The organism is Sphingomonas daechungensis (assembly GCF_014489495.1).
Lineage (GTDB): Bacteria > Pseudomonadota > Alphaproteobacteria > Sphingomonadales > Sphingomonadaceae > Sphingomicrobium > Sphingomicrobium daechungense.
The window spans coordinates 1,004,924-1,059,332 of record NZ_CP060780.1 but is presented as its reverse complement, the minus strand read 5'-3'; the positions used below and the strand labels follow the sequence as shown (position 1 = coordinate 1,059,332).

Genomic DNA, 54,409 nt, shown 5'->3' with positions numbered 1-54,409 from the left:
GTCGTCACGCACCAAGCGTGCCGTCGAGCGGCTCAGCAAAGTTGGCGCGGGGTGGAGCAGCCCGGTAGCTCGTCAGGCTCATAACCTGAAGGTCGTAGGTTCAAATCCTACCCCCGCAACCAACAGTTTCAACAGCTTACCCTTAGCAGGGGGCTCTGCCAAGATAGTCGTGTCCGCGCGGTGTCCGCGATACGGAGCCTCCACGGCTGTTAGTCTCGATCATCCATGCGGCGGCGATGTAGTTCGATCTCTCTCGCCTCTGCGCGATCTGCGCGCTGATCAGCTTTCGCCTTCAGCCGATACTCGGCCACGAAATATACCACGCCTAAAACTAGCAGAACCCAGCCTCGCACTTCCGCGACTGAGGTTTCGGTCGAAGCGTACTGCGGTTGAGAGAGAAACCAGAGGCCGGAGAGGATCAGCGCGACGGCGACTGTGCGGCCCTGCCAGCGGAACATTCGGATATTCTAGCGGGTGATACGAGGGCTGCAATGGTCAGCCACGACGGATCGCCTAGTGGCGGGTTTGGGTGGAAAGTTGCCATCAGCGCAGTGAGGGAGCTTCTTCGAAAGCCGCTACGAAATCGCTAACTGTGAACACGCGGCTGTATGCTTCAGCTGACGGTTTGCGGCCCAGCTCTGCCTCAAGCTGGAGAGCAATGTCTGCGATCTCCATTCCGTCGAGCCACAGATCTTCACTCAACCGATCTGTGAGCAAAATCGGACGCTTCTCCGTCTTGCGCTCCACAGCCCAACGACTGCTTGCTCTACGGTTTGCATAGGTTTGAATTGAACGCTTCGAGCAGCGTCTGCAATGGGTCGAAACCTGCCATTAGGGCTTTTCGGTGATCCCAATTGTGCAGTTAGCTGAGGGTCCGCTTGCGGACCGACCGGAGCGAGACGCAACGCTGCCAAAACACGCCATTGGCAGCCAAAGAATGCAGACGGCGATTTTGCCACTTGCCGAATAGGAAAAAAATAGACAGCTTCGACCGGCGAGAGAGAAAGACCTGCATTCAGGCACTTTTTTTAGCTACAGATCGTTTGACGCACCTCAGGGCCGAGAGCCAAAGATGTCCCCGGAGCGGGAAGTAGTGATATTCGGGTGAAGAGCCCCGTCATAGACTAGCTACCAGACTAGCGAACTCAGCAGCAGAACGAACTTTCCCTCGCATCCCTTCAATCAAGGGCGAGCTGTCCCGTCGTCTGGCGGGACCGGCTCCCCGCTAGTTCTGGAGACCCTGGGATGGCCACGCACTCGGCTGACCACGAATATCTATTGCCGCCGGAGGTCGCCGACCTCCTGCGTTGCAGCGACCGAACCCTGGCTCGGATGCGCGCCGAAGGAAGCGGGCCGCGATACCACAAAAGCAGAGGCAGGATTCTCTACCCACGCGCATTGGTACACGAGTGGGTTTCTCAAAACATCGTCACTCCGCCGAGAACATTCTCGTGAGGCGCCAAGGCGCACCGCAGCGGCAGCGAGGAGCGCACCTGGCGCCTCGGATCGCCGTGATAGAGGGGGTCTTTGTAGCACCCCCTCCAGAAATACATTGGAGGGTCCGTCTGATGGAGCTCCTGTATCGTGGTTTCGACGGGCTCGATCTCAGTCTCCAGGGGCAAATTAGCGCCGCCTTTTTGGAAGAGCTCGAGGCAGCGAAGGAGCACGCGCAAAAATCCAATGCGCCGACAGTGCTGTTCTGGAACGACCTAAAATTGGAGGTCAATGAAACCGGCTCGCGAGGAGGGTACGCCTTCACCGCGAGCACAGGCCATTAGGAGCCACTTGGTTCTTCAAGAAGCCCAATGCACGGGATCCCTGGGGCGTCCGGGTGTCATGCGCGTCTTTCAATCTCGCGCTGAACGGTCTCGGTGGCGCTCGCGCTCAGCTGTATGATACACTTAGGGCGCTTGAGGTTGATCTAGTCCCCGGCGGCGAGAGTCTCAGCCGTGTCGATTACGCGATGGACTTCTTAGCGCCTGAGTTCGTCCTCGTTCCAGAGCACTTCGTAATGCACTCCAACGCTGGTTGGGCCGAGCACTCTGAGCAGTTGCCCGAAGTAGTGGTTCACGGCCGCTCGGTTCGCGTAACATCCGTTACTGTCGGAAAGATGCCTGGTCGCCAAATCATCATCTACGACAAACGGGCTGACGTGATCGCGAAGCATAAGGTCGGCTGGTGGGAAATCTGGAACGCCTCAAGGGCGCGCTCGGGAGAACCTCCATTGAAGCAGGACGATCCGACCGAAAGCCGAATTTGGCGTGTCGAAGTCCGGGCTGGAAAGCATTACCTGAAGGAGCGCTGGAATATTCGCACATGGTCCGACTTAGACAATCGGCTCGGAGACATGTTTGCCGCTTCGATTGAGGCCATTCGCCACGCCCAGCCCACCAGAGACTCCAATCGGTCGAGGTGGCCGAACAGCGAGCTTTGGAACCGCGTAGTCGACGAAGTCCAAACAGACCTATTCGAAATGCGGCAGTGGGCGGACCCCGACTTGGTGAAGAGCGTCCAGAAGGACGCGCTAAACGACCTTCTGGCGCGCCAAATGCTTGGCCTGATGGTCAATCGCGCCGCGCTGCGGGGTGTGCAATTCCCCCAACTTCGTGCGTTCGCGCTCAGCATTGGCGACGAATTAGCGCGGGAAGTCTCGAACTCCCCGTCGCGCATCGGCGACAAACTCGCTCGGACGGTCAACCGATATGACCTTGGTATCTAGCTTATTGCTAGAGTCCGCTTTCGACCCATTCCTGCCATTAGCCTCGACCCCATTGCGGAGGCCTGATCCGAGCCATACGCTGGCGGCGTGACGATCTGGCCGAGGCGCTCCGCGATTTCCGACCAAAGGCTCATTGAAGCTGCGGAGATACTCGCTCGCACGTTGGGCCTGTCGGGAGATCATCAGATAGCGTGTCTTCGGGCCAATGGATTTGGCGAGGGTCAAGCTCATCGGTTGGCGGCGCTTCTACCAATCGCATTTAGCCGCCCAGTTCTCGAGGACTTGGGAGTTCGCACCTTCGTCAGGGAGGTGACGGCCACTGAGCCGGGCGGTGCAATGGTGAGGGCTGATCTAATGCGGCAGCTCGAATACGTTGCCGCGCTGAGATTTGCGCGCAAGCACCGCCGCAGGGCCTTGGTGGACCATGAAGTCTACAAGCGCGTTGCCGAAAGCAGCGCAGACATTGATGCTGCGAGCAACGCCCTAAATGGCGGCGCAGATTTACGTGGAGCGGCGATTGCTAGCTCGCTAGTCGGCGAGGCCATCGCTCAGCATCTTATTCGCTAAGGAATGGCAACTTTCCACCCATTCCTGCCGCTAGCCCTTGAGTTTCCTGCGGCGCTTCCTCTGCGTCCGTAGTGACCGCGAGACGCCCTCCGACGCGCTTCGGAGAGCATCGTCGTAGAGGTGCGCATATCGCTTCGTAGTTTGCGGAGTCGAATGCCCAAGGAGCTCGCCGACAACCATTAGCGATTGTCCGGATGATGCGACCAAACTGGCGAAGGTGTGACGCAAGTCGTGGAGCCGAACACTTTGAAGACCAGCAGACTTAGATACGGCAGCCCACGTTCGGCGAACGTCCTGTAACGCCCCACCGGTGCTGCCGGCAAACACTTGCTGGCCAGCAGACCCAGACCTGCGCTTGAGGATCGACGCCGCAGCAGAAGAATAGGGAACACGGTGCTCGCGGCGCTGTTTGGTTTCAGCGCTTGGTTTGGTCCAGACTTGATTGCCAAGGTCGAACTGGGACCAGGTGGCATTCAGTGCTTCGCTCTTTCGGCAGCCGGTCAGGAGCATGAATAGGATCGCGTCGGACGATGTTCGTTCAGAGTGCTTGTTGAGTGCGTCGATCAGCCGCCCAACCTCTTCCCGGTCAAGATAACGGTGTCTCTTCGGCTCCGGGTTTCTGCGCACGCCGGTCGCGGGATTGCGCTCGATCCAGCCCCACCTGATCGACAGGTTCAGAGCTTTCCTGAGGACCTCATTTACTCGATTTGCGCGGATCGGCCGCGTGTGGCTGATAGTGCGATGTAACGCGTCGCAGTCCTGCGGGCGCAGATCAGCAACCTTCTTTGCACCGAGCGCGGGAAGAATATCGTTCTTCCACATCCCGCGATCATCTGCCGCTGACCGAGGCGCCTTAGTCGGCAGGTGCTCTTCTTCGTATCGGACATATAACGCCCGAACTGTGGGCGCTTCCCTCTCCGCGATACGGCCGTCCAACGGGTCGAGGCCGATATCGACCTGGCGGCGTAGATGCTCGGCCTGCTTCCGAGCCGCGAGAGCGGACCAGGCTGGATATTGGCCTATCGTGATGCGGCGCTCCCGGCCCTTTATCCGATAGTTGAAGACAAACGAGCGAGCGCCACCAGCTGTGACCCGTAGCCCGTAGCCCGAAGCCCGACAGGCGACTGTCATAGGAAATCCGATTGCCTTGAACTGGCGGCTCGCATTCACGAACGAATCGATCATCCAATTTGCGCTGACTTCTCTGTGTCCGCGCTGTGTCCGTACTCAGCTGGCATATTGTTGACACTGAATGTCCGAAGTTGGCATCTCTTGGCATCAGGAAATCTCCGTATAATCAGCACGTTAGCCGAGTTTTGGAGCCTGATTCAAATAGTTGTGAAAACCGCTCGGATCAGGCTCATAACCTGAAGGTCGTAGGTTCAAATCCTACCCCCGCAACCAACACATCAGCCGCCTTCGGGCGGCTTTTTTTTGTGCCCGCGGCACGTGAAGTTTGGGCTGGCGTTTCTTACGTGACGACTTCCCTCCTGGAAGGATCGCCATGCCCGACCAATCCCGAAGATCGCACTCATCACCGGCGGCAGCCGCGGCCTTGGCCGCAACACCGCCGTCCACCTCGCCCGCGCCGGCGTCAATGTCGTGCTCACCTACCATTCGAACAATGCCGAAGCCGACGCAGCCGTTGCGGAAATCGTGGACCTCGGCCGGAAGGCGGTCGCCCTGCAGCTCGACACCGGCGACGCCGTCACCTTCGACGCATTCGCCTCTCAACTCCGTGAAGTGCTCAAGGAGAACTGGGACCGCGAGACGATCGACTATCTCGTCAACAACGCCGGCATCGGCCTTCACGTCCCCTTCGCCGAAGCAACGGAAGCGGACTTCGATCGGCTCACCAACATCCACTTCAAGGGCGTGTTCTTCCTGACGCAGAAGCTGCTGCCGTCGATTGTCGATGGCGGCAAGATCGTGAACTTGTCCTCCGGCCTCGCCCGCTTCGCCTATCCCGGCGCTTCGATCTACGGCTCGCTCAAGGGCGCCGTCGAAGTGCTGACGCGCTATCTTGCCAAGGAGCTCGGTCCGCGCCGCATCGCGGTAAATGCGATCGCGCCCGGCGCGATCGAGACCGACTTTGGAGGCGGGCGCGTCCGCGACAATCCAGAGATCAACAAGCAGGTCGCGGCCAACACGGCGATGGGCCGCGTCGGCCTGCCCGACGATGTCGGCGGTGCGATTACCGCTTTGCTCGTTGGAGAAACCGGCTGGGTGACCGGCCAAAGGATCGAGGTCTCCGGAGGCCAGGGCCTCTAGGTCACCTCAGCCGCTTGGTCACTTCGCAGCGGCCGGGTCCGGATGCGCGGCCTTCCATTCCATTGCCACCCGGACCCGCCGTTCGACGGAAGGGTGATCGTAGAACACGAACTCCTCGACCGCATTGGGTCGGGATAGCGATACTCGGCCGTTTTCACGAGCGCGCTGGCGAGGGCGTCCGGGCGGTTCTCCGTCTCCAGCGAATACATGTCGGCCTGCGTTTCCAGCGTCCGGCCGAACGTGTTGATGAAGGGCGACGCGGCGACGGCAAAAACCGAGATGAGGAAGAACAGCACCGGCACCCCGCGAGGGTCATCGATTTTGGCGTCCGACCCAAACGCCCGGGCAAAGCGCGGGTAGAGCTTTTCTGCGAGCCAGAAGAGCACCATCGCCAGGACCGCGAAGAACAGAATCCCCGACCAGGTATGCTTGAGGACGTAATGTCCGATCTCGTGACCGGTCACGGCCTTCACCTCATCGATCGAGGCACTCTTGAGCGCGACGTCGGAGATCGCGACCCGTGCCGTGCTCCCGACTCCGCCGGCATTGGCGGTGAAGTTGTTCGACTGGCGCGATCCGTCGAACATGAAGACCTTGTCCGGGGGATTTCGGCACGCTTGGCCATCTCCACGACCGTGTCGCGAACTTGGCCGGGCGGGACCGGCTCATATTTATTGAACAAGGGCTCGATCAGTACGGGCGAGAGCAGCATGACGAAGGCCATGACCGCCGCGGTCAGCGCGCCCGACCAGATCCACCAACGCTTTCCCGCGCGCCGGATCAGCCAGTAAACGCCGATCATGAAGGCAGCGAGGACGAGCGACGTAATTGCGGCCGAAAGCGCATTCTGCCCGAGCCAGTCGGCGAACGGCTGGCTGGTCCGCCCATAGCCGGTCTCGCGCCACCAATCGTCGTAGATCGTCCACGGCAGGCTGAGCACGCCCGAGACGATCAGGAAGATGAAGCTGAGCACGAACGCCCGTAGGTTCTGTCTTCGCTCCGGAAGTCGGCGGTCGATTGCGTCGAGGATCCCCCATCGAACGATCAGCCAGGTCACCACCGCCGACACGACGAGCGCCCAGAGCAGCATCCATTCCTTGCCGACGGTGTAGTCGTGCGCCTTCTGAAGCGCTGTGGGTCCGAGGCTGTCGATATATCGCGCCGTCGCCACGTTCGGGTCGAATGCCATGCTGCCTCCCCAGTTCGGAACGGCAACGTAACCTCACGACGTGCAAGCGCAATGGGAACGACTGCGAAGGCGTGGCGATTATCTACGAATGGCAAAAGCCTCGTCAGTCCCGGCACCCATGGAAGCCCTGCTCGCCGCGGAATTGCCCGAAGGCGAAGGCTGGCAGTACGAGCCGAAATGGGACGGCTTCCGGTGCATCGCGCGCCGAGACGGCGGGACTGTGGAAATGATCTCCCGGTCCGGCAAGCCACTCGGCCGCTATTTTCCCGAAGTGCTAGAAACGCTCGGGAAGGTCGCGGCCGACCGGTTCACACTCGACGGTGAGCTGATCATTCCGCTCCAGGACCGCCTCGACTTCGAGGCCCTGCAGATGCGGTTGCATCCCGCCGAAAGCCGGGTCCGCAAGCTTGCGCAGGAGACGCCGGCATTGTTGATGCTGTTCGACATCCTCGAAGCGGGAGGGAGGTCCGTTGACGACAACCCTCTCTCCGGACGGCGGCAGGCGCTCGAACGTTTCTTCAGGGTGAACGCGGTTGACGGTTTGCTGTTGTCCCCGGCGACGACCGATCGGGACGTCGCGGCGGGCTGGCTGAAGCGGAGCGGAGGGGCGTTGGACGGTGTCGTCGCGAAGCGCCTCGACCAACCCTACCGCTTCGGCGAGCGTGCGATGATCAAGGTGAAGCAGCTACGGACCGCGGACTGCGTCGTCGGTGGTTTCCGATACGCCGAAAAGAAGCACGAGGTCGGCTCCTTGCTGCTCGGCCTCTATGACGACGAGCGCTTGCTTCATCATGTGGGCTTCACGTCTGCAATTCCCGCCAAGGAGCGCCCCGAGCTGACCAGGACGCTGGAAGCACTGATCAAGCCGCCTGGATTCACGGGCAACGCGCCCGGTGGCCCAAGCCGATGGAGTACCGAGCGCAGCGGGCAGTGGGAGCCGCTGAAGCCGAAGCTGGTCGTCGAAGTCCGCTACGATCAGGTCACGGGACGGCGTTTCCGCCACGGCACCGCGCTGCTGCGCTGGCGGCCGGACAAGGCTCCCAAGCAGTGCACGTTCGAGCAGCTCGCGCCCGAGCTGCGGCCGTCCGAAATCGCGGAGCTATTCGGGTCGTGACCCAGGCGGACCTGTTCGCCGCTCCACTGATCGACGGTCTGGACTATCGGCCGGATTTCGTCACCCGGGACGAGGAAGCCGCGCTGTTGGCGGAGGTTGAGCGAATGGACCTCGCGCCATTCCGCTTCCACGGCTGGACCGGCAATCGGAAGACACAGAGCTTCGGCTGGCGCTACGATTTCGACGACGCCAGCTTTGCGCCGGCGGAACCCATCCCCGGGTGGTTGGAGCCGCTTTGTCAGGGAGCCGCAGCGTGGGCGGGTGCGGACATCGCCCACGCCCTGATCGCGCGATACGATCCTGGCGCCGGCATCGGGTGGCACAAGGATCGAAGCGTGTTCGACCGGGTCGTCGGCGTCTCGCTGGGATCACCGGCGATCCTCCGCTTCCGGCGAAGGACGGAGGATGGCTTCCTCCGTATCAACCTGCCGGTCGAGCCTCGTTCGGCTTATCGACTTTCCGGTGAAGCGCGCCACGAGTGGGAGCATCGGATCGTCCCCGGCGACCAGCTGCGCTTCTCCATCACGTTCCGAACCATGTCCGATATCGGCCGCGGGAAGGCCGCGGACGCTCAGCGCAGCTCGTAGCCGGAAAGGCATTCCGCGACCCAGCGCGCTGCGGTCAGCGCGCTGAGGTCGGTGGTATCGAGTGGCGGATCCCACTCGGTGAGGTCGATGACGCGCACTTTCCGCTGCGACGCCAGGTAACGCACTGCGTTGAAGAAATCGGCAACGGCCATCCCACCGGGTCGCGCACCCGGTGCACCCGGCAGTTGCGAGCGGTCGATGACGTCGATGTCGCAGTCGACGACGATCGCTTCGCAATGCTCGACATGGCTTAGCGCCCGCTCGATCGCGCGTGGGACGCCGTTGAGGCCGACTTCGCCAATCGTGATGACGAGATTGCCTGCGGCGACTGCGTCCTCATGCATCCGGCGACTGTTCGCGAACGCCGCGAGTCCGATTTGCGCGATATTCGCGCCGGGAAGCCCATCGTTGATCAAAGCGCGAACCGGGTTGCCGTTGCTCAATCCCTCGTGCGTGTCGCGCATGTCGAAATGGGCGTCGAGCGTGATGAGGCCGACTCTTTCCAGCGGCATTCCAAGCCCGAGAACGGCAGGACGGGTCACCGCATTGTTGCCGCCGACGACTAAGGTCAACTCGTGAAGCGCCGCGCTGAACTGCACGGCCTCGCGGATCGGTCCCGTCGCCTGCTCGATGGTCATTCCGGCGATCTCCACATCGCCGCGATCGACGATGCGGGTCGAGATTTCGCGCTTGGTCTCGATGTCGTACCGGCCGATTCTCCGAAGTGTCTCACGCAGTAAAGCTGGCGCAAGATCGCAGGAACCCGGCGTGACCGATCCGGCTGCGAGTGGCGCCCCCACGAGGCCAACGGGCGCGTTCGAATCCCGTGCCACGAGAAGCTCGGAAAGGTTGGGCCAGCCACGCATTCCTTTGCCGTAGCAAGAGCAGTCGCCTAAGGCGACGGCCATGTGGGACAGCCTCCTTGTCGACTGCCGTATCGCCACCATGGAGCCCTTGCCGGGCAACCCGCTGGGTCTGATCGAAAATGGCGCCATCGCGATTCAGGACGGCCGGATCCTCCGTGTCGGCAAGCGCACCGAGCTGGCCGGTTTCAGGGCGAAGGAGGTCGTCGCGCTCGGCGGCGCCTGGGTCACCCCGGGCCTTGTTGATTGCCACACGCACCTGATCTTCGGCGGCACCCGTGCGGACGAGCATGCCATGCGCCGCGCCGGAGCGACCTACGAGGAAATCGCCAAGGCCGGAGGCGGAATCGCCTCGACGGTCAAGGCGACGCATGCCGCCTCCACCGATCAGCTTCTGGCGTCTGCGGCGTATCGCCTCGACGCGCTGATCAAGGGCGGCGTCACGACGGTGGAAATCAAGTCGGGTTATGCGCTCGACGTTGAAGGCGAAATCCGCCTGCTTCGCTGCACCGCGGCCTTAGCCGCCAGCGAGGCGGTGCGCATCGTCCCGACGTTGCTGGCGCTCCATGCCCTTCCGCCCGAGTACAGGGATCGACGTGACGACTATGTCGCAATGATCGCGGACAAGCTGATCCGCGCGCGGCCCGCGAAAGGCTGGCAACGAGCGTCGATGCCTTCTGCGAAAGCATCGCTTTCACTCCGCAGGAGGTCGAACGCATATTCAATGCGGCGCGCGCCAACGGCTTGCCGGTGCGGCTTCACGCCGAACAATTGTCGAACCAGAACGGCGCCGCGCTCGCCGCCAGCTACAAGGCACTGTCCGCCGATCACCTCGAGCATCTCGACGATGCGGGCGCCAAGGCGATGGCCAAGGCTGGAACGGTGGCCGTGCTCTTGCCCGGCGCCTTCTATGCGCTTCAGGAAACGAGGAAGCCGCCGGTGGCGGTTCTGCGCAAGCACAAGGTGCCGATTGCAATCGCGACCGATTGCAACCCGGGAACTTCCCCGATGCTGTCGCCCACGCTGACGATGAATATGGCTTGCACCTTGTTCGGCCTGACGCCGGAGGAGGCCGTGGCGGGTATGACGATCAACGCGGCTCGTGCGCTCGGCCTGGCTCATGAGGTCGGGAGTATTGCCGCGGGGAAAGCCGCGGATCTCTGCGTCTGGCGGATCGAAAATCTCTCGGAACTCGGCTACTGGATCGGGTTACCGGGACCCGAGCGTCGGATGTTCGGGGGACAGATGCCTAGGCTTCTCGCCGTGATCATTGCCCTAACCGCCTGGGTGGGGCTTGGCATCCAATTCTACGCAACATTCGGCACTTCCGGTTCGGTGCTCGAGACGCTCTGGATCATCCTGCGCTTCTTTACGATCACGACGAACCTGATCGTCGCCGTCACCATGACGGCTGTCGCGCTCGACCGGCGCGTGTCTTCCTTCATCCATGCCGGCGTGACCCTGGCGATCGGGCTCGTCGGCGTCGTTTATGTGACCCTTCTTCGCGGCCTCCTGCAACTCGAAGGCGCGGCGCTGATCGCGGATACGATCCTGCACTATGCGGTGCCGATCATGACGGTTCTTTACTGGATCGCGATCGCGCCGAAGTACGGCCTGCGTTGGCAGCACTCCTTGCTTTGGAGCCTCTATCCGCTCGCTTATTTTGCTTACGCCATCGTGCGTGGATCGATCGATGGGCGCTATCCCTATCCGTTCATGAATCTTGCCGAGCTGGGCCCGGCGCGGACCGCGTTGAACGCAGTAGGGTTGGCCATCGCTTTCGTGATCGCTGGCGTGTTGATGGTGGCATTCAGCCGCCTCGCCGGCCGTAATCGAGGCCGGCCCTTGGGCTAAGCCGACGGAACCGCTAGAGCGGCGGCGATTGGGGAAGGGGTAGGATTTGACTGACCGACGCGACAACAGCCGCCGCATCCGCGCCCGCCGCGGAAGCGAGATCGTGGCGAAGAGCTGGACCACCGAAGCGGCAGTCCGGATGCTGATGAACAATCTCGACGACGAGGTTGCCGAGGATCCACAGAGCCTGGTCGTCTACGGCGGCATCGGCCGCGCCGCACGCAATTGGCAGTGCTTCGACAAGATCGTCGAGACGCTCGAGCGACTGGAGGAAAATCAGACCCTGCTGGTGCAATCGGGCAAGCCCGTCGGAGTCTTCCCGACGCACAAGGATGCGCCCGCGTGCTGATCGCCAATTCCAACATCGTGCCGAAGTGGGCGACATGGGAGACGTTCAACGCGCTCGATCGCGCCGGGCTCATGATGTACGGCCAGATGACCGCGGGCTCGTGGATCTACATCGGCACGCAGGGCATCGTTCAGGGCACCTACGAGACCTTCGCGGAGATGGGTCGCCAGCATTTCGGCGGCGATCTCAACGGCAAATGGATCCTGACGGCCGGGCTTGGCGGAATGGGCGGCGCGCAGCCTCTCGCGGCGGTGATGGCCGGCGCGCATTGCATCGCCATCGAATGCCAGGAAAGCCGAATCGAGAAGCGGCTGGAAACGCGATACCTCGACAAGCGCGCCGCGACGATCGACGAGGCGCTGGAGATCCTCGCACACGCTACGGAGCCGACCAGCGTCGGCCTGCTCGGCAATGCGGCGGAGATCCTGCCGGAGATGTTGAGGCGCGGCATTCGTCCGGACGCGTTGACGGACCAGACGAGCGCGCACGACCCCGCCAACGGCTACTGCCCGGCGGGCTGGTCGGTCGCGAAATGGCAGGAGATGCGCGAGCGCGACCCCGCCGCCGTCGCCGAAGCGGCACGAGCGTCGATCGCGGTCCACGTCGAAGCCATGCTCGCGTTCAAGGATATGGGCGTCCCGACGTTCGATTATGGCAACAACATCCGCCAGGAAGCGAAGGACATGGGCGTCACCCATGCGTTCGATTTCCCCGGGTTCGTTCCCGCTTACGTTCGCCCGCTCTTTTGCCGCGGCATCGGACCGTTCCGCTGGGTCGCCCTGTCCGGCGATCCGGAGGACATCTACCGCACCGATCGACGGGTGAAGGAACTGATCCCCGACGATCCCCACCTTCACCGCTGGCTCGACATGGCTCGGGAGCGCATCGCCTTTCAGGGCCTGCCCGCGCGCATCTGCTGGGTTGGCCTTGGCCAGCGCCACAAGCTCGGCCTCGCGTTCAACGAGATGGTGCGGAATGGCGAAGTCAGCGCGCCGATCGTGATTGGCCGCGACCATCTGGATAGCGGCTCGGTCGCCTCGCCCAACCGCGAAACGGAAAGCATGATGGACGGCAGCGACGTCGTGTCCGACTGGCCGCTTCTGAATGCGCTCCTCAACACGGCCGGCGGCGCAACCTGGGTATCGCTCCATCACGGCGGCGGCGTCGGCATGGGCTATTCGCAGCACAGCGGAATGGTGATCGTCGCCGACGGCACAGACGATGCCGCGCGGCGGCTGGAGCGCGTTTTGTGGAATGACCCCGGCACGGGCGTGATGCGTCACGCCGACGCGGGCTATCGCATCGCTATCGACTGCGCGCATGAGCAGGGTCTCGACCTGCCGATGGTCGGCGCATGAAGGTCGATCCCAACAACGTCACGCTGGACCTGCTGCGCAAGTTCTGGTGCGGCGAGGAGCAGGTCGCCGAACTCGACGACACAGCGATGCAGCGCGTCGCGAATGCGGCTGCATCTGTCGACCGGATCGTGGCCGGAGGCGAGACCGTCTACGGCGTGAACACCGGTTTCGGCCTGCTCGCGAACACGCGAATCCCGGACGATCGCCTCGCCGAGCTGCAGACCAACCTCATCCTGTCGCACAGCGCTGGGCTTGGCGAAGCGCTTCCCCGTAACGTCACCAAGCTCATGATCGTGCTGAAGCTACTCGGCCTCGGCCGTGGTCATTCCGGTGTTCGGCCGGTGGTGATCGAGGCGCTGCAGACGCTGCTGGAACATGGAGCGATGCCGGTCATCCCGTCGCAGGGCAGCGTCGGCGCAAGCGGCGACCTCGCCCCCCTTGCTCACCTGATTGCAGCCCTGATGGGCTACGGACGCATCGACATGGGCGGCTTCATCCCGGCGGCCGACGCTTTGAAGAAGATCGGCCTCGAGCCGCTGCAGCTCGCGCCGAAGGAAGGCCTCGCGCTCATCAATGGCACGCAGGCGAGTACGGCGCTTGCGCTCGATGCCCTGTTTTTCGGTGAGCGAGTCTTCGCCGCGGCGGTCGCGGCCGGATCGCTTTCGGTGGACGCGTTGAAGGGCAGTTCCAAGCCGTTCGATCCCCGAATCTCCGAGCTGCGGGGGCAGCCAGGCCAGATTCGTGTGGCGGCAGCCATTGCCGACCTGCTTGAAGGCAGCGAGATCCTGACCAGCCATGTCAGCTGCAGCCGCGTCCAGGATCCCTACAGCTTCCGCTGCCAGCCGCAGGTCATGGGCGCCTCGCTCGACCTGCTCGAATGTGCGGCGCGAACGCTGACCATCGAAGCGGGCGCCGTCACCGACAACCCGATCCTGTTTCCCGACGAGGACGGAGCGATTTCCGGCGGCAATTTCCATGCCCAGCCGGTCGCCTTCGCGGCGGACATGATTGCGATGGCACTGTGCGAAGTCGGATCGATCTCGGAGCGGAGGACCAGCGTGCTCGTCGACCCGAAGATGAGCGGCCTGCCCGCGTTCCTGACCCAGGACAGCGGGGTCAATTCCGGCCTCATGATCCCGCAGGTTACTGCAGCTGCCCTGGTCAGCGAGAACAAGACCCTCGCTTTCCCCGCCAGCGTCGACTCGATTCCGACGAGCGCGGGCAGGAAGACCATGTCTCGATGGCTCCCATCGCGGGCCGGAAAGCGGTCAAGATCGCCAAGAACACGGCCGGAGTCGTTGCGGTCGAGCTGATGGCGGGTGCGGAGGGCATCGATTATCACGCGCCGCTGAAAACGAGCCCGAAGCTTCGTCTGATCCACTCGGCCGTTCGGGAGCATTCGCCGCACTTCACCGCCGACCGCTACTGGGCCGACGAAATGAGCGATCTGCAGGGCGCCGTTCTCGCCAACGAGATCGGCTTCGACGTGATCGGGCTTAGCTGACGCGCGTCCAGCGCTGCTCGGAACAGAAGACTCCGAACACCGCGCAGCCCTTCACGACCATCGTGTTGGGCCCGACCTGGTGCACGGTTGCCGATCCGCGGATGTTGCGCTTCGGCTCATAAGCCTTGCCCTTGTAGACGCCGTCGCTCACGGGCCGCAGGTCGGTCAGCACGCGGGTGCCGGGCTCGGCGCCCTTCGCCTTGTTCTTCGGCGTGGCCCAGCTGACGGTGCCGCAATAGGCCTCGCCGCACTTCGCCACCTGGACGATCACGCTGCGCTTCGAATTGGCCCACTTGCCTTCGAGCGCCTGCGCGAACGCGGGCGTTGTCGAAGCAAGCGCAAGAGCGGCCGTCGCAATGCTCAGAATAATGCGTTTCATGACGCCCATTTAGTGGAGATTTGCGGCAATAATGGCGCGCTCAGCTTGCGCGGCGATGAACGGTTTCGGCTCGCCTCAGCGCGCGACCGGCTGGTCCGTACGCGTCCAGACCTGCGATCCGCAGATCATTCCGCCGATCAGGCAACCGGACACGCGAAGTTTGTTGGGATTGATCGGCGTGATCTTGCCGTTCACCCGGACGTTGAGGTCGGGGACGAAGAGTTTGCCCCGCCATTGCCCGTTCGATCGCGGCCGGAGGTCGGTCAGCAGCCGAGCTCCGACCAAGGGATCGATCCCTCGCCTTGCCGCCTTCTTCGCATTCTCGTTCGCCCAGGTCACCGTGCCGCACAGTGCGTTTCCGCACGGCGACAGATGAATGATGACGCTGCGTTCCGGGTGAAGCCACAGCCCTTCGATAGACTCCGCGGGAGCCGACGCTGAAACCGCCAAGGTCATAAGCGCGATCATCACGGCTCTTATGCCCGTCCCATCTTACGGCGCAAAGTCGGGGTTAATCTCGATCGGCCCTGAACGCGCTTTCGATGTCATGCGCGCTGTATGGCTTCGCCACGGTCGGCACCTTGCCGAACTGGGCGGATGCGAGCGGTCGCCATACCCGGTGGCGAAGATGAACGGGATGGCGCGCTCCGCCAGCATGTCTGCGATGGGGTAGCTCATCGCTCCGTGCACGTTTACGTCCAGAATTGCCGCGTCGATGTGCTTGAGTTCTACAAGATCGCGTGCTTCCTCGATCCGCGAAGCATGCAGGACCGAAGCTCCACTGCGTACGAGCATGTCCTCTAGTGCAAGGCCGATGATCGGTTCGTCCTCAAGAATGAGGATCGTCGCCCCTCGAACGTCATTCGGAAACTGCGGGCAGCTTCGCAACGATCGTGCACTTGAGGCCGGACGGTCGGAAGTCGAGCTCGACCTCGCTGCGCAATTCGGCGGACAGGCCGCGTTCGATCAGGCGGGTGCCGAAGCCGCGGCGCGATGGGACGACAACGGGCGGACCTCCGGTCTCCTCCCATTCCAGGATCAGCCCGATCGTCCCGTCGTCGCCCGGCGAAGCGCTCCATCGCACGGCCACCCGGCCGTCCTCGTTCGACAGGGCCCCATATTTGATTGCGTTGGTGCAAAGCTCGTGGATCGCCATTGCCAGCGACACGGCCGTCTGCGGTGCAATGAGAATGTCTGGCCCCTGGATCGAAACGCGCGACAGGTTCGCGCCGGCGGTCGCAGCGACCGAAGTCCGGATCGTCTCTAGCAGCCCGGCTCGCTCCCAGTTCTTGGTCGTCAGGAGGTTGTGAGCGGCGGATAGTGCGTTCAATCGTGCATCGAACGTCTGCCTTGCCACAGCGGGGTCGGCGCGATCGTTGAACGACTGCATGGCGAGCGCCTGGACGATTGACAGGGTATTCTTCACGCGATGATTGAGTTCGTGGATGAGCAACTGCTGGTGCTCTTCGGCGCGGCGCTGAACCGTGACGTCGTGACCCTGGACGAAGACACCGATGATCTCGCCATCGGCGGCGCTGATCGGCTGGTAGATGAAGTCGAGGAAGCGCTCTTCGAGCGGTCCGCCTTCCGCTTCCAGCATGACGCTGACACTTCGCCCGATATAGGGCTCCCCGGTAGCGATCACCTGATCGAGAAGGGTGACGAAGCCCTGGTCCACGACTTCGGGCAGAGCCTCGGCAACCGTCTTGCCGACAACGTCGCGGCCGCCCACCAACCGCTGATAGGCGGCGTTGGCCAATTGGAACCGCTGTTCGGGACCGGTGATGACGGCAATGAACCCGGGTGCCTGCTCGAACAGGGTGCGCAGGCGCTGCGTTTCCTGCGCAAGGGTTTGATAGGCTTCTTGAACCGCGTGCGCGCGCTGGAAAACGCCCGCTTCTTCACGATGATAATGGCCCGCCTCCGCGGCGAAGGTGCGCAGCCGGTGAAGCTCCGTCACGTCGACGGTGTGCTGCAGGATGTAAGCCGTCTTGCCGTCTTCCAGCAGCGGTGTGTGGGTTGCGCTCCAATAGCGTTCCTCATAGCCGCCCGACGGCAGCTGGATGTCGTATCGGATGAGCGCGATCTCGTCACGCTGGCCGGTCCGCACCACCCGTTCGAGGGAGCTGCGCAGGGACTGGTGGCTTTCCGAATCCGGGTCGCTTGGAAAAGCCTCGAACATCGCCTTGCCAACGATATCCGAGCGCTCGCGCATCGTCGTTTTCAGATAGGCGTCGTTCATCGTGACGATGGTGAGGTCGGGCGCCATCAAGACGTAGGGATTGGGAGAAGCGCCAAAAAGGGCTTCGAAATCGATGGCCGGGGGCCGCGCTGGCATGTTTCACTCCGTCGCTACGCGGCACAGCACCGACGGCGAATGTATACGATGGTGGGTAGTCGGCTGCGAGTCAAACCTCGTTTCGTCGACGAATCAATAATTCAGTGGAAATCCCGTGACTTGGGGATGACGTCAACGTCACGAGGATGAGCCGCAGCGGGCGGCCGCCAGCTTCCCGCACCGTCGCCCTGGTTGAGCGTCGAAGGCATCAATTCGTCGCTCAAATGGCGGAGCATGTGAGTGTGATCTTCTAGCTTCCGCGCGACGAGATGGATGACGCCATCGTCCACGTCCTTCTGAATGATCCCGTGCACGCACATCAGCCGCGCGCCCATGACGATCTTGCGCTGCTTGTCGAACACGTCGGGCCAGACGACGAGGTTGGCGATGCCGGTCTCGTCCTCCAGCGTGATGAAGCAGACCCCCTTGGCGCTGCCCGGGCGTTGCCGGATCAGCACCAGCCCGGCCATCGACACGCGCTTGCCGTCGCGGACATGCGGAAGCTTGTCGGCAGTGATGAATTTCTGCGCGGCATAGCGCTCGCGAAGGAAGCCCATCGGGTGTGCTTTCAGGCTGAGGCGGACCGTCTGATAGTCGTTTACGACATGCTCGCTGAGCGGCATCGCCGGCAGCTTCGCGGGCACTAGCTCAGCGCCTTCATCGCGTGCTTCTGCGGCAATGAACAGGGCAGGTCGGGCGCCTGCTTGAGCGCCCGCGCATCCCATAGCGCCGCGCGGCGATCGAGGGCGATGGAGCGAAACGCATCGGCCGACGCCAGCCGGTGGATCGCATGCACCGGCACGCCGCCGCGTGTGCGCAAATCCTCGACGCTGTCGTAAGGCCGCGATCCGCGCGCCCGTTCCAGCCGCTCGACCGCATCGCGATGCAGCCCTTCGACCTGGCGAAAGCCGAGCCTCAGCGCACCATCCTCCAGCGTGCAGTCCCAGTCGCTGTGGTTCACATCGACCGCGCGTACTTCGACCCATGCTCCTTCGCGTCGCGGACAATCTGCGCCGGCGCGTAGAAGCCCATCGGCTGTGAATTGAGCAGCCCGCACGCGAACGCCGCCGGATATTTCCACTTCAGCCAGCTCGATACGTAGACGAGGTGCGCAAAGCTCGCCGCATGGCTTTCGGGAAAGCCATATTCGCCGAAGCCCTTGATCTGGTCGAAGCAGCGCTGGGCGAACTCGGGATCGTAGCCGCGCTCGATCATCCGCCCGACCATCTTGTCCTGAAGCACGTCGATGTTCCCGCGTGAGCGGAAGGTGGCCATCGCCTTGCGCAGCTGGTTCGCCTCTTCGGAGCTGAACTTCGCCGCATCGAGCGCGATCTTCATCGCCTGTTCCTGGAAGATCGGCACGCCGAGCGTCCGCCCAAGGATCTTTTCCAGCTCGTCGGGCTCGCCATGCGCGGGATCGGGGCAAGGAAAGGTCACCGGCTCCTTGCCCGCGCGGCGCTTCAGATAGGGATGGACCATATCGCCCTGGATCGGCCCAGGCCGGACGATCGCGACCTCGATCACCAAATCGTAGAATTTCCGGGGCTTCAGGCGTGGCAGCATGTTCATCTGCGCACGGCTCTCGACCTGGAACACGCCGAGCGAATCCCCTTGCACAGCATGTCGTAGACCTCCGGCACCTCCTGCGGGACGGTCGCCAGCTCGAACCGCTCGCTTTCGTGCAAATCGATCAGGTCGAAGCATTTGCGGATGCAGGTCAGCATGCCGAGCGCGAGCACATCGATCTTGAGGATGCCGAGTTCCTCGATGTCGTCCTTGTCCCATTCGATGAAGGTGCGGTCGTCCATCGCGCCGTTGCCGATGGGGACGGTCTCGGTCAGTGGCCGCTCGGTCAGGATGAAGCCGCCGACATGCTGCGAAAGGTGGCGCGGCATGCCAATCATTTGCTCGGCCAGCTTCATGACGCGCTTCAAATGCGGGTCGTTCATGTCAAGCCCGGCGTCCTTCGCCCGTTCCTCCGCGACCTCGGCCTCCATGCTGCCCCAATAGTTGGAGGCAATGGCCGCGCAGACGTCCTCGCTGAGGCCCATCACCTTGCCGACCTCGCGGATCGCCGAGCGCGGGCGGTAATGGATGATCGTCGCCGCAATCCCCGCGCGGTCGCGGCCGTACTTTTCGTAGATGTGCTGGATCACCTCCTCGCGCCGTTCATGCTCGAAATCGACGTCGATGTCGGGCGGTTCGCGGCGCTCCTCCGAAATGAAGCGCTCGAAGAGGAGGTCGTTCAGCGCCGGATCGACCGCGGTAATCCCCAGGCAATAGCAGACCGCGCTATTCGCGGCCGACCCGCGCCCCTGGCACAGGATCGGCGGATCGAGGCCACGCGCGAACGCGACGATGTCGTTCACCGTCAGGAAGTAGCGCGCGAAGTCGAGTTTCTCGATCAGCTGCAGCTCGTAATTGAGTTGCTTCAGCACCTTGTACGGCACCTTGTCGCCCCAGAACCGCCGCGCGCCTTCCCAGGTCAGATGCTCGAGATGCTGCTGCGGGGTCCGTCCCTCCGGCACCGTCTCGCGAGGATATTCATAGCGAAGCTCGTTGAGGCTGAAGTGGAGGCTGTCGGCGAACTCGCGCGTCGCCGAAATCGCGTGCGGCCAGCGGGCGAACAGCCGCGCCATTTCCTCGGGCGACTTCAGGTGCCGCTCGGCATTGGGGTTGAGCAGAAAGCCCGCCGTGGTCAGCGTCACTTTCTCGCGAATGCAGCTCATCACGTCCTGGAGCGGGCGCTTGTCGGGCGCGTGATAATGGACGTCGTTGGTGGCGAGGATGGTGCAGCCGTGACGGCGGACGATGCGGTCCAGCTGCTCGATCCGCGCATTGTCGTCGCCGCGATAAAGCCAGCTTGCAGCAACGTGACGCAGTGACGTCAAAGCTTCACGCAGGCGCGGCAATTCCCGTTCGAAATCAGCGAGATCGTCCTGCGGCCAGGCGATGAAGGCGATGCCCTCGGCATGGTCGGCGACATCGGAAAGGCTGATGTCGCACTCTCCCTTGTCGGCTCGCATCTTGCCCAGCGAGAGCAGGCTCGACAGCCGTCCGTAGCCGTCACGGTCGATCGGATAAGCGAGCAGGCTTGGCGCGTCCTTGAGATCGAGCCGGCAACCGATCAGCGGCGTCAGCCCCGCCGCATCGCAGGCGCTGTGCATGCGAACGACGCCGGATAGGGTGTTGCGGTCGGCGACCCCGATCGCGTCGTAGCCGTGATGCAGTGCCGTCAGCGTCAGCTCGATCGCGTCCGACGCGCCGCGCAGGAAGGAGAAGGGGTCGAGACACCTAGTTCGACATAGGGCGCCTTCTCGACCGGCGCGGGCGGCATGTCGCCAGTCCGCACCAGCTTCAGTCGCGAAAAACCGGTATACTCAGGCATCAGCCGAACAGGCCGTGCATGTACCACTCGGGCAGGCCGCCGCGGCCGTCGCCGATCACGCCTTCGCGGTAGATCCAGTAGCGGCGGCCGGACTGGTCTTCGACACGGTAGTAATCGCGAAGCCGTGCCGTCGACCGCTCCCGCCACCATTCGGGAGCGATCCGCTCCGGCCCTTCGACGCGGGCGATGTCGTGGACTGCCCGGCGCCAGACGAAGCGGCGCGGTACGCCTTCGGGGTGGCGTAGACGACCGCGATCGCCTCAGGCCGGTCGAGCATCCGCTGCGGCCTGGCTGAGGCCGGTGCGGGCCCAACCGGCTCCGCTTTCTCAAGCGCCGGACGCCAACCGCTGGCGCGCTCGGGCAGATGGCTCTCATGCGGCTGCGGCCGCCGCACCTTGTCCGGCCCCAGCTTTACGCTGAGCCGGTCGACCAGCCGGGCGACCTCACGTTCGCTCGAAGGCTCACCGACAAGGCTGTCCTGCGCCGACGACAAAGCCTCCGCCCAACTCGCTTCCAGTGCAAAGGCGTCGAAGCCGAACCCGGGATCGAGCGCCGCAGCCTTGTCGGCGATCAGGCGCTGAAGATGTTTCGGTTCGCGGCTTGGGATCGAGGTCGCGACCGAGGCGACACCGATGCTTCCGTCGACACGGAAACCGATCAGACTCAGCCGCCGCGCACCGAGGTGCCGCCGCTGTAGCTGCTGGACGAGATCGGGGATCAGCCGTTCGAGCGCCTGACTCGGCGCTTCCGGATGCGTCGCCGGCTCTTCCAGCTTGAGCAAGGCTCGCGGCGGGCGGTGAGAAGGAACGGCGGTCAGCGGTTCCGGCTTGCGGCCAAGCGCACGGTCGAGCGCATCGACCGGATTGTCCGCCTCGCGAAACCGGCGAGCCAGCGAACGCCGCTCGATGCCGGCCAATGTGCCGACGGTCTTCAGCCCCAGCCGTTCCAGCGTCCGCGTCGCTTCCGGCGGCAATCTGAGCGCCGCGACCGGCAAGTCGGCGAGCTTCGCGCCCGTGTCCTTGCCGCAGATCACCGCGGCGGCATCGCCGTAATGCGCCAGCGCCCAGGCGGCCGCAGCCGTCGGCGCCATCGCCACCCGTGTCGACAGTCCGGCGACCGCAAACCGCGTCTGCACGTCCGCCACCAGCCTGCGCTCGCCGCCGAAAAGATGGGCGACGCCGGTGACGTCCAGCCGCAACGCACTCGGCCCATCGACTTCGACCAAAGGCGACCAGCGCCCGGCCCAGCGTGCCAGCCGCTCGACCAACACCTCGTCGCCAGCCGGATCGGCCGGAACCGCGATCAGCACCGGGTCGATCGCCCGCGCATCGGTCAGCCGCGATCCCGCCCGGGCCCCACGTTCGGCTGCCGCTCGCGTCACGGCATGAATGATCGGCCCGTGAGTGCCCTCGACCGTCAGGACGACCGGATCATCAGGCCCGAAGTCGCTCGACCTCGCCCAGCGTTCCACGGCCAGGTGCGGTAGCCAGATGGAAAGCACCCGCCTCATGCGCCACGCCCCAGCGGCCGGGCTGATGCCCGCGCGCGCGGAACAGCTCCGCTTCCCATGCCGGGGAGCCGGACGCGCGCGGATCGAACGGATTGGCGATGCTCGGCATGCTCGCGATCCGCCAGCGCATCCGCGCCCCGCTGAGGTTCGGCGTCGCCGCCAGCCGCACCAGCCAGCATGGGACGCGCGATCGTTCCGCCGCTACCGCGAGCCGCCGCGTCGCGGTGAAGTCTAGCGCCGCGGGATCGCCCCACAGCTCGCCGATCACTCCGGACAGGCCGGAGCATCTTAGCCCCTCCTCCATCGCCCAGAGCGCGAGTTTCGCGTCCCGCGCCTCGACATGGATGAGTTCGCCGCCACCCAATCCCGGCGGATAGATTCGCCCGCTTTCGATGATCGCCATCCGGTCCTGCACCCACAGCACGGGCTTGGCGCGGTCCGCCTGCGCCAGCAGGAACCCCGCCCAGCCGGCATCGCGGGCGAGCCTGCGAAAAGCTCCGACAAGGTGGGGCTGGGCGGCGCGGGCAAGTGCCAGCGTTCACCCAGCCCGCTGGGGAGCTGGTGAATTTCGGCCGCACGGCTTCCGCCGCCGGCGACCAGGGAAAGGCCTCCAACCACACGACTCGCAACGTCTATGTTCTACTTTTGTTCTTTATCTCGTGAGTCAGGAGAAAGAGTCAATCGTGCGACTCGAACGGCGCGGATCAGGCCTTTGCAAACGGCGCGGCGACGACCAGCGGCTGCAAAGTGGGAGGCCAGCCTTCAGCCTCGGCAAGAAACGTCCGGATCTCGTTGACGATCTGCATCAGCACCGGGCGATGCACTGCAAAACCGGTGTGATAGCTGTCGATCTCCACCGCCTTGTCGCGCTCATGGTCTAGCCCGCGCGCGGCGCTTGGCGCAACGATCCCGTCCCGCCGTGACCACAGCGCCAGCGTTGGCACCGGCGGCTTGTCCAGGACGTGCGGGAACGGCGGCTCGTTGACGTCGTGGCCGGCGATCCGCTCGTAAAATTCGCGAACGTTGGTGTTCGTCTTGAGATTGCCGGAAAACGGCGAGCCAAGCGTCACTACCGCCCGCACCTTCTTCGGGCAGCGATGTGCAAGCTGGCGCGCGAACATCCCGCCGAGGCTCCAGCCGACGACCAGCACCGGCTTGCCTTTCCCGATCTCGTTGAGGCGTTTTTCGAGGAGCTTCAGCGTGTCTTTCTTGGCCCGGTGTTGAGCCCCAAAAGCCACGGATGAACCCGCCATCCGGCACGCGCCAAGGCCCGTCGAAGGTCCATCGTCGTCCGGTCCGTGGCAAGGAAGCCCGGAATGACCAGCGCTGGCGGCCCGTCCTCCGGTCCACGCGGACCGAGCGGACCGAGACCCGCCAGGACACGCGGCAAGCGCCAGGCCATCTCGCGCATGCGGTGCCAGACCGGCGGCGCAAGATCGTCGGGATGAGCGAGTTCGTTGCCGGCCGCTGGCCCGATCGGCGCAGGAGCTTTTCGCCAACTCATGCCATCAATATGAGGTCCTTGCGTTGCCGGAACAATATACTTCCGCGAATTACTCGTGACTTTTCAGGAACCTGTCGATTTCCAGTACTACCTCTCGAACGGCCCGCGACGAAACACCGAAGCCCATGTGGGTGCACTGAAGCTCAACGGCGTCATCCCGTTCGTGCTCCAGGCCTCGGGCTGAGCGGGGAGCGACGATTCCGTCGCGGCGGGACCAGACCGCAAGATGCGGGACCGGCGGCTTTTCGGTGATCCGCGGTAGTGGCGGAGCGTCCACCTTGTGCCCGGCCACGCGCTCATAGAGGCGCCATACGTTGTTCTGGTGCGGATCGCCGGAGAAAGGGGATCCGAGGGTCACGACCGCTCTCACGCGCTCAGGATGTTCACGTGCAAGCTCCCTGGCAAAAACCCCGCCGAGGCTCCAGCCGACGAGAAGAATCGGCTGCGTGGAGATCGCGTCGAGGCGCGACTTCAGGCAGCGAATGGTATCGGCGCGCGCGCCCCGATTCCAGCCAAGCTCCCAGCCATGAACGCGCCACCCCGCCTCGGCGAGAGCTTTGCGCAATGCCAGCGTCGTCCGGTCGGTGGCGATGAAGCCGGGAATGACCAGTGCTGGCGGCCCATCGACGGGTCCACGCGGGCGCAGATGTCCGAAACCGTGCCAGAATCGCGCGAACAAGGATCCCGCTTCATGATATCGGCGCCATGCCGGAGGCGGCCGGTCGTCGCCTTCGAAGCGATACCTCAGAGGAACTCGCCCCGAGCAGGGCCTGCAAAGCCCTGGGCAATTTCACGCGGCCGTCCTCGGTCTGGTGGTTCTCCAGCAGCGGCACCAGGATCCGCGGGCTGGCCAGCGCCGTATTGTTGAGCGTGTGCGCGAACCGCACCTTCCCGTCGCTGCCGCGGTAGCGGATGTTCGCGCGCCGGGCCTGCCAGTCGTGCAGGGTCGAACAGCTATGCGTCTCGCGATACTTGCCGAGGCTCGGCACCCAGCTCTCGATGTCGTTCATGCGGAACTTGCCAAGGCCCATGTCGCCGGTCGACGTTTCGATCACCTGGTAGGGATTTCCAGCGCCTGCAGCATGCTCTCGGCAAGCTCCAGCAACCGCGCGTGCCAAGACGCCGACTGGGCGTCGTCCGCTTCGCAGATGACGTATTGCTCCACCTTGATGAACTGGTGAACGCGCAGGAGCCCGCGAACGTCCTTGCCCGCGCTTCCCGCTTCACGACGGAAGCAGGGCGAATAGCCGGCGTAGAGCACCGGCAGCTTGTCGGCCTCGATGATCTCGCCCGAGTGAAGTGAGGTCAGCGCGACCTCGGCGGTGCCGGCGAGGTAAAGATCATCGTTCGGCAGCGCATAGGTCTCCTCGACGTGACCGGGGAACTGACCCTGATTGAGGAACGCCTGCTCGCGCGCCATCGACGGCACCGTAATTGGTGTGAAGCCGGCCTCGGCAATGCGGTCTAGCGCCCAGCCCATCAGCTTGGTCTCGAGCAACGCCAGACGCCCTTGAGGCAATATTGCCGCGACCCCGACACCTGCACGATCCGCAACAGGTCGGCCCAGTCGTTCTTCTCGATCAGGGCAACATGGTCGAGCGGTTCGAAATCGAACGCCGGAACCGCGCCTTCCGTTCGAACGACCGTGTTGTAGCTCTCGTCCGGCCCGATCGGCGCGCCTTCCCACGGGATATTCGGAAGGCGCATCTGCAGGCCGGTCAACACGCCCTGCTTCTCGGCCAGGTCGTTTTCCAGCTCGCTGGCGCGGGCGCCGGCGTCCTTCGCCTGCCGACCAAGCTCGGCCCGTTCTTCGGGAGCAACGTCCTTGAACCGGGCGCTGATCGCATTCCGCTCCGCCCGAAGCGCCTCGATCTCGGTCTTCAGCGAGCGCACTTCGCCATCGAGGGTCAGGAGGTCTCCGACACGAATGTCGACGTTCTTGACCTCGATCGCCCGCTCGACCGCCTCGCGATTGGCCCTGATGAAATCCAGTCCCAGCATGGGGGGCGTTAGCGAAACCTTTTCGTCATTGCGAGCGGAGCGAAGCAATCCACCTCGCGTCACTGGATTGCTTCGTCGCTTGCGCTCCTCGCAATGACGGGTAAGCGGCAGACATGCCTTCAGGTTTGATTGCGCTTCTCGACGACGTCGCCACTATCGCCAAGCTCGCCGCTTCCTCGCTCGATGACGTGGCCGGCGCGGCGGGCAAGGCGAGCACCAAGGCCGCCGGTGTCGTCATCGACGATACGGCGGTTACCCCCGCTACGTGGTCGGCCTGGCGCCAGAGCGCGAGCTGCCTATCATCGGCAAGATCGCGGTCGGGAGCTTGCGCAACAAGCTGCTGATCCTGCTCCCGGCGGCCCTGCTGCTGACTGCCTTCGCGCCTTTCCTGATCGTCCCGTTGCTGATGATCGGCGGCTCCTATCTCGCGTTCGAGGCGACCGAGAAGATCGCCGAGCTCGTCCTTCACGACCATCATCACGAGGAGGAGCTGGTCGATGCCATGGCCGATCCGGCCGATCTGGAGGCGATGCAGGTGAAGGGCGCAATCCGTACCGATTTCATCCTGTCGGCGGAAATCATGGCAATCGCGCTCGCCAGCCTCGATCATTTGAGCTTGGCCACTACGGCCTTCGCGCTTGTCGTCGTTGCGCTGGCGATCACCGGCGGCGTCTACGGGCTGGTCGCGCTCATCGTGAAGCTCGACGATATCGGCCTGCATCTTGCGCAGCGGAGCAATCCCGCAAGCCGACGAATCGGTGAGGCGCTCGTTCATTTCGTCCCGAAAATGCTGACCGCCCTGTCGCTGATCGGCACCGGGGCCATGCTCTGGGTGGGCGGCGGCATCATCCTCCATGGCCTCGAGGAGCTGCACATCCTCGAAGTCGTCCCGCATACGCTTCACGACTGGTCCGAGCGTGCAGGCGAGGCGGTCGGCCTCATGGGGCCGGTGCTTGAATGGTTCATCTACGCGGTGGGTTCGGCCATTGCCGGCCTGATCGTTGGCGGAATTATCGTGCTCGCCGTCAGGCGCTTCGTGAAGCACCCGGAAGAGCTGATCGTCGACTAGTCGAAATGCAGGCGGCGGTACCGGCCGCGGAAGTATAGCAGCGGGTCGAGCTCGGGGTTGAAGCTCGCCTTCACCACGTGGCCGACCAGGATGTGGTGATCGCCGCCGTCATGGACCGCATACCGCTCGCACTCGAACACGCCGAGCGATTCCTGGAGCACGGGCGCCCCGAATTCGCCTCGTGACCAGTCGTTGGCTCCGAACCGATCCTCCTGCCGCGTCGAGAAGCGGATGGAGGCGGGCTGCTGACCGGTCTGGAGCACGTTGACCGCGAAGTGCTGGGCATTCGTGAGGCCAGCGGCACAGGCGGCGTGCTTGTGCACATTGACCAGCAGCAGCGGCGGATCGAGCGACACCGAGGTGAAGCTGTTGGCAGTGAAGCCGACCGGGCCCCCGTTCTCGTCAAAACAGGTGACGACCGTCACGCCTGTCGCGAAGCAGCCGAGGGCGTCGCGCAAGGTGCGCGGGTCGGACCCGGTACGATATTCGCGGAGCACTTCGTCGTCGGCCATCGAATGGCGGCTATACCAGCCCCGTCCCGGTGCGCCACATGATAGGAACAGGTGAATTGGCAAATCGCAGAATTGGGTCCACGGCGGCGCGGGGAGCACTGGCATGGACGCACTCACCTGGTTCGGCTTTGCCGCGGTCTCGTTCACTCTGGTCTGCTACGCGCTGGAAGATCGCGCGACCGGGTGGATCCTGGGCTTTGCCTTCGGATCGGCGCTCGGGTCCATCTACGGCTTCCTCCAGGGCGCCTGGCCATTCGGCGTGATCGAGATTGTCTGGACCATCGTTGCGCTGCGCAGGTGGCAGCGGCGCTCCCTCGCCAGCAGCTGATCCCTTCGCGATCTCTAGAAGGCCACCTCTCCCAGCAAATACGTGGCGCTGACCGTGATCAGGCCGACCGTCAGCGTTCGAACCACCGTATTGCGAACGTCCATGTATCCCGCCCGCGCCCCGGCGATCGAAATCAATGTCAGCGAGACGAGCACCGAGAGAACGATCACCCAAGTCTCGATGCTGACCGGAAGCAGGAAGGTCAGCGCGAACGGAATGCTGGCGCCGAACGCAAAAGCCAGCGAGCATCCGATGCCGGTGAACATCACCTCCGCCCGCGATGTGAGTACCAGGATTCCGTGTTCGGTCTCCAGCGCCGCCTTCAACGGCGAGCGAACCATGAGCTGGGCGGCGACCCGTTCCGCCAGGTCGCGGCTCAGCCCCTTCTTTTCGTAATAATCTGCGATATCGACGGTATCGACGCCTTCATCCTCATCGAAGCCCGCCTTCTCCTCCCGGATTGCGCTCAGTTCCGCTTCCCGTTCCGCCGCCGCCTGCGACCATGCCGCTCCGCCGGCGCTGAGCATTCCGGCGACCGTTGCGGCACTCGCGGCCAGCAGAAGGGTCCTGTCCCCGCGCCGGCCCCGGCAAAGCCGAGCAGGATGCTGGCAGTGGCAATGATCCCGTCCTGCGCGGCGAGCGCCCAGGCGCGCCGCGAGCTCCGTTCCTGGAAATAGTCGCGAAGCTCGCTAAGCAGGGTTTTTCGCGCCAACGCTCTTCCCTTGTGCCGGCTGGTCGTGACTGCTCACCACGAAGTCGCGCCCGAGTCAGTCCGAACAAGTCCCGATATCCCGCCTGCTCAGGGAGTTCGGTCAGCCTTCATCGGACACCAATCGCTCTTGATCCATCGCCAGCACGTCGGCGACGGTTTCATCAAGCGATTGCGAGACGAGGTAGCGCGGCTGGAAGGCGTCGTGCTTGTACGCCGTGCGCACCGCTCGCTCGATCGAGAAGGGCAAGCGCTCGACCTCGTCACTCTCCAAGCTGAAATGCGCTTCGCCGAAGCTGGAAGCGAGCCCGGCGCCGAGGATCTTCAGCTCACCGTTCTCACGGGCCAGCCCGAACTCGACCGTGTGCCAGTACAGCCGCGCCGCCCGCTCGCCGTGGCCCGCAGCACAGGCAATCGTGCCCAGCCGCCCCATGTGCTCGGCCATCTCGGCGAAGTCGTGATGCGCAAGCATCGGGATGTGCCCGAACATGTCGTGGAAACAGTCTGGCGCTTCGAGATAGTCGAGCTGCGCCCGCGTCCGGATGAAATTGCCGACCGGGAACACGCGCTCCGCCAGCATGGCGAAGAAGATGTCGTCCGGAACCAGCCCCGGCACCGCCACCACCCGCCACCCGGTTCGTGGGGTCAGGATCGCGTTCAGGCCCTCGACGTCGGGAACGCCCGGATGCGACAGCCGGAGCAAGTCGATCCCGTCGAGGAACGGCGACACCACCCGCGACCCGAGCAGCTCGACCTGTCGCGCGAACAGCAGGTCCCACACCGCGTGATCGTCGTTGGTGAATGCCTCCCAGCATTGCGGAACGACATAGTCCTGCCAGTGCTTCGCTGGCTGGTCCTCGCTGATCGTCTCCTGAAGCATGCTCGTTCCTTTCGAAGGGCAATAAAAAACCCGCCGGGCGATTGCCGAGCGGGTCGAGGTTGGTCGTCTGAACTAGGCGCGCGTCAGCCGATCCCAACCTCGTCGGGGTAATAATAGACAGCGCTGATCGTCAGGCGATTCATGCTGCTCGTATCTCACGTCCCGGATGAACGGGCAATGGCCAAGCGCTGGCGTCAACAACTCCTCCTCCTACCGCAAGCGGGCTCATTGCGCGCACGCCCCCCGTGTAGCCTTCTTAACGGCTTAGACTTATGTTCCGCCCCGGGTGTGAGGGGTGGCGTCATGATATTGAAGCGAAGGCGAGTCATGCTCGCGGCGCTTGCCGTTGCGGCCTTCGGCGCGCTCGGCACATTATATTTGATGCCCCGCCACGGGGTCTGCGTCGACCGCAACCTGATGTTCTGGCGCGCTCACGTCCGGGCGACCCCGCTGCGTAACAATGTCTATATGCTGAGCGCCTACGGGACCGACCTGGTTCAAGGTAACACGACCGCTCTCGTCGGCGACGACGGAGTCCTTCTCGTCGATCCCGGGCATCCCGAAATGGTGGGCAAGGAACGCGCCGCGCTTCCCGATCTGAAGGACCCACGCGTCCGCCTGGTTGTCGATTCCCACGGCCATTTCGACCACGCCTGCGCCAACTCGCAGTTGTTCGACGATGGCGCGATCATCATCGGGCACGGAAGCATCTGGAATTACCTCGCCGAAGCCTCCTCCTGGCACTCGCGCCGCCGCGGCGATGCGCCGCAGGTCACCTTTGAAAATGCGCTGACCTTGCGTTTCGACGGGGAGCAAGTGCGTCTGATCCATACGCCGCCCGCCCATACCGAAGGCGATACCATCACGGTCTTTCCCCGCGCCAACGTCATTCACACCGGCGACATCTTCGTGAACGGCACCTTCCCCTACATGGAGAACAGCGACATCGACGGCTACATCGCCGCCGAGGAACTTCTCCTCAAGCTTGCCGACGACAACACGCTCATCGTGCCGGGTCACGGCCCGCTCGCCAGGAAGGCCGACGTGCAGAAAAGCCTCGACCGGATGCGAGAGGTTCGGAAGCGCATCGCCCTCCTGATCGACCAGGGCCTGACCCGGAAGCAGATGCTCGCACGGCATCCGCTCGACGACCTTCAGCCCGGGCCGTCACGCGAAGTGCTGGGCAGCCAGGCCGTCGCGGGATTCGTCTTCACATCGATGACCAAGGCGCTCAAGCGCGCCGGGAAGATCGTCGTTCCCCACGTCACCCCGGCCCGCGCCGTCCGCTCCTTTCATAAATAGGACCGTCCCTTTCAGGGAATTGGCTCGTTCATCGTCATTGGACACCCTGCTGAACCTGCGTATCCTGATGATGGGTTTCCGGGGGGCATCGCTTGCAGCGTGATCGTCTGATCGACGGGTATCGGGGCGTCGCCGTCCTCTGCGTCGTCGCGTCGCACGCGCTCGGCTATCATTTCGGCACGCCGCCGCCGATCCCGCGGCTTGCCCAGCCGCTCGCCGAGATCGGGGTGCAGATTTTCTTCGTCATCAGCGGCTACATCATCACGACACTGCTGCTGAAAGAAGAAGCGCGCGGAGGAATCAGCATCCCGGCGTTCTATGCCCGGCGCGCCTTTCGCATCCTGCCGCCCTTGTTTGCCTATTTCATCGGGCTGCTCTTGCTCCGCCGGCTCGGCGTCATCACGTTCAATCCGTCGACGATCGCCAATTCGGCCTTGTTCACCTGCAATACGGGCCTGACCGACTGTGAATGGTGGGTGGCCCACACCTGGTCGCTGGCGGTCGAGGAGCAATTCTACCTCGCCTGGCCCCTGCTTCTGACGATTCTCCCTCGACGGACCGGATTTCTCGTGGGGCTGATCGCCGTGCTGTTGACGGCCTATCTGCTTCTGCCGGCCCACGATCACAGCAACTGGCTGGCCTTTGCCTGCATCGCGGCCGGTGCGCTCTACGCCTGCAACGATGATGTGAAGGCGTGGATCGCCAAGCATGCATCGTATTGGGCCTGGCTCGTCGCGGCCGCGGCCGTGTTCCTGCCGCCGCTCGAGGCGCCCCGGCTCCAGGTCCTGACTCCGCTCGCGGTGCCGTACATCCTGTTCGCGTCGCGCGAATTGCCGCTGATCCGGCGGGTATTGGAGAGCACGCCCCTCAACGCGGTCGGCCTATGCTCCTACAGCCTCTACCTTTGGCAGCAGCTGTTCCTGACGTGGACTGACGTCTACCCCCTCGGCCCGCCGCCGATCATGCTGCTGCCGGTCGTCGTTGCGGCGTCCTACTTCCTGATCGAAAAGCCGTGCGCCCGCATCGGACACCGCGTCTCGAACTGGATCAAGGCCCGGCCCTTGCACCCGGCACAGGCCGATCTCGATTTGCGTTAGGCGCTACTTCCCGCGCCGGATGTAGGCGACCTCTCCGACATCGGTCCAAGGACCGGCGTTGACCGATTTCTCCTGCCGGATGCCAAGGCCGGTCTCGGTGGGCCAGATGTAGCTGCGCGTTTGCACCAGTCCGTCCTTGGTCGTTGCCTGGCCGAGGCAGGTAAGGCCCTTCCGATCGTTGGCGTAGCAGGGCTCGGTGCGGCCCCGGCCGGAGTCGTCATACTGCTGGTAGGTGTAGCGATTGTCGGCGGCCGACCAGCCGAGGACGGCGATGCTGTGGTGATTGGCCTTGCGCTGGTCGGTGGTGTCGCAGACGACGAAGCTGTTCGCGTCAAACCACGAGCAATGGTCGCGGTAGTTCGCTTCCAGGCCCTTGATCGTCCAGTCGCCTACAATGAACGCCAGCTGCTTCTCGACCTCCGGCGGATGGACGCCGGCCAGGGCCGGTGTGGCAAACAGCGTCAGAAGCCCGGCAATGATCATTCGCATCATGATTCCCCCGCAAGTGCATTGATCTTCAGAGCTAGCTTGATGTCGCGCTCCGTCACCCCGCCCGCGTCGTGACTGGTCAGTCGGAAGTCGACGCGGTTCCAGACGCTGGTGAATTCCGGGTGATGATCGACTTTTTCCGCGAGCAGCGCGACGCGGCTTAGGAAGCCGAACGCCTCGCTGAAATCCTTGAACTTAAAAGTGCGGACGATGGCCTTGCCGCCATCCTCATATGTCCAGCCGTCTGGCGCTTCGCTGCTCATCGGCCGAGCGTACGCCGCGCCGGCCGAACCTTGCAATGGAACGGCCGGGGGAGCAGTTGGGCCGCAAAGGAGAATCCAATGGCTACGCAAGTCGCGGAAAAGGGTCCGCTGGGCCTCGAAAACCCGATGGGCACCGACGGCTTCGAGTTCGTCGAATATACCGCGCCCGACATTGAGCTTTTGCGCTCGCTTTTCACCAGGATGGGCTTCCCCGAAGTGGCCCGGCACAAGAGCAAGAACGTCACGCTGCACAAGCAGGGCGACTGCAATTTCGTCATCAATGCCGAACCGGGCAGCTACGCCGAGGAATATGCCAGGGCGCACGGGCCGAGCGCCTGCGCCATGGCTTTCCGGGTCAAGGATGCCAACGCCGCGCATGCGCGCGCGCTCAAGCTCGGCGCCAAGAATGTCGAGGTAAAGAGCGGCGACGGAGAGCTCGACATTCCGGCGATCGAGGGCATTGGCGGATCGCGCCTGTTTTTCGTCGACCGCTACGGCGACCAGTCGATCTACGAGGTCGACTTCGATTTCCATCCCGACTGGCAGCAGCGGATGGCCGACGCGGACTCCAAGCTCACTTATATCGACCACCTCACGCACAACGTGAACCGCGGCAACATGGCGACCTGGCCGACTTCTATGAGCGGCTCTTCAACTTCCGCGAGATCCGCTACTTCGACATCGAAGGGAAGGTGACCGGCCTGTTCTCGAAGGCAATGACCAGCCCCTGCGGCAAGATTCGCATCCCGCTGAACGAGAGCCAGGACGACAAGAGCCAGATCGAGGAATTCCTCCGCGAGTATAAGGGCGAGGGCATCCAGCACATCGCGCTGGGGACGACCGACATCTACCAGAGCGTCGACATCATCCGCGGCCGCGGCATTCCGTTCCAGGACACGCCCGACACCTATTACGAGATGCTTCCCGAGCGCATCCAGGGCCATGACGAGAATGTCGCGGAGCTGGAGAAGCGCCGAATCCTGATGGATGGCGCGCCGACCGAAGGTCAGGGCCTGCTGCTGCAGATCTTCACCCAGAACGTGATCGGGCCGATCTTCTTCGAGATCATCCAGCGCAAGGGCAACGAGGGCTTCGGCGAGGGCAACTTCAAGGCGCTGTTCGAGAGCATCGAACTCGATCAGATGCGCCGCGGGGTAATCTGATCAAGAATTGCCGTCATTGCGAGCAAAGCGAAGCAATCCAGCTGGATCGCCACGTCGCTGCTCTCCTCGCGATGACGAGGAGATAGAATGACCGAGGCTTTCATTTGCGACGCCATCCGCACGCCGATCGGGCGCTATGCGGGAGCCCTTTCGTCCGTTCGCGCTGACGACCTCGCCGCGATCCCGATCAAGGCGCTGATCGACCGCAATCCGGGCGTCGATTGGGGCGAGCTGGACGACGTGATCTACGGCTGCGCCAACCAGGCGGGCGAGGACAATCGCAACCTTGCGCGAATGGCGGGGCTGCTCGCCGGGCTGCCGGACAGCTCGGGCGGCGTGACGCTCAACCGCTTGTGCGGCTCCGGCCTCGACGCTGTAGCAATGGCGGCGCGGGCGATCCGAAGCGGCGAGGGCGATTTGATCATCGCGGGCGGAAGCGAGAGTATGAGCCGCGCGCCTTTCGTCATGGCCAAGGCGACCAGCGCCTTCGACCGCAATGCGGAGATGTACGACACCACGATCGGCTGGCGGTTCGTCAATCCGAAGATGAAGTCAGCCTACGGCGATGACACCATGCCGAGCACCGGCGAGAACGTCGCGCAGGACTTCCAGATCAGCCGCGAAGACCAGGACGCCTTTGCGCTCCGCAGCCAGGAAAAGGCCGCCGCCGCGCAGGCTAACGGCCGCCTCGCTGCCGAAATTGTCGGCGTCGAAATCCCGCAGCGTAAGGGCGATCCGGTCATCGTCGACCGCGACGAGCATCCCCGCGCAACCACGCTCGAAGCGCTCGGCAAGCTGAAGCCGATCGTTCGCCCGGACGGCACGGTGACGGCGGGCAATGCTTCCGGCGTCAACGATGGCGCGGCTGCGCTCATCATCGCTTCGGAAGAGGCGGCAAGGCGGAACGGCCTGACGCCCCGCGCCCGCATTCTCGGCGGCGCAGTCGCCGGCGTTCCGCCGCGCATCATGGGTATCGGTCCGGCGCCGGCCACCGAGAAGCTGGCGAAGCGTCTCGGCATCAAGGTTAGCGACTTCGACGTGATTGAACTCAACGAGGCATTCGCGGCTCAGGGCCTCGCCGTCCTTCGTCAGCTCGGCATTGCCGACGACGATTCCCGCGTGAATCCGAACGGCGGCGCCATCGCTCTCGGCCATCCGCTCGGAATGTCCGGCGCGCGCCTCGCGCTCACCGCGACCGAGGAGCTTCAGCGCAGCGGCGGAAAGCTAGGCCTCGCGACCATGTGCATCGGCGTCGGGCAGGGCATCGCGCTAGCCATCGAACGGGTGTAATATCCCGGCATGAACGACGTCGCTGTGCTGGACGAGGCGGCGGTCATGGCCGTCCTCGATCATGTTATGGACCCGGAGATTCCGGTGGTTTCGATCACCGACCTCGGCATCGTACGCGGCTTCGCCTCAAACCCTCCGCGAGTGCAGATCACACCGACTTACACCGGCTGCCCGGCGACCATCGCCATTGAGCGTTCGGTCCGCGAAGCGCTAGACGCGGCCGGCTTCGGTGAGGTCCACGTTGAACGCGTCCTCTTCCCGCCGTGGACGACCGACTGGATCAGTGAGCGCGGCCGCGAGCAGCTACGCGCCTACGGCATCGATCCGCCGCATCCGGAGGCGCTAGCGCAATGCCCGCAATGCGGATCGACCGACACGCACGAGGTCAGCCGCTTCGGTTCAACCCCCTGCAAGTCCCAGTGGCGCTGCAATGCTTGTCTGGAGCCCTTCGACCGCTTCAAGTGTCATTAGCAAGCAGCGCCAGCAGCGCGAAGCTCGCCAGCCAATGCTCACCCATATAGTCGCCCGCCACATGCGACATCGCCGCTTCGAGGTGCGCTTCCGCCGTGTCGTAAGCGAGCTGCGCTTCCTCGGCCGGTAAGAGCGGCGCCAAGCTCGTCCAGCACCACGCGCGGCTGAGGTTAAGGCCGTCGAGGTGGGCGATCTTCCCGTCGCTGCGATCGCTCACGACAGCCGGACTGAACAGCGTCGCGGGCTGACCGAGGTCGAGCTTGGGCAGGAACCCTCCGAACCAAGTCACGAACTCCGGCTCGGGCAGGATACGGGACATGCAAAGTGCCTCGATCAGCGCTGGCGACAGGAACTCGTCGCCGCCCGGCTCCCAGGCCTGACAGTCGCGGTCGTTCTCGAACCAGTGCTTTGCCCGCTCGCGGATCGCTGCGGCGAGATCCTCGTCGAACTGCTCCGCCCATTCGAGCGAGAGGACCAGCGCGAACGCCGTATTGAAGTGGGTGCCGACACGGATCGGATAGGTCAGCGCCGGAAGATGCTCGCTTAGCCGGTCGGCGAAAGCGCGGGCGAGCGGTTCCAGTTCCGGCGCCCAGCTTTCCGAATGCCGCGATGCTTCGAGATGAAGCTGCAGCAGCCACGCCCATCCATAGGGCCGCTCGAACCCGCGGCTGAGCGGACGCTTCAGATAGGCAAGCTCGGTTCCTACTTTCTCGGCCGTGAAGCTCTGGTCGGCCAGCTTCTCGATCGCCCGCGCTTCATCCGTGTCCGGGAACAGCCGCCGGAGCGTCAGCAGCGTCCACCAGCCGTGCACGGAACTATGCCAGTCGAAGCTTCCGAAGAAGATCGGGTGGAGAACATGCGGCGGCTGAGCATCTTCGTCCGACCCAAGCACATGATCGAGCTTGTGCGGAAATTCCTGCCGCACGTGACCGAGCGCGATTCTGGCGAAACGCGCGGCGGTGTCCGAATCGAGGCAGAACCGGCTCATCGGAAGGCCGCGAAATACAGGATCAGGATGTTCACGGCGAGAAGAGGCAGCGCCGTCGCGATCTGCGCCTTCACGACGCCGTACTGGTCCTTCAGCTCCAGCAGCGCCGCGGGCACGAGATTGAAGTTGGCCGCCATCGGGGTCATCAACGTTCCACAGAAACCCGCGAGCATGCCGACGGCTCCAACCACCGCGGGATCGCCTCCGTACGCCTTGATCAGCAGCGGCACGCCGATTGCCGCCGCCATCACCGGGAATGCCGCGAAGGCATTGCCCATGATCATTGTGAACAGCACCATCCCGAGGGCGAAGACTAGCACGGTCGCGAAGATGTTGCCCTCCGGAATGACCATGCCGGTGATGTCGCCGATGATCGTGCCTACGCCCGCTCCAGCGAACAGCACTCCGAGCGCGGCGAGCATTTGCGGAAGGACGGCGGCCCAGCCGATCGCGTCGATCAGGCGGCGGCCTTCCTGCAGCGGCGCGACGGCGGGCGGTCGCAGCCAGATGTAGATCGTGCCCAGCGCAAACAGGGCGCCGAGGCATAGGAACACGTAGGTCTCCCGCTTGGCCTCAATCCAGCCGAGATGGCCGACCGCCGTGTAGTTGTAGACGAGCGTCCCGATCAGCGCCGTTGCGGGTATGATAAGCGCCGGCAGGAACAGCGTGTTGCCCAGCTTGACGGAGAAGGCGGCACGCTCTTCATCGCTCGTGGTCGGCGGATGGCTTCGACCAAGGAAGCCGAAACCGGCCAGCCCGGCGAGACCAAGCACCAGCAGGCCATTGCCGAAGTCGCCAAGGTAATCGCCGCCGATGAGGCTCAGCGCCATCAGTCCCCAGAAGGCGGCGTTGCCAAGCCGCTTCGGGTTCGCGCGGTCGAACGCGCTCAGCAGCGCGAAGGCGGCGAACATCGCTCCGGCCAGCACGTAGAGCCAGTGCAGCGTAATCACTTGCCGCCCCGCTTCAGCTTGCGGTCGAGCAGCATCAGGCGCGTGCCGTGGATCAGGAATGCCGCGATCGCACTTGGGATCGCCCACAGCGCCAGGTGGAGAGGCGACAGATTGTAACCGTAGGTCGCCAGCGTCTGCTGGATCAGCACGATCGAGCCGATGGCGATGAAGATGTCTTCGCCGAAGAACAGGCCGATATTGTCCGTCGCAGCGGAATAGGCCTTCACCTTCTCGGCGGTCGGCTCGTCGATCTCGCCATGCTGCTCTTCGGCTGCCGCGAGCGCCATCGGAGCGACGAGCGGGCGCACGGTTTGTGCCTGCCCGGCAACCGTCGTCAGTCCCATCGCGGCGGTTGCCTGGCGAACGACCATGTAGAGCAGCAGCAATCGTCCGACGGTCGCCGCTTTGATACTTCGGATAACTCGCGCGGCCTGCTGCTGCAGTCCGTAGCGCTCGAGCAATCCGATGACCGGCAGCACGATCCAGACGATCGCGATGATGCGGTTGTCGTTGAAGGCCTTTCCGAAGGTCTCGATGACCTTCACCAGGTCCATGCCGCCGAGCAGGCCGGTGACGATCGCCGACCCAGTCACCACCAGCATCGGGTTCAGCCGCAGCGCGAAGCCGAGCACAACCAGCAGGATGCCGAGCAGCGGCCAGTAGTTCATTCGCTCGCTCCAAACCCACCGCCGCCCGGAGTCTCGATGACGAAGCGGTCGCCGATTTGCATCTCCGCCGCGTCGGTCGCGGTCAGTTCCTCGATGCTGCCGTCAACGCGTTCGACCCAGTTGCGGCCGGGCAGGGCATCGCCTCCGCCCGCCAATCCCTTTGGGACAACGCGGCGGCGGTTGGCGAGCATGTTGGCGCGCATCGGTTCAAGGAAACGTAGGTCGCGGATCACGCCATCGCCGCCATGGTGCCGACCCTCGCCGCCTGAGCCACGCCGGATCGCGAACCGCTCCAACCGTACCGGCAGTCTCGTCTCCAGCACCTCAGGATCGGTCAGCCGACTGTTTGTCATGTGGGTCTGCACGGCGCTCGTGCCATCGTGATCCGGGCCAGCGCCCGACCCGCCGGCGATCGTCTCGTAATATTGGTGGCGCGCGTTGCCGAAGGTGAAGTTGTTCATCGTCCCCTGGCTCGGGCGAGGCGTCCGGTCGCGGCGAATAAGGTGTCGGTGACCACTTGGCTGGTCTCGACGTTTCCGGCGACAACCGCAGCCGGATAGCGCGGCGAGAGCATGCAACCGTCCGGAACGACCAGCTTGATCGGGCGAAGGCAGCCGTCGTTCATCGGGATCGGATCGTCGATCAGAGTACGCAGGACGTAAAGCGATGCCGCGCGGACAATCGAGAACGGTGCGTTGAAATTGTCCGGCAGCTGATCGCTGGTGCCGGTGAAATCGAACGTCGCGGATCGCGTCGCCTTGTCGATGCAGATCTTCACCGCGACGCGGGCGCCGTTGTCCATCTCATACTCGAACGCCCCGTCGTCGAGGCGGTCCAGCAGGCGCCGTACCGATTCCTCGGCATTGGCGAGCACATGGTGCATGTAGGCGCCGATGACCTCCGGACCGTAGTCGCGCGCGGTGGCCACCAGGACCTCTGCACCGCGAACGCATGCGGCAAGCTGCGCCTTGAGATCGGAGATATTGCGGTCGACGTTTCGCGCCGGCCATTCGCCCGTCGCAAGCAACTCGCGGATTTCCGCTTCGAGGAAACGGCCTTCGTCGACGAGCAGGACATTGTCGATGAGCACGCCTTCTTCATCGATCGTGCGGCTGTCCGGCGGCATCGATCCCGGCGCGATTCCGCCGATGTCCGCATGGTGTCCACGCGCCGCCACGAACGCCGACGGTTCGGCTTCTTCGCCGTAGAACACTGGCACGATCACCGTGATGTCCGGCAGGTGCGTTCCGCCGCGATAGGGGTCGTTCAGCACATAAGCATCACCGCGACGAATGCCACGCCCGTCGCGACCGGACCCGCGAGTATCGATGATCGTCCGGATGCTCTCGCCCATCGACCCGAGGTGGACCGGGATGTGGGGCGCATTGGCGATCAGCGCGCCCTCCGCGTCGAAGATCGCGCAGGAGAAATCGAGCCGCTCCTTGATGTTCACGGACGATGCAGTCGACTGCAACGCCACGCCCATTTCCTCGGCAATCGCCATGAACAGGTTGTTGAAAATCTCCAGCATCACCGGGTCCGCAGTCGTCCCGATCGCGTGGGCGCGGTTCGCGGGACGGAGCGTGTCAGGACGAGCGTGCCGTCGTCGCGGCGGGTGGCGCTCCAGCCGGGTTCGACGACCGTCGTCGAGGTGGCGTCAGTGATGAGAGCCGGACCGCGCAATACCTCCCGAAGTGAGGAGATGGCAGTCGCGAGGATTGATCGAGAGGTTTCTGACCCTGGCTCGACTGCCCCTCCACCAGCTTCGCTGGTCCCCTCCTCGGTCCGGGTGGATTTGCCGACCGCCTCGACGATCAGCGCATCGAGGATGATTTCACCCTTGTCGTCGACATAACCGAAGCGCTGGCGGTGCAAATCGGTGAAAGCCGCGCGCATTTGAGCCAATGGTCCGAGCTCAATTTCCAGCGTCGTATCGCTGCCCGCCAACCGAAGTCGTGCGCGCCGATTCAGATCGATGCGGCTGGCGTCTACGCCCTGCTCGATGAGCGCTTCGGTCGCTGCACGCTCGAGAGCATCCAGCGGGCCCGAGAAGTCTGCGCTCAACGGCCTGACGATGCCGGCTTCTCGGATGGCTTTCACGTCAGCGAGGCCGATCCCGTACGCCGAGAGCAAGCTCGCCAGCGGGTGAACGAGGATCCGCTCGATCCCGAGCGAGTCCGCGACCCGGCAGGCGTGCTGGCCACCCGCCCCGCCAAAGCTGACGAGGGTGTAGCGGGTGACGTCATGGCCCGCGCGACTGAGATATTGCGGATCGCATTGGCCATGTTGTCGATGGCGATCCGCAGGAATCCCTCCGCAATGTCGGACAGTTCCATGCGGTGCCCGAGCGATCCCTCGACAGCGTCCGCAACCTCTCGCAGCCGTGCTTCCGATGCGGCCGGATCGAGCGGCTCGTCGCCGCACGACCCGAACACTGATGGAAACTCCTCGGGCACAATCCGTCCAAGGACAAGGTTGCAGTCGGTCACCGTCAGCGGCCCGCCGTCCCGGTAGCAGGCCGGTCCCGGCTTCGCGCCGGCAGACTCAGGACCGACCCGGAAGCGCATTCCATCGAAGCGGCAGATCGAGCCGCCGCCCGCCGCGACCGTGTGGACTTGCATCATCGGGCGCGGATGCGGACTCCGGCGACCGTGCTCTCGTCGGCAAGTTCGAAGCGGCCGGCGTAGTGAGAGACGTCGGTCGACGTCCCGCCCATGTCGAACCCGATCAGCCGTTCCTCGCCCGACGCCGCGACCATGCCGACAACCCCGCCGGCGGGGCCGGAGAGGATCGCATCCTTGCCACGAAAGGCTCCGGCGTCGGTGAGTCCGCCGTTCGACTGCATGAACTGCAGCTTGGTGCCGTCCGGAAGCCCACCCGAAACGCGGTCGACATAGCGGCGCAGGATCGGCGACAGATAGGCATCGACCACCGTCGTATCGCCACGCCCGACCAGCTTGATCAGGGGTGCGACCTCATGGCTGACCGAGATTTGCGTGAAGCCAAGCTCCCGCGCAATCTCCGCCACCCGACGCTCGTGTTCCGGGAACTTCCAGCCGTGCATCAGCACGATGGCCAGCGCGTCGATGCCGCGTTCCCGCACGGGCTCCAGCGTTGCCCGGGCCGCCTGTTCATCGAGCGGAGTGACGATTTCGCCGTCCGCGCCGACGCGCTCGATGATTTCGACCGATGCCTCGTAAGGCTGTTCCGGCAGAACGATGTGCCTGGCGAAGATCTCGGGCCGCGCCTGGTACCCGATGCGCAAGGCGTCCCGAAGCCGCGGGTGATCGCGAGCGCAACGCGCGCGCCCTTGCGCTCCAGCAAAGCGTTGGTGGCGACAGTCGTGCCCATGCGGACTTCGCCGAGCACGCCGCCTTCCGAACGAAGGATGCGCTCGATCCCCTCGATCGCGGCGTCGTCATACTGGCCGGGATTTTCGGACAGCAGCTTTTCGGTCCGGACGCGGCCTTCGGCGTCCCAGGCGATCACGTCGGTAAACGTCCCGCCCCGATCGATCGCGAAGTTCCAAACGCCGGCCACGCGGCCTTCAAGCAGATGCCGGACGATGGTGAAAGGGAAGATGGCGGAGCGGGAGTCCGCACAACAAAATCCCCATCGAATTAAAATAACACAATAAAATAGCTGGGACACCAAATCGTCCCAACATTCGTCCCCACCTTAGGCTGTCGCGCAGCGCTCCTATGCCCTCTCTAGTGGCAGCTTTCGACCCATTGCGGACATTCGACGTCGAGGGCATGATGCAAGAAAGACCGCCAGAGGCTCGCTCGCTGGATGAAGACCATCTACACTGACAAGCTCGGCCTTTATCCTTGGGCATTGCTTTTCCTTTCGGCCACGATGTTTTGGTCCGCCTACGGCGTTTTCGTAGAGGGTCGCTATGCCCCGTTTGGGCTCGGCAGTACCGCTGGAAGTCTCTTTCTTGCCGCCGGAGGCGTCTTTTGGCTGGGACTCGCTGCTAGGCGTTTTCGAAATGTCCGTGTGGCCAAGCGCGAGGGGCGTGACCCTTCGATCATTTCCGTCAAAGAGAGTGGCCGCTGACAGCCATTGGCAGTGGCAGCTTTCCACCCAAACTTGCCGCTAGGACCGATCGGCATCTCTTGAGCCACAGCCCGCAGAATGGCCGCCAACGGGCCTTGCGGGCCAAACGTCGGATACGCCCTCAAGCGCTCGGAAACGGCCTCAGCGAGCCTCCTGGCAGCTTCGTCGGCCTTCGAGGCGTCGCGACCTGCTAGGTCGTTCCGTACGCCCTGCGGATCAGGCGGATCGCGAGGTAGGCCAGGGCCGCGACCTCTTCGGGCTCCAATCGTCGCCAGCCCCGGCCGCCGTTGTCTAAAGGATCGTCGAGTCGCATTCGGGCTACTTGGTACAAATGGGGAACATCTGGCTAGGTGGGCCGAAGGCTTAGCTTCAGATTTCCAACGCTTCCGAGAGCGCCAGCGCGTCGTCGAGCTCGACGCCCAAGTAGCGAACTGTGCTCTCCAGCTTCGTATGCCCGAGTAGCAGCTGGCAGGCTCTGAGGTTGCCGGTCTTGCGATAGAGCATCGCCACCTTGGTTCGCCTAAGGCTGTGCATCCCATAGGCGGCCGGCTCCAGCCCGATGAGAGCGACCCAGCCTTTAACGAGCCGGAAGTACTGCCGAGTTGATAGATGATTGCTTTGGTCCATCCGGCTGGGAAAGACCCAGCCATCTGGATCGCCGCGCCTGACCTTCAGCCACTCGATTAATGAGCGACGGGTTTGCTCGGTGATCTCGAATTGGACTGGCCGACCCGTCTTCTGCTGAATGACGATTGCGCGACTGCGGATCGCGCCGGCCGCGATGATGTCCAGCAGCCTCAGGGAGACTACGTCGCAGCCGCGAAGCTTGCTGTCCACGGCGATGTCGAACAGCGCCAGGTCTCTCAGCCGGTTCGCAATCTGCAATCGAACGCGGATCGCCCAAACGTGCATCGGCCGGAGTGGCAGCTTGGCTCCCACAATGACTTGCGGCGGTCGGTTCATGGTTCGCTCCCTGGTTAGGAGCGATGTTCAACGGCTAGCGGCGGGAATGGGTGGAAAGCGGACGTTAGTGATGGGTCGTAACGGCCGCTCCTAACTTGCCCGGAAAATCGGTGAAGTCCCATTCGAATACGAGACCGGTTGACTTCTCAACGGCAAACCAACCCATGAGAGTGCTGCCGCATACGTCATCTCCACAGTCGTCCCTTTTGCCATGCAAACCGAGGACGTAAAGGTCTTTTGACTGCTCCTCCGAGGTGATGAAGTCACAAAACGCTATTGCCGACACTGGGAAATGCCCTCTTGCAGCCACGCGGGCTTTGGCCACGTCGCAGGCGACCTTTTCTGAGGTTACGGGGGCCGCGCCCGCCGGAGCCGTCGATGGTAGCACACCCGCGGCCAATAGTACTGCCAGCGTTATCACCCGGCCTTGGTTCATCCACTGAATGCTAACCTCGTCCCGAATGTCTGCAATGGGTCGGAAACTGTCGCGGCAAGTTTGGGTGGAAAGCGGCCATTAGATGCGTTTAGCGCGTCCGTTTTAAAGCGATCTCAAACTCTTCAGACGGCAAGTATGCCGCTTGGTTCTTCAATCCGTCCCGTCATTGTAGGCAAATAGCCGCAAATATACTGCTCCGGCTTTGCGCTTTAGCGAGACGGAAACCTTGCCTGTTCCACCGGCACCGGTGTCGAGCGTGCCAGTTACGCGGTTGCTCGTGCAACGAAGATTGTCTCCCGACGCGTCGAAGTCGCCCGCCGTTTCACCAATAGCGACATAAGCAGTGCGACCCTCGACAACTACAGTCACCTGTTGTGAGTGGTCGAATGCGCTTTGTTGTTCGGGTATCTCTCCGCTGTATCTACCGTTCCAAGCCGCACATGTGTTTGCCGAGCCGCCCGGCACACCGGCACTTGCTACGTTCGAAAGCGAAACGCAGCACACGAGCGCGGCGGCTAAGATCCTGCGGGTCACATGGCCTCCTGACAACAAGGCCAACCTTAGTTCGCAATCTAATGACCGCAATGGGTGGAAAGCTGACCTTACGGCGACAACTTCGCGGCAGTGCTTATTTGACTTCCCAACTGTCCAGCAATCGCATTGCGTCGCGCTTCATCGCAATCATTTTGGGCAGCTCTTCCTCGTCAAAAGAGAACTGCAACATCATTCCCTTGTAGGCCAGAACGTCGTGCATAGCGTGGTGACCTTCGGCTTCGCCGGGTTGGGTTCAAACCGCTGACAGTAGGCTATCTGGCGGCTTTGGTCGGCGGTTCCATCGGGCATGCGACGGACCGAATAAAGATCGGATGCCCACGGGTCGCTTTCACTTTGTCGCATTTCGTAAGGTGGGCCATCGCCAACCTCGGTTTTCTCCAAGCGGCATGCGATCCGCAGCATCTGCGAGGCATCGCCCGGACAATTGCGGGTTAGAGGCTGAACGAGGAATCTGTGGTCCGGGATGTGATCAGGATCATGGTTCGGGTGCAGCAGGAAGACAAAAGATTCACTCTCGGCCTTCGGCAGCCAAGGGATCGTTTCGTCGAAGAGTTGATCCTTAGGAACTTCGAAGCGATGACCGGCAACGTCGCGATGCACAGTGCGGCCACCAACACTCGCCGCAAGTCCGGCAACCGCTGCCGCGCCTGCTACTAACAAGGCTATCGCGACCGTCTTCATGGCGCGTTTGTGACCGACCCCTCTAATGTCCGCAATGGGTCGAAAACTGTCGCGGCGGGTTTGGGTGGAAAGCGGTCATTAGCGGAAACGTCGGTTTGCGCTATTGTGACCGTATGAAGCACCAGTCTTTATTGATTTTGGTTGCGACCCTGGCGGGATGCGCCACGACAATGTCTCACCCCACACCGGGCGACATTCTATCCATCGAACAATCCGATTGGGACGCGGACGCGTCTGCTGCCTTCCTGGAAGGGATGACAACCATATCGGTCACCCGGCCGTCGGCTATTGGCAAGCTCAGCTGTAGTGCCACTAATTCAACCGACACGATATGTAGCTATGAAGTGACGCTCAAAGGACTGACCAAACAATTCAGTCGACGCGACCAACGGTTTGTTCGCACAGCCGACGGGTGGCGACGCCATTGAGAGGTCGCAATTAGGTATTTCGCAAAAAGTATATTGTGCCGGAATCGGTGAAAGCGGTCATTCCCGGCGAGAGGCGAAAGCGTTATGCAATTTCGATGCAACGCGATCTCGGCTTTACTATTTTTCTCTCATTGACCGCATGCGCAGCTCGAATAGCAGATCTTGCAATTCCCTCGACGCGAACCATCGCACAGATCGAAAGCGGCCATCAACTACTCGCTGATTTGACGGTTGTGGGCGCTTACGCCGACCCCGATGAGTTGAATGCAGAATCTCGCGTCAGGGTCCGCAATGCCACCTGCCGTGCAACTGACCGGGCCGCCGCAAACTGTAAATACGAAGCAAGCCGTTGCTTGGCAAATGAGACAGACATCGACGGAGATGGGTGGTGCGCGCGAACGTCGAAGTTTTTGAAAGTCGACGGCCAGCCAGGCCTCGGTGAAGTGGTTGTCAATGGTTGGGCTCTCGACCGATGAGGGCCGTAGCTAGTGACCGCAATGGGTCGAAAGCGGACACTAGGGAACGATTACTAGAAGAGAGAAAAGCTCGTAGAAAACTCGAAATCGCTCGGACTTGACTCAACTATGACGGAAGAAGGCTTGCCCTCGGCAGGGATAAGCCGAACTCTTTGCCCTTGGATCGACACTCTGCCCGAGTCATCCAACTCGGCCTGCACCGGCTCCTTCGAGCAAGGAGCCTGTTTGTAGTATTTTCCCTCCCAAGAAGGGCGCAGGCAAATGCGGTATTTCACTACACCTTTAGATAGGCGCTCGACCTTCAGTTCCAGCCCTATATCCGGTGTTCTGGATTGGGCGTCGATCTCGGTGATCTCCACGGAGCCAGCGAGAGGGAAAACCGCAAAGTCGTCACCAATCGACCCTAAAAAAATCTCGTTGAAAACCTGGGTCAAGAAGTAGGTTTCAAACCTGCCATCCCCGTCTGCGTCCGTAATACAGGAATAGGCACTCCCCCGACGTGACTTAAGCTCGCACGCAGTGCGGGGCTGGTCCTCTAACTTGATCATTAGGGTGCCGGCAGGAATGGTAAGAACGTCTCTGTTCGCCACCAAAGCATCGCGCTGAAGTTCATACAGTTTGGCGGGAATGATTCTCCCCAGTCGAAAATGCCCGCCTTTTACGAGAGCCAAGCTTGAGGGCGGCGAAGGATTTGCTGGCACAATCCAACGAGCGGTATGCGGCGCGGCGCGGCGCGCATCGACTGGTCCTGAAGCCAGGACAAGCATTGCCGTCGCCAAGACACTCAAACGCATGAATCTTCCCCCATGCTGGCGTAGCAGGAATGGTGATCTAACGGCAGGAATGGGTCGAAAACCGCCGTCAACAGTAGCTCAGCACAAAGATCGGTCCGTCTACCAGCGCCTTACGAAAGTTCGTGCCGAACCGCGTGAGCAAAGGTGACGCAATATCGCCGTCAGCTGCCGTCGAAGAACGCCTCGACCCTAGCGCCGTAGCGACGGTGGCAAAGAGGGCTGCGTAAGTAAGGAGAGCAATGGCGACTAAGCAGACCAGCAAGAAGCCCCCGCTCCAGAACGCAACGAAGCCCACGCCGAGACAGACGGCTCCCCAATGCCAACGTCCTAAAGTATCCAATCCGCCGCCCGCCATGTCGGGGTTCTGACCGACGAATCTAATGTCCACAATGGGTCGAAAGCTGCCACTAGCTCTTGAGGGGATGGGGGGTGCCCAAATCCCTAAAGACCTTTGAGCGGAGAGCGGCCGAAGAACGCGGCTTAAACGCTAACTGGAGATTTTATGCCTCGCGCGTGCGCCCGCGCGCAGAGGCTTCCAACAACACCCAGAAAAAACTGGTTTAGCGTTTGAGCACCGGACTTGCGCCGCTCTCCGCTTTGACGGGTGCAGAGATCTGGACACCCCCGTCCCTCTATTCCTCACTATTTTAGTGAGTCAGCGCGTAAGCGTGCGGTGCGACCGATGTTCTCCGTAGTGGAGCAACGCTTGCCCCTAAGTTCGCCGCCGTCAGCGCGTTTGCTGATGCAATGTGCTGACCTTGCCCGTTCGTCTGCTCCCTTCAGGAGGTAGTGCAACGCGCCTGTTAGCGCCTGTTGATACAGGCTCTTGCTTGAATAGTTGAAGGCCAACGTATGGCTGCCGCCGATCGGGCGGCTCTTGTAGACTCCTTGCCTCCAAGCAGCCCCGATCTTCTTGAACCAGCCGCGCTGCATCCTCGCAAATGATCGTACAATAGGCGGTGGGACGCTGAGCAGAATGTGTACGTGCTCGCCTTTCGACCCTCCTGCTTCACGCACCCATACCGCTGTTATCGCGGTGTTATAACAGCGGAGCCAGTCGCCCATGAGCTTCAGCAGCTGGCCCGTTGCTTTCACCGGGTCGGAGATGCCGGCCGCGTCGAAGTGAACAGTCAACATCCGGTTCAATGGCTTGCCGATGGAAATTGCGTGCTCGCCAGCGAGGAGCAGGTTCTCACAATCCTTCGACCGTAGAGCGGTGGAGCGGCGCCTCTTCCGCTGCGGCCGGGCTAAACCATGCAGCGCACCTGTATCAGTACTGTAAATTGCAACGACCGTGCCAGCCGGTGGGGCTGACCAGTTAGCTTGATTTCTTGATTGTTTTTCAAAGACCTCGCTGGGTTTGGCAGATAACGCGCATGCGCCCGCGCGTATTGCTCTCGAAATGACGGCTTCCTGAGAGGATGCATCAGCGAAACGAGGCACTTAGACCCCTGACACTCGCGCTCTGGCCTGAGGCCATTCGCAAGTTTTGAAAGGCTAGAGAATGACGGCCGGATCGGCTGTCTCCTGACTGTTGAAACAACCATGCCGCAGATACGCCCACGCGGGCGCGCGGTCACTGTGCCGACCCGGCCGCCGTGCGGCGGAGCTAGGCCGTCAGCCGGTGCTGGAGCGTAGTTGTTCGGCGATCAAACTCATGGCGTGGGCAAGCTCGTCCATCCGATCGGCTGGAACAATGCAGCCAGGAGCATCCCGCTTCCCGCCGCATGGTAGCCAGTCCCCGGTCTGCCGGTCCCGATAATGGGACCAAATCGACAGCCGCCGCTCGCCACCATATTCGGACAGACCGATACGCCACAGCTTGTCGCGATAGATGATCTCGAACGCCGCGCTCATGCCGCCCTCCCGACGTTTGAGGTGATGTCGTTAAGGCCAACTATCGCGGCGGAGAGCGCCCCTAAGCCGTCATTGGCTGCCACGGGTGCCAACGACCGGTCCCGAGCGTCCTCGTCCGGTTTTCTTGCTCTTACGGGCAATGGGCGAACGGAATGCAGGGGACAGTTGCTCGACGAGCAACCTTCGACCTGTTCTCGCCAGCCGCCGTTGCCGTTGCCGGGGTCGTACAGGCAGCTCCGACACATCGCGTTGATCGCGGCTCGCAGAGAAAGGCGGCTCATCGTTCGCCTCCCTCGTGCGAGAACGCGCTGGCGACACCTTCGCTTTTCAGGCAAAGGAGCATTGTCGACTTTCCAAGGGCGACAACTTCGGCCTTCGGAGCGGTGCCAGCCGCTTCGGAGGCCATTCTCTGTCCGGCGTACATCAAGCTGCACCCCCGCCTGCAATTGCACGAACGCTGTCAGCTCGAACCAGACGGCGCCGTCCGATATTGACCGTTAGCAATCGGCCTTCGCTGATAAGTTCATAAGTCTTTGATCGGCCGATACTCAGCGCCTCGGCTGCCTTGTCGATTGAGAGAAGGATTGGTTCGTCCATGTTGGTCCTTTCATGATCGGCTGCACTTACCCGTGCACACATATGATGGACGGCGATCAGCCACCCTCCAACAAGAACATAAGTAGCACGGAGGCGCACGGCTGTGGATAGAATGTGAGCCAGTTGGCCCTTTCGCTGGGAGGCTCGCCAAGTTTCCCTGCTCTTCACGCATCCACAGAATAATAGGGACCGCGACCAAGCTGCGACCAGTGAGCTTCGAAACTGCGAATCGCGGAAGTCCAAATCAAATTCGCTCGGCGAGATGTTCGAAGTTAGTTCATGCTGAAATGAGTTTCACAACAGTTGCACTCGACGCCGAACAGAACGCGGCCCAGCTATCCATCAACTTCCGGCGCTTTTCGAAGAAGTCCGTTCGCCGATAGGCGGCTTCGACCTTGTTGGGGATTGCATGCGCCAGCGCTGCCTCAGCAACCTCTCCGGAAAAGCTTGTTTCCTCTGCACACCAGTCACGGAAGGATGAGCGGAAGCCGTGCACGGTTGCGTCCACCTTCATGTCGCGAAGGATCTTCAACAGCGTCATGTCGCTCAGCGGCCGACCCCGTTTCATGCCGGGGAACACAAGGTCTGAGCCTCCCGTGCGGAACTCAGCTGCGCGCTTGAATACGCTCAGCGCTGCATCTGACAATGGCACGATGTGCGTCTTGCCCGCCTTCATGCGCTCGGCCGGAACCGTCCACGTCGCCTTGTCCATGTCAATCTCGCTCCAACGAGCTAACCTTATTTCGCCGGAGCGTGCTGCAGCCAGGATCAAGGCTTCGAGAGCCAGCCGCCCAACGCTCGCCCGCTCGCGCAGCTTGGCGACGAAAGCTGGCACGTCCGCATAGGGCAAAGCTTCGAAGCGGCCGGACTTGCGAGGCTGCTTAGGGAGCGCCTTGCTTACGGCTGACATCACGAAGGGGTCCCGCCAGCCTTTGCCGTGCGCGTAGTCCATCACGGTTCCGATGCGCTGCCGCACTCGCCGCGCTGTCTCCGGCTTGGTGAGCCAGATGTCTGCAAGCAGGTCCCGCACTTGGCCGGTGCTTACCGCATCAACCGCCAGCTTGCCGATCGCTGGGAACGCGTAAGTCTTCAGCGTGGAGAGCCACTGCGCACCATGCTTGCCGTTGCGCCAGCCGCGCTTGTGTTCCTCGTGCACGGTCGCGGCTGCCTCCGCGAAGGTCGGAGTAATGCTAACAGTGCAACGCGCTGCGATCGGGTCCAAGCCCAAGCGAAGCTTCCTCCTGTAGTCCCGCGCGAGGTCGCGGGCGTCGGACAGGCCGATGTCCTTGAGCGAGCCCAGCCCATAGTCTCGCCGCCTTCCGCCTGCCTGGAGCCGAACGACCCAACTCTTGGAGCCGCTCGGCTTCACCTCCAGCATCAGCCCGTCGCCGTCCATGTATCGACCCGGCGCAGTCAGGTTCCGCACTTGCGCAGGATTGAGCTTTCCCATTGCCAAGATCCCATCGTCCCAACGTCTCTCCCCACACTTTGAGTCGGATGTGCACAACTGTCAATGGACGCTGGCGTACCCTGCAACCGGCGTTCAACTTGATAAATCTTGATTGTTTTCATGTCCGCGAACATCGGCGGACAAGCAAGTGGCGGAGCGGGAGGGATTCGAACCCTCGATACGGTTTTGCCGTATACTCACTTTCCAGGCGAGCGCCTTCGACCACTCGGCCACCGCTCCGCAAATCGCTGGAAGGCGCCCATCTAGGCAAGGAAGCGCGCGTCGGCAACCTTGCGGGCGAGCGGCCCAAGCCCCTATGCCGCGTCGATGCGGCGCTTCGGAAATCCGCCCTCAGCCGATGAGATGGAGGCTATCGCGCGACGGGCGATGCAAGCGCTTCCGGAACCGTTCGCGGGCATCTTGGCGACGTGGTCCTGTCGGTCGAGGATTTCGCCGATGACGAAACGCTTGATGCGATGGGCATCGAGGACCCGTTCGACCTGACCGGAATCTACGAAGGCATCCCGCTCACCGAGAGGAGCGTCGAGCATTCCGGCACTCTGCCCGATCGGGTCCGGCTGTTTCGGCGGCCGATCATCGACGAGTGGGCGGCGGGTGAGGACAGCCTCGAACATCTGATCGCTCATGTGCTGGTCCACGAGGTCGGCCACCATTTCGGCCTGTCGGACGAGGACATGCACGCGCTCGAGGAAGCGGTTCAGTGAAGCCTTTGCTCCGCTTTAGGGGCGTCACCTGCCGGCGGGCGGCCGAATCCTGTTCGAAGCTCTCGATCTAGCCATTGCGCCCGGCGAGGCGCTTCACCTGACGGGGCCGAACGGGTGCGGGAAGTCCAGCCTGATCCGGCTTGCGGCGGGCCTGTTGCAGCAGGAGCAGGGAAGCATCGAGCGCGCCGAATTGACGCTCGCCGACGATGCTCTGGCCCTGGACCGCGAACTCCCATTGCGACGTGCGCTGCAATTCTGGGCGGTGACACTGGCAGAGCGATGGACTTGCTCGGCTTGGCGCATCTTGCCGACGTGCCTGTCCGCCTTCTGTCCACGGGCCAGGCGAAACGAGCGACGCTCGCCCGGGTCGCTGCCTCCCCGGCGCCGTTGTGGCTGCTCGACGAACCGCTCAACGGCCTCGACAGCGACGCCGTTTCGCGGCTGGAAGCTCTGGTCGAAACGCACCTCGCGCGGGCGGCGGAGTCCTTGCCGCCTCCCACGGCGCACTCGGCGGCAGCTGGGCGAAGCTGGAGCTTGGCGCGTGATCGGTGCCCTCATTGCACGGGACGTGCGCCGCGCGATCGGTGGCGCGGCCTGGCTTCCGGTCGGCTTCTTCCTGGTGGTTGCGACGCTCGTGCCATTCGCAGTCGGTCCGGACCCGCGGCTACTGGAGCGGATCGCTTCCGGCGGCTTGTGGATCGCGGCTCTAACAGCGGCGCTCCTCCCCATCGAGCGGCTCGTCGAGCCTGATCGAGCCAACGGCGTTCTCGACCAGCTCACCATTCGCGGTGTTTCGGAGGAGGCGGTCGGCGCGGCGAAGGTCGGCGCGCATTGGCTGACGTTCGGGCCTCTGCTGCTTCTGGCGGCGCTGCCAAGCTCGTTCATCCTCGGCATCGCGCCGCAGGCGCTCGGGCGGACGATGATCGCCCTTGCCATAGGCACGCCCGCACTGGCGGCGCTGGCGGTGATGGTCGCTGCGTTGACCGCGGGATTGCCGAGGGCCGGAGCCTTAGCCGGCATCCTGCTGCTGCCGCTGGCCGTGCCGTTGCTGATCTTCGGCGCTGGCGCGTCGGGCGATGATCAGTCCGGGGCGCTATTGCTGGAAGCCGCCGTATCGCTGCTGCTGGTTGCCGCCGCCCCGTTCGTCATCGGCGGCGCGATCCGCGCGTCGCGAACCTAGGGACCCCATCAACTCTTAGGGCACCCTTAGCGCGACCACCTCGCGAAGATCGCCGTCGGCAGGAGCAAGCCGCGCGCCTCTTCCCGCACCGACATCTCGCCGGCCTCGACCGTTCCGCCGAGATCGCCAAACGTCTGCCTGACTAGCTCGCCGATCGCGAGGGCGGACATCCGCACCGCGTAAACGGTCAGCACCAGGTAACGGCTGTTCTCATCGAGCAGCTTTCGGCAGTCGCTGAGCAGCGGAGCAAGATTCTCCTCCAGCCGCCAGACCTCACCGGTCGGACCACGCCCGAACTTGGGCGGATCGAGCAGGATTCCGTCGTAGCGGCGCTCTCGCCGGACCTCGCGAGCGGTGAACTTGCTGGCGTCATCGACCATCCAGCGGATCGGCCGGTCGGCGAGGCCCGACAGCACCGCATTGGCCTTGCCGCCTTCGACCGACTTTTTCGACGCATCGACGTGGACCAGTCGCCCGCCCGCTTCGCTGAGGATCAGCGAGCCGACACCGGTGTAGCCGAACAGGTTCAGGATATCGGCATCGCTGGATCGCTCGCGCATCCAGTCCCACTGCGGCGCCATGTCGGGGAAGAAGCCGAGGTGCCGGAACGGTGTCAGGGAGGCATTGAATCGGACCGGGCCCGCGACAGCTCCCATTGCACCGGAACCGGCCGGTGCTGGACCCAGCGCCCGCCGCCGTCCTCGTCGGAACCTGGGACAAAGGTCGCGTCAGGGTCCCACTGCTCGCTTGCCGGCTGCCACATCGCCTGCGGCTCCGGGCGAACAACCGTGATGCGTCCGTAGCGCTCCAGTTTCTGTCCGTTGCCGCTGTCGATCAGGCCCCAATCCGGCCATGGTTCGGCAACCAAAGTCTCGAGTTGCATCAGGCAACCGCCGCGAGGCGCGCTCCAACCGAGGCGATTGCAGTCCGCCCGTCGACGAGCGCTGCGCCGGCTGCCCTGGCCGCACCGATGTCGACGTTGCGCAAATCGGCCAGCAGTTCGTCGAGCGTCAGAATGCGGCCGAATACCTCGATCGAACGCGCCATCTGGTCGGCGCGACCTTGTGGCGTTTCGAGTGCCATCAGGACGCCCGCTTCCATCTGGGCCTGCGCCCGACGGACCTCAACATGGGTCAATGTTTCGATCGTGTCGGCGAGCACCTCCCGCGCCGAGTTCATCGATTCCACGGCCCGGTTGCGGTCAGCGGCGCAACCGATGGCGACGACGCCCGTGTCGGCGAACGCCTGGTTCCAGGCGCCGATCGAGTAAGCGAGTCCGCGCTCTTCCCGCAATTCCTGGAACAGCCGCGAGGATGTCCCGCCGCCAAGCGCTTGTACGAAGACGGCGAGCGCCGGCATCCGCGGGTCCGAGGCGGCGAGGCCTGGCAAGCCGAGGCACCAGTGCGCCTGCTCGAATTCTCGCCGGTCGTTGCGGAGACCGCCGGTGAACTCCGCGCTTCCGATTGGCGTGCCTGCCTTGTCGGCCATGTCGCCGAACAGCCGCTCGGCGAGCTTCAGGACCTCGTCAGGGTCGACCTTCCCGCTGGCCGACAAGATCAGGCGTGAGGGCACGAGCTCGCCGGTCATCCACGCGACGCAATCCTCGCGCCCGATCCGCTCCAGGCTTTCCTCACGGCCGAGGATGGATCGGCCGAGCGGCTGGTTCATGAACGCCGCCTCGAACAGATGGTCGTTGACCAGGTCTTCAGGCGAATCGATCGTCTCGCCGAGCTCGGACAGGATCACGTCCTTCTCGCGCTCGACATGCTCGTCGCTCATGTGCGGAGCGCGGATCAGGTCGGCGAGCAGTTCGGCCAGAAGCGCGGTGTCCCGAGCCAGCACGCGGCCGTGGAACGTCGTCTGGTCGCGCGAGGTCCAGGCGTTCATGTAGCCGCCGACATCCTCGATCGCCTCAGCGAGTTCGCGTGTGTTCCTGCCCCCGCCCCTTGAACACCATGTGCTCGACAAGGTGCGCGAGGCCGGAGCAATTCTCCGGCTCCGACCGCGACCCGACCATCGCGTAGACGCCCAAGGCCACGCTCTCCGCCCCTGCGATCGGATCGACCGCAACGGTCAGGCCATTGGCAAGCCGATGCATCGCCGCGCTCAAACCTGCGGCTCCTTCTTCCAGCGCGACCGGAGCGCCAGCGCATAGATGATCGTCGCGATCAGCGCGAAAGCGAACCACTGAATGGCGTAGGACCGGTGATTGTTCGAGATCGACGCGAGCGACGGTGGGGCAACGGCTTCCAGCCCAGGCGGGCCGTCGCGGCGACCAGCCGCAGCCTCGTCACATTGTCCGGCGCGATGATCCCGCTGACCGGGCCGCCGCTCCAATTCACCGCCGCGTTGGGATCCTTCGACCAGCCCACTGCGACGCTCATCCCCGGACCTTCGGCGCCCGTTGCGCAGTCTACGATGTGGACGAAGCCGGGCTCGCGGGATGTCGCCCCTTCGCCGGGCACTGTGCGCTTGCCCGTAGGGCGAAGGCAGATCCCCGTGGCGTGCCGGAACAGCGGCAGCTGCGCGTCCTT

53 protein-coding genes, 2 tRNA genes and 12 pseudogenes (1 of these 67 only partly in view) are annotated in these 54,409 nt (G+C 63.3%); 25 read left to right on the top strand and 42 right to left on the bottom strand.

The genetic code is table 11. The annotated features are described in order from the left end of the window. Positions 1 to 45 precede the first annotated feature (45 nt). Positions 46 to 122: transfer RNA gene (locus H9L15_RS05610), tRNA-Met, on the top strand. Between the two features lie 87 nt (positions 123 to 209). On the opposite strand, the gene H9L15_RS05605 is transcribed toward H9L15_RS05610, so the two are convergent. After that, complete coding sequence (locus H9L15_RS05605; RefSeq protein WP_187715469.1) at positions 210 to 458, bottom strand: hypothetical protein; 249 nt, start codon at positions 456 to 458, stop codon at positions 210 to 212. Between the two features lie 787 nt (positions 459 to 1,245). On the opposite strand from H9L15_RS05605, the gene H9L15_RS20205 reads away from it, so the two are divergent. The 4 genes from H9L15_RS20205 (at position 1,246) to H9L15_RS05580 (ending at position 3,286) form a co-directional block, all read left to right on the top strand. Beyond that, positions 1,246 to 1,455: a helix-turn-helix transcriptional regulator gene (locus H9L15_RS20205; RefSeq protein ID WP_187715467.1), complete on the top strand. Its 210-nt coding sequence runs from the start codon at positions 1,246 to 1,248 to the stop codon at positions 1,453 to 1,455. A 113-nt stretch (positions 1,456 to 1,568) separates the two neighbouring features. Then, complete coding sequence (locus tag H9L15_RS05590) at positions 1,569 to 1,778, top strand: hypothetical protein (RefSeq protein WP_187715466.1); 210 nt, start codon at positions 1,569 to 1,571, stop codon at positions 1,776 to 1,778. Positions 1,779 to 2,110: 332 nt separating this feature from the next. Next, positions 2,111 to 2,719, top strand: a complete 609-nt coding sequence (locus H9L15_RS05585) for a hypothetical protein (protein WP_187715465.1) — start codon at positions 2,111 to 2,113, stop codon at positions 2,717 to 2,719. Between the two features lie 354 nt (positions 2,720 to 3,073). Next, the gene (locus H9L15_RS05580) at positions 3,074 to 3,286 is read left to right on the top strand and encodes a hypothetical protein (protein ID WP_187715464.1); all 213 of its coding nucleotides are present in this window, start codon (positions 3,074 to 3,076) and stop codon (positions 3,284 to 3,286) included. Positions 3,287 to 3,316: 30 nt separating this feature from the next. On the opposite strand, the gene H9L15_RS05575 is transcribed toward H9L15_RS05580, so the two are convergent. After that, a complete protein-coding gene (locus tag H9L15_RS05575) occupies positions 3,317 to 4,471 on the bottom strand; it encodes a tyrosine-type recombinase/integrase (protein WP_223276542.1) in 1,155 nt (384 codons plus the stop codon). Positions 4,472 to 4,801: 330 nt separating this feature from the next. Here H9L15_RS05575 and H9L15_RS05570 point away from each other — a divergent pair, with 330 nt between their 5' ends. Next, positions 4,802 to 5,557: an SDR family NAD(P)-dependent oxidoreductase gene (locus tag H9L15_RS05570; RefSeq protein WP_187715803.1), complete on the top strand. Its 756-nt coding sequence runs from the start codon at positions 4,802 to 4,804 to the stop codon at positions 5,555 to 5,557. On the opposite strand, the gene H9L15_RS17155 is transcribed toward H9L15_RS05570, so the two are convergent. Both H9L15_RS17155 and H9L15_RS17150 read right to left on the bottom strand, forming a co-directional pair. Further along, on the bottom strand, positions 5,554 to 6,144 hold the full coding sequence (locus H9L15_RS17155) for a M48 family metalloprotease (protein ID WP_223276541.1): 591 nt from the start codon (positions 6,142 to 6,144) through the stop codon (positions 5,554 to 5,556). The two genes, H9L15_RS05570 and H9L15_RS17155, sit on opposite strands and share 4 nt — an antisense overlap. After that, positions 6,027 to 6,746 (bottom strand): M48 family metalloprotease, encoded by a 720-nt coding sequence (locus H9L15_RS17150; RefSeq protein WP_223276540.1) that lies wholly within the window; start codon positions 6,744 to 6,746, stop codon positions 6,027 to 6,029. The genes H9L15_RS17155 and H9L15_RS17150 overlap by 118 nt, the downstream gene beginning before the upstream one ends. An 88-nt stretch (positions 6,747 to 6,834) precedes the next feature. On the opposite strand from H9L15_RS17150, the gene H9L15_RS05560 reads away from it, so the two are divergent. Further along, positions 6,835 to 7,860, top strand: a complete 1,026-nt coding sequence (locus H9L15_RS05560; RefSeq protein ID WP_187715463.1) for an ATP-dependent DNA ligase — start codon at positions 6,835 to 6,837, stop codon at positions 7,858 to 7,860. Then, positions 7,857 to 8,447 carry an alpha-ketoglutarate-dependent dioxygenase AlkB gene (locus H9L15_RS05555; protein WP_223276539.1) on the top strand — a complete coding sequence of 197 codons (591 nt, stop codon included), beginning with the start codon at positions 7,857 to 7,859 and terminating at the stop codon, positions 8,445 to 8,447. The genes H9L15_RS05560 and H9L15_RS05555 overlap by 4 nt, the downstream gene beginning before the upstream one ends. Here the strand turns inward: H9L15_RS05555 and H9L15_RS05550 are convergent. Next, positions 8,432 to 9,355 (bottom strand): arginase family protein, encoded by a 924-nt coding sequence (locus H9L15_RS05550; protein WP_187715462.1) that lies wholly within the window; start codon positions 9,353 to 9,355, stop codon positions 8,432 to 8,434. The genes H9L15_RS05555 and H9L15_RS05550 overlap by 16 nt on opposite strands. On the opposite strand from H9L15_RS05550, the pseudogene hutI reads away from it, so the two are divergent. The 4 genes and pseudogenes from hutI to hutH all read left to right on the top strand — a co-directional run. Beyond that, positions 9,354 to 10,552 (top strand): annotated as a pseudogene (gene hutI / locus H9L15_RS05545) (imidazolonepropionase); the annotation flags it as partial. The gene H9L15_RS05550 and the pseudogene hutI overlap by 2 nt on opposite strands. Further along, positions 10,541 to 11,164, top strand: coding sequence for a Pr6Pr family membrane protein (locus tag H9L15_RS05540; protein WP_187715801.1), 624 nt, complete (start codon positions 10,541 to 10,543; stop codon positions 11,162 to 11,164). The pseudogene hutI and the gene H9L15_RS05540, both read left to right, overlap by 12 nt. 46 nt (positions 11,165 to 11,210) lie before the next feature. Further along, a pseudogene (gene hutU / locus H9L15_RS05535) lies at positions 11,211 to 12,871 on the top strand (urocanate hydratase). Then, positions 12,868 to 14,375 (top strand): annotated as a pseudogene (gene hutH / locus H9L15_RS05530) (histidine ammonia-lyase). Before hutU ends, hutH begins: the two co-directional pseudogenes overlap by 4 nt. Here hutH and H9L15_RS05525 read toward each other — a convergent pair. The 13 genes and pseudogenes from H9L15_RS05525 to H9L15_RS17130 form a co-directional block, all read right to left on the bottom strand. Further along, on the bottom strand, positions 14,368 to 14,754 hold the full coding sequence (locus H9L15_RS05525; RefSeq protein ID WP_187715461.1) for a DUF2147 domain-containing protein: 387 nt from the start codon (positions 14,752 to 14,754) through the stop codon (positions 14,368 to 14,370). The pseudogene hutH and the gene H9L15_RS05525 sit on opposite strands and share 8 nt — an antisense overlap. 75 nt (positions 14,755 to 14,829) lie before the next feature. Next, positions 14,830 to 15,222 carry a DUF2147 domain-containing protein gene (locus H9L15_RS05520; protein WP_187715460.1) on the bottom strand — a complete coding sequence of 131 codons (393 nt, stop codon included), beginning with the start codon at positions 15,220 to 15,222 and terminating at the stop codon, positions 14,830 to 14,832. Between the two features lie 24 nt (positions 15,223 to 15,246). Beyond that, positions 15,247 to 15,642 (bottom strand): response regulator, encoded by a 396-nt coding sequence (locus H9L15_RS05515; protein ID WP_187715459.1) that lies wholly within the window; start codon positions 15,640 to 15,642, stop codon positions 15,247 to 15,249. Beyond that, a complete protein-coding gene (locus H9L15_RS05510; RefSeq protein WP_187715458.1) occupies positions 15,614 to 17,092 on the bottom strand; it encodes a PAS domain-containing sensor histidine kinase in 1,479 nt (492 codons plus the stop codon). The genes H9L15_RS05515 and H9L15_RS05510 overlap by 29 nt, the downstream gene beginning before the upstream one ends. 101 nt (positions 17,093 to 17,193) lie before the next feature. Continuing rightward, positions 17,194 to 20,429 (bottom strand): annotated as a pseudogene (locus H9L15_RS05505) (error-prone DNA polymerase). A gap of 50 nt (positions 20,430 to 20,479) precedes the next feature. Then, positions 20,480 to 20,668, bottom strand: a complete 189-nt coding sequence (locus H9L15_RS20200; protein WP_398286900.1) for a hypothetical protein — start codon at positions 20,666 to 20,668, stop codon at positions 20,480 to 20,482. A gap of 932 nt (positions 20,669 to 21,600) precedes the next feature. Next, a pseudogene (locus tag H9L15_RS20195) lies at positions 21,601 to 21,990 on the bottom strand (Y-family DNA polymerase); the annotation flags it as partial. Next, the gene (locus tag H9L15_RS05495) at positions 21,914 to 22,414 is read right to left on the bottom strand and encodes an ImuA family protein (protein WP_187715457.1); all 501 of its coding nucleotides are present in this window, start codon (positions 22,412 to 22,414) and stop codon (positions 21,914 to 21,916) included. The gene H9L15_RS05495 and the pseudogene H9L15_RS20195, both read right to left, overlap by 77 nt. Positions 22,415 to 22,694: 280 nt before the next feature. Continuing rightward, complete coding sequence (locus tag H9L15_RS05490) at positions 22,695 to 23,243, bottom strand: alpha/beta fold hydrolase (RefSeq protein WP_262984925.1); 549 nt, start codon at positions 23,241 to 23,243, stop codon at positions 22,695 to 22,697. Continuing rightward, positions 23,186 to 23,494 (bottom strand): lipase family protein, encoded by a 309-nt coding sequence (locus H9L15_RS17145; protein WP_223276537.1) that lies wholly within the window; start codon positions 23,492 to 23,494, stop codon positions 23,186 to 23,188. Before H9L15_RS17145 ends, H9L15_RS05490 begins: the two co-directional genes overlap by 58 nt. Before the next feature lie 49 nt (positions 23,495 to 23,543). Continuing rightward, a complete protein-coding gene (locus tag H9L15_RS05485; protein WP_187715455.1) occupies positions 23,544 to 24,173 on the bottom strand; it encodes an alpha/beta fold hydrolase in 630 nt (209 codons plus the stop codon). Positions 24,174 to 24,183: 10 nt separating this feature from the next. Further along, positions 24,184 to 24,914 (bottom strand): annotated as a pseudogene (locus H9L15_RS20190) (aminoacyl--tRNA ligase-related protein). Between the two features lie 59 nt (positions 24,915 to 24,973). Beyond that, complete coding sequence (locus H9L15_RS17130) at positions 24,974 to 25,495, bottom strand: serine--tRNA ligase (RefSeq protein ID WP_223276534.1); 522 nt, start codon at positions 25,493 to 25,495, stop codon at positions 24,974 to 24,976. A gap of 113 nt (positions 25,496 to 25,608) precedes the next feature. Between H9L15_RS17130 and H9L15_RS05475 the strand changes: the two are divergent. Then, positions 25,609 to 26,564 (top strand): annotated as a pseudogene (locus H9L15_RS05475) (DUF808 domain-containing protein). On the opposite strand, the gene H9L15_RS05470 reads toward H9L15_RS05475, so the two are convergent. Continuing rightward, positions 26,561 to 27,076, bottom strand: a complete 516-nt coding sequence (locus tag H9L15_RS05470) for a flavin reductase family protein (protein WP_223276533.1) — start codon at positions 27,074 to 27,076, stop codon at positions 26,561 to 26,563. The pseudogene H9L15_RS05475 and the gene H9L15_RS05470 sit on opposite strands and share 4 nt — an antisense overlap. A 103-nt stretch (positions 27,077 to 27,179) precedes the next feature. On the opposite strand from H9L15_RS05470, the gene H9L15_RS05465 reads away from it, so the two are divergent. Continuing rightward, a complete protein-coding gene (locus H9L15_RS05465; RefSeq protein ID WP_187715453.1) occupies positions 27,180 to 27,404 on the top strand; it encodes a hypothetical protein in 225 nt (74 codons plus the stop codon). A 14-nt stretch (positions 27,405 to 27,418) separates the two neighbouring features. Here the strand turns inward: H9L15_RS05465 and H9L15_RS05460 are convergent, their stop codons facing one another. The 3 genes from H9L15_RS05460 to H9L15_RS05450 all read right to left on the bottom strand — a co-directional run bounded on the left by H9L15_RS05460 (position 27,419) and on the right by H9L15_RS05450 (position 28,993). Further along, entirely contained in the window at positions 27,419 to 27,931 is a 513-nt protein-coding gene (locus tag H9L15_RS05460; protein ID WP_187715800.1) for a VIT1/CCC1 transporter family protein, read from the bottom strand. Then, positions 27,871 to 28,116, bottom strand: a complete 246-nt coding sequence (locus H9L15_RS05455) for a hypothetical protein (RefSeq protein ID WP_187715452.1) — start codon at positions 28,114 to 28,116, stop codon at positions 27,871 to 27,873. The genes H9L15_RS05460 and H9L15_RS05455 overlap by 61 nt, the downstream gene beginning before the upstream one ends. Positions 28,117 to 28,216: 100 nt before the next feature. Next, entirely contained in the window at positions 28,217 to 28,993 is a 777-nt protein-coding gene (locus H9L15_RS05450; protein ID WP_187715451.1) for a phenylalanine 4-monooxygenase, read from the bottom strand. A gap of 327 nt (positions 28,994 to 29,320) precedes the next feature. Here H9L15_RS05450 and H9L15_RS05445 point away from each other — a divergent pair, with 327 nt between their 5' ends. Together H9L15_RS05445 and H9L15_RS05440 are read left to right on the top strand one after the other, a co-directional pair. Continuing rightward, entirely contained in the window at positions 29,321 to 30,295 is a 975-nt protein-coding gene (locus H9L15_RS05445) for an MBL fold metallo-hydrolase (RefSeq protein ID WP_187715450.1), read from the top strand. Positions 30,296 to 30,387: 92 nt separating this feature from the next. Then, complete coding sequence (locus H9L15_RS05440) at positions 30,388 to 31,392, top strand: acyltransferase family protein (RefSeq protein WP_187715449.1); 1,005 nt, start codon at positions 30,388 to 30,390, stop codon at positions 31,390 to 31,392. A gap of 3 nt (positions 31,393 to 31,395) precedes the next feature. On the opposite strand, the gene H9L15_RS05435 is transcribed toward H9L15_RS05440, so the two are convergent. Then, positions 31,396 to 31,881: a hypothetical protein gene (locus H9L15_RS05435; RefSeq protein WP_187715448.1), complete on the bottom strand. Its 486-nt coding sequence runs from the start codon at positions 31,879 to 31,881 to the stop codon at positions 31,396 to 31,398. Further along, complete coding sequence (locus H9L15_RS05430) at positions 31,881 to 32,144, bottom strand: 4a-hydroxytetrahydrobiopterin dehydratase (protein ID WP_187715447.1); 264 nt, start codon at positions 32,142 to 32,144, stop codon at positions 31,881 to 31,883. Before H9L15_RS05430 ends, H9L15_RS05435 begins: the two co-directional genes overlap by 1 nt. Before the next feature lie 78 nt (positions 32,145 to 32,222). Here H9L15_RS05430 and hppD point away from each other — a divergent pair. From hppD to paaD, 3 genes and pseudogenes are all read left to right on the top strand, one after another. Beyond that, positions 32,223 to 33,307 (top strand): annotated as a pseudogene (gene hppD, locus H9L15_RS05425) (4-hydroxyphenylpyruvate dioxygenase). A gap of 87 nt (positions 33,308 to 33,394) precedes the next feature. Then, entirely contained in the window at positions 33,395 to 34,597 is a 1,203-nt protein-coding gene (gene pcaF / locus H9L15_RS05420) for a 3-oxoadipyl-CoA thiolase (RefSeq protein ID WP_187715446.1), read from the top strand. A gap of 9 nt (positions 34,598 to 34,606) precedes the next feature. Continuing rightward, positions 34,607 to 35,068, top strand: a complete 462-nt coding sequence (paaD, locus tag H9L15_RS05415) for a 1,2-phenylacetyl-CoA epoxidase subunit PaaD (RefSeq protein ID WP_223276532.1) — start codon at positions 34,607 to 34,609, stop codon at positions 35,066 to 35,068. Here the strand turns inward: paaD and H9L15_RS05410 are convergent. From H9L15_RS05410 to H9L15_RS05395, 4 genes and pseudogenes are all read right to left on the bottom strand, one after another. After that, positions 35,055 to 36,056 carry a DUF2891 domain-containing protein gene (locus H9L15_RS05410; RefSeq protein WP_187715445.1) on the bottom strand — a complete coding sequence of 334 codons (1,002 nt, stop codon included), beginning with the start codon at positions 36,054 to 36,056 and terminating at the stop codon, positions 35,055 to 35,057. The two genes, paaD and H9L15_RS05410, sit on opposite strands and share 14 nt — an antisense overlap. After that, entirely contained in the window at positions 36,053 to 37,006 is a 954-nt protein-coding gene (locus tag H9L15_RS05405) for a DUF979 domain-containing protein (RefSeq protein ID WP_187715444.1), read from the bottom strand. The genes H9L15_RS05410 and H9L15_RS05405 overlap by 4 nt, the downstream gene beginning before the upstream one ends. Next, positions 37,003 to 37,674, bottom strand: coding sequence for a DUF969 domain-containing protein (locus H9L15_RS05400; RefSeq protein WP_187715443.1), 672 nt, complete (start codon positions 37,672 to 37,674; stop codon positions 37,003 to 37,005). The genes H9L15_RS05405 and H9L15_RS05400 overlap by 4 nt, the downstream gene beginning before the upstream one ends. Next, a pseudogene (locus tag H9L15_RS05395) lies at positions 37,671 to 41,214 on the bottom strand (hydantoinase B/oxoprolinase family protein). Before H9L15_RS05395 ends, H9L15_RS05400 begins: the two are co-directional and overlap by 4 nt. A 252-nt stretch (positions 41,215 to 41,466) precedes the next feature. Between H9L15_RS05395 and H9L15_RS05390 the strand changes: the two are divergent. Beyond that, positions 41,467 to 41,733 carry a hypothetical protein gene (locus H9L15_RS05390; protein ID WP_187715442.1) on the top strand — a complete coding sequence of 89 codons (267 nt, stop codon included), beginning with the start codon at positions 41,467 to 41,469 and terminating at the stop codon, positions 41,731 to 41,733. Positions 41,734 to 41,923: 190 nt separating this feature from the next. On the opposite strand, the gene H9L15_RS18640 is transcribed toward H9L15_RS05390, so the two are convergent. From H9L15_RS18640 to H9L15_RS05375, 4 genes are all read right to left on the bottom strand, one after another. Next, positions 41,924 to 42,046, bottom strand: coding sequence for a hypothetical protein (locus H9L15_RS18640; protein ID WP_262984924.1), 123 nt, complete (start codon positions 42,044 to 42,046; stop codon positions 41,924 to 41,926). A gap of 56 nt (positions 42,047 to 42,102) precedes the next feature. Then, the gene (locus tag H9L15_RS05385) at positions 42,103 to 42,696 is read right to left on the bottom strand and encodes a tyrosine-type recombinase/integrase (RefSeq protein ID WP_187715441.1); all 594 of its coding nucleotides are present in this window, start codon (positions 42,694 to 42,696) and stop codon (positions 42,103 to 42,105) included. Between the two features lie 586 nt (positions 42,697 to 43,282). Continuing rightward, positions 43,283 to 43,501 carry a hypothetical protein gene (locus H9L15_RS05380; RefSeq protein WP_187715440.1) on the bottom strand — a complete coding sequence of 73 codons (219 nt, stop codon included), beginning with the start codon at positions 43,499 to 43,501 and terminating at the stop codon, positions 43,283 to 43,285. Positions 43,502 to 43,855: 354 nt separating this feature from the next. Next, entirely contained in the window at positions 43,856 to 44,368 is a 513-nt protein-coding gene (locus H9L15_RS05375) for a hypothetical protein (protein WP_187715439.1), read from the bottom strand. A 475-nt stretch (positions 44,369 to 44,843) separates the two neighbouring features. Between H9L15_RS05375 and H9L15_RS05370 the strand changes: the two genes are divergently transcribed. Further along, positions 44,844 to 45,272, top strand: coding sequence for a hypothetical protein (locus tag H9L15_RS05370; RefSeq protein ID WP_187715438.1), 429 nt, complete (start codon positions 44,844 to 44,846; stop codon positions 45,270 to 45,272). Positions 45,273 to 45,325: 53 nt separating this feature from the next. On the opposite strand, the gene H9L15_RS05365 is transcribed toward H9L15_RS05370, so the two are convergent. The 6 genes from H9L15_RS05365 to H9L15_RS05340 all read right to left on the bottom strand — a co-directional run bounded on the left by H9L15_RS05365 (position 45,326) and on the right by H9L15_RS05340 (position 50,210). Further along, a complete protein-coding gene (locus H9L15_RS05365; RefSeq protein ID WP_187715437.1) occupies positions 45,326 to 46,066 on the bottom strand; it encodes a hypothetical protein in 741 nt (246 codons plus the stop codon). 642 nt (positions 46,067 to 46,708) lie between these two features. After that, a complete protein-coding gene (locus H9L15_RS05360; protein ID WP_187715436.1) occupies positions 46,709 to 47,509 on the bottom strand; it encodes a hypothetical protein in 801 nt (266 codons plus the stop codon). Between the two features lie 174 nt (positions 47,510 to 47,683). Continuing rightward, positions 47,684 to 47,923, bottom strand: coding sequence for a hypothetical protein (locus tag H9L15_RS05355; RefSeq protein ID WP_187715435.1), 240 nt, complete (start codon positions 47,921 to 47,923; stop codon positions 47,684 to 47,686). 423 nt (positions 47,924 to 48,346) lie between these two features. Continuing rightward, positions 48,347 to 48,520 carry a helix-turn-helix domain-containing protein gene (locus H9L15_RS05350; protein WP_187715434.1) on the bottom strand — a complete coding sequence of 58 codons (174 nt, stop codon included), beginning with the start codon at positions 48,518 to 48,520 and terminating at the stop codon, positions 48,347 to 48,349. Between the two features lie 277 nt (positions 48,521 to 48,797). Further along, entirely contained in the window at positions 48,798 to 49,970 is a 1,173-nt protein-coding gene (locus H9L15_RS05345) for a tyrosine-type recombinase/integrase (protein ID WP_187715433.1), read from the bottom strand. 149 nt (positions 49,971 to 50,119) lie between these two features. Then, positions 50,120 to 50,210: transfer RNA gene (locus H9L15_RS05340), tRNA-Ser, on the bottom strand. Positions 50,211 to 50,398: 188 nt separating this feature from the next. Between H9L15_RS05340 and H9L15_RS05335 the strand changes: the two genes are divergently transcribed. From H9L15_RS05335 to H9L15_RS05325, 4 genes and pseudogenes are all read left to right on the top strand, one after another. Then, a complete protein-coding gene (locus H9L15_RS05335; protein ID WP_317617590.1) occupies positions 50,399 to 50,695 on the top strand; it encodes a metallopeptidase family protein in 297 nt (98 codons plus the stop codon). A 28-nt stretch (positions 50,696 to 50,723) separates the two neighbouring features. Beyond that, positions 50,724 to 50,828 (top strand): annotated as a pseudogene (locus H9L15_RS19410) (ATP-binding cassette domain-containing protein); the annotation flags it as partial. A 146-nt stretch (positions 50,829 to 50,974) separates the two neighbouring features. Then, positions 50,975 to 51,049 (top strand): annotated as a pseudogene (locus tag H9L15_RS19405) (heme ABC exporter ATP-binding protein CcmA); the annotation flags it as partial. A gap of 187 nt (positions 51,050 to 51,236) precedes the next feature. Further along, complete coding sequence (locus tag H9L15_RS05325; RefSeq protein ID WP_187715432.1) at positions 51,237 to 51,875, top strand: heme exporter protein CcmB; 639 nt, start codon at positions 51,237 to 51,239, stop codon at positions 51,873 to 51,875. 26 nt (positions 51,876 to 51,901) lie between these two features. On the opposite strand, the pseudogene H9L15_RS05320 reads toward H9L15_RS05325, so the two are convergent. The 4 genes and pseudogenes from H9L15_RS05320 to H9L15_RS05310 all read right to left on the bottom strand — a co-directional run. Continuing rightward, a pseudogene (locus H9L15_RS05320) lies at positions 51,902 to 52,758 on the bottom strand (class I SAM-dependent methyltransferase). Then, a complete protein-coding gene (locus tag H9L15_RS17125) occupies positions 52,758 to 53,762 on the bottom strand; it encodes a M16 family metallopeptidase (RefSeq protein WP_262984923.1) in 1,005 nt (334 codons plus the stop codon). Before H9L15_RS17125 ends, H9L15_RS05320 begins: the two are co-directional and overlap by 1 nt. A 25-nt stretch (positions 53,763 to 53,787) precedes the next feature. Next, complete coding sequence (locus H9L15_RS18635) at positions 53,788 to 53,985, bottom strand: insulinase family protein (protein WP_262984922.1); 198 nt, start codon at positions 53,983 to 53,985, stop codon at positions 53,788 to 53,790. Between the two features lie 58 nt (positions 53,986 to 54,043). Then, on the bottom strand, positions 54,044 to 54,409 hold the 3' portion of the coding sequence (locus H9L15_RS05310; protein WP_317617589.1) for an SURF1 family cytochrome oxidase biogenesis protein. It continues 171 nt past the right edge of the window; 366 of the gene's 537 nt are visible here — the last part of the coding sequence; its start codon lies off the right edge, out of view; its stop codon occupies positions 54,044 to 54,046.

What these genes read in the sequence shown, in the direction of transcription:
- H9L15_RS05605 (WP_187715469.1), bottom strand. Translation starts at nt 458, where the DNA reads ATGTTCCGCTGGCAGGGCCGCACAGTCGCCGTCGCGCTGATCCTCTCC.
- H9L15_RS20205 (WP_187715467.1), top strand. Translation starts at nt 1,246, where the DNA reads ATGGCCACGCACTCGGCTGACCACGAATATCTATTGCCGCCGGAGGTC.
- H9L15_RS05590 (WP_187715466.1), top strand. Translation starts at nt 1,569, where the DNA reads ATGGAGCTCCTGTATCGTGGTTTCGACGGGCTCGATCTCAGTCTCCAG.
- H9L15_RS05585 (WP_187715465.1), top strand. Translation starts at nt 2,111, where the DNA reads ATGCCTGGTCGCCAAATCATCATCTACGACAAACGGGCTGACGTGATC.
- H9L15_RS05580 (WP_187715464.1), top strand. Translation starts at nt 3,074, where the DNA reads ATGCGGCAGCTCGAATACGTTGCCGCGCTGAGATTTGCGCGCAAGCAC.
- H9L15_RS05575 (WP_223276542.1), bottom strand. Translation starts at nt 4,471, where the DNA reads ATGATCGATTCGTTCGTGAATGCGAGCCGCCAGTTCAAGGCAATCGGA.
- H9L15_RS17155 (WP_223276541.1), bottom strand. Translation starts at nt 6,144, where the DNA reads ATGTTCGACGGATCGCGCCAGTCGAACAACTTCACCGCCAATGCCGGC.
- H9L15_RS17150 (WP_223276540.1), bottom strand. Translation starts at nt 6,746, where the DNA reads ATGGCATTCGACCCGAACGTGGCGACGGCGCGATATATCGACAGCCTC.
- H9L15_RS05560 (WP_187715463.1), top strand. Translation starts at nt 6,835, where the DNA reads ATGGCAAAAGCCTCGTCAGTCCCGGCACCCATGGAAGCCCTGCTCGCC.
- H9L15_RS05550 (WP_187715462.1), bottom strand. Translation starts at nt 9,355, where the DNA reads ATGGCCGTCGCCTTAGGCGACTGCTCTTGCTACGGCAAAGGAATGCGT.
- H9L15_RS05540 (WP_187715801.1), top strand. Translation starts at nt 10,541, where the DNA reads ATGTTCGGGGGACAGATGCCTAGGCTTCTCGCCGTGATCATTGCCCTA.
- H9L15_RS05525 (WP_187715461.1), bottom strand. Translation starts at nt 14,754, where the DNA reads ATGAAACGCATTATTCTGAGCATTGCGACGGCCGCTCTTGCGCTTGCT.
- H9L15_RS05520 (WP_187715460.1), bottom strand. Translation starts at nt 15,222, where the DNA reads ATGATCGCGCTTATGACCTTGGCGGTTTCAGCGTCGGCTCCCGCGGAG.
- H9L15_RS05510 (WP_187715458.1), bottom strand. Translation starts at nt 17,092, where the DNA reads ATGCCAGCGCGGCCCCCGGCCATCGATTTCGAAGCCCTTTTTGGCGCT.
- H9L15_RS05490 (WP_262984925.1), bottom strand. Translation starts at nt 23,243, where the DNA reads ATGGCGGGTTCATCCGTGGCTTTTGGGGCTCAACACCGGGCCAAGAAA.
- H9L15_RS17145 (WP_223276537.1), bottom strand. Translation starts at nt 23,494, where the DNA reads ATGAGTTGGCGAAAAGCTCCTGCGCCGATCGGGCCAGCGGCCGGCAAC.
- H9L15_RS17130 (WP_223276534.1), bottom strand. Translation starts at nt 25,495, where the DNA reads ATGCTGGGACTGGATTTCATCAGGGCCAATCGCGAGGCGGTCGAGCGG.
- H9L15_RS05470 (WP_223276533.1), bottom strand. Translation starts at nt 27,076, where the DNA reads ATGGCCGACGACGAAGTGCTCCGCGAATATCGTACCGGGTCCGACCCG.
- H9L15_RS05465 (WP_187715453.1), top strand. Translation starts at nt 27,180, where the DNA reads ATGGACGCACTCACCTGGTTCGGCTTTGCCGCGGTCTCGTTCACTCTG.
- H9L15_RS05460 (WP_187715800.1), bottom strand. Translation starts at nt 27,931, where the DNA reads ATGCTCAGCGCCGGCGGAGCGGCATGGTCGCAGGCGGCGGCGGAACGG.
- H9L15_RS05450 (WP_187715451.1), bottom strand. Translation starts at nt 28,993, where the DNA reads ATGCTTCAGGAGACGATCAGCGAGGACCAGCCAGCGAAGCACTGGCAG.
- H9L15_RS05445 (WP_187715450.1), top strand. Translation starts at nt 29,321, where the DNA reads ATGCTCGCGGCGCTTGCCGTTGCGGCCTTCGGCGCGCTCGGCACATTA.
- H9L15_RS05435 (WP_187715448.1), bottom strand. Translation starts at nt 31,881, where the DNA reads ATGCGAATGATCATTGCCGGGCTTCTGACGCTGTTTGCCACACCGGCC.
- H9L15_RS05430 (WP_187715447.1), bottom strand. Translation starts at nt 32,144, where the DNA reads ATGAGCAGCGAAGCGCCAGACGGCTGGACATATGAGGATGGCGGCAAG.
- pcaF (WP_187715446.1), top strand. Translation starts at nt 33,395, where the DNA reads ATGACCGAGGCTTTCATTTGCGACGCCATCCGCACGCCGATCGGGCGC.
- paaD (WP_223276532.1), top strand. Translation starts at nt 34,607, where the DNA reads ATGAACGACGTCGCTGTGCTGGACGAGGCGGCGGTCATGGCCGTCCTC.
- H9L15_RS05410 (WP_187715445.1), bottom strand. Translation starts at nt 36,056, where the DNA reads ATGAGCCGGTTCTGCCTCGATTCGGACACCGCCGCGCGTTTCGCCAGA.
- H9L15_RS05400 (WP_187715443.1), bottom strand. Translation starts at nt 37,674, where the DNA reads ATGAACTACTGGCCGCTGCTCGGCATCCTGCTGGTTGTGCTCGGCTTC.
- H9L15_RS05390 (WP_187715442.1), top strand. Translation starts at nt 41,467, where the DNA reads ATGAAGACCATCTACACTGACAAGCTCGGCCTTTATCCTTGGGCATTG.
- H9L15_RS18640 (WP_262984924.1), bottom strand. Translation starts at nt 42,046, where the DNA reads ATGCGACTCGACGATCCTTTAGACAACGGCGGCCGGGGCTGGCGACGA.
- H9L15_RS05385 (WP_187715441.1), bottom strand. Translation starts at nt 42,696, where the DNA reads ATGAACCGACCGCCGCAAGTCATTGTGGGAGCCAAGCTGCCACTCCGG.
- H9L15_RS05375 (WP_187715439.1), bottom strand. Translation starts at nt 44,368, where the DNA reads ATGAAGACGGTCGCGATAGCCTTGTTAGTAGCAGGCGCGGCAGCGGTT.
- H9L15_RS05365 (WP_187715437.1), bottom strand. Translation starts at nt 46,066, where the DNA reads ATGCGTTTGAGTGTCTTGGCGACGGCAATGCTTGTCCTGGCTTCAGGA.
- H9L15_RS05355 (WP_187715435.1), bottom strand. Translation starts at nt 47,923, where the DNA reads ATGAGCGCGGCGTTCGAGATCATCTATCGCGACAAGCTGTGGCGTATC.
- H9L15_RS05350 (WP_187715434.1), bottom strand. Translation starts at nt 48,520, where the DNA reads ATGGACGAACCAATCCTTCTCTCAATCGACAAGGCAGCCGAGGCGCTG.
- H9L15_RS05345 (WP_187715433.1), bottom strand. Translation starts at nt 49,970, where the DNA reads ATGGGAAAGCTCAATCCTGCGCAAGTGCGGAACCTGACTGCGCCGGGT.
- H9L15_RS17125 (WP_262984923.1), bottom strand. Translation starts at nt 53,762, where the DNA reads ATGAACGCCTGGACCTCGCGCGACCAGACGACGTTCCACGGCCGCGTG.